The organism is Streptomyces omiyaensis, assembly GCF_014650895.1.
GTDB classification, from domain to species: domain Bacteria; phylum Actinomycetota; class Actinomycetes; order Streptomycetales; family Streptomycetaceae; genus Streptomyces; species Streptomyces omiyaensis.
This window is the reverse complement of record NZ_BMVV01000038.1, coordinates 1-50,790: the sequence shown is the minus strand read 5'-3', so window position 1 is coordinate 50,790 and position 50,790 is coordinate 1. Positions and strand designations below refer to the sequence as shown.

Sequence of the window (50,790 nt, the reverse complement as noted above, 5' to 3'; positions counted from 1 at the left end):
TTCGTCGGCGGCTCCGTCGGGGGCTTCGTCGGCGGCTCCGTCGGGGGCTTCGTCGGCGGCTCCGTCGGGGGCTTCGTCGGCGGCTCCGTCGGGGGCTTCGTCGGAGGCTCCGTCGGGGGCTTCGTCGGAGGCTCCGTGGGCGGCTTCGTCGGAGGCTCCGTGGGCGGCTTCGTCGGCGGCTCCGTCGGGGGCTTCGTCGGCGGCTCCGTCGGGGGCTTCGTCGGCGGCTCCGTCGGGGGCTTCGTCGGAGGCTCCGTGGGCGGCTTCGTCGGAGGCTCCGTCGGGGGCTTCGTCGGCGGCTCCGTCGGGGGCTTCGTCGGCGGCTCCGTCGGCGGCTTCGTCGGCGGGTGGGTGGGGGGATGCGTCGGCGGGTGGGTCGGCGGCTTCGTGGGCGGGTGCGTCGGGGTGGGTTCCTCGCCGTAGCCGCCGTCGGGGTCCTCCGCCACGTGGTCGCAGAGGTCGCCGACGGCCGACGCCACGTATCCGCCCAGGTCCGTGCTCGGGCCGCAGAGTTCCGGCGGGAGCGGGGCGTGGACCTGGCCGCTGCCGGGTCCCGGGGTGTCGCCCGTACCGGGATGCGCGTTCGCGGCCAGTGCGAAGCCGCCGGTCAGCGACAGGATGCCGGTCGCTGCCGCCGCGGTGAGTACTTTCCTGCTGATGATGGACCGCATACCGCTCTTCCTCGGGAGAAAGGGAGAGACCGGCGAGGATCCCCCCTCGCTCCGACCGGCCGCGTCCCCCGCTGACGTTCGCGTGGGACGGTCCAGAGAGTAGGGAGCGGCACACCGTGTGGAGTCGAGGCCACACGGCGACCGGTCAGAAAATCATTCTTTCAGCCGCCGAGCGGACCGGCCGGAAGGCCGCCGAGCAGCGGAAGGCCCTTTCCGGTCTGGTTCAGCTGGGTGGCGGTGTCGGTGACGGTCTTGACCGGGGAACCGTCGGTGGTGCTGCTGAGCACGTCCGACTTCAGCCCGTTGGCGGCGATCGCCTCCAGTCCGCCGTTGAGGCTGGTCGGGGTCAGCGCCTCCGCGGCCATGGCGGGGGCGGCGACGCCGAGGGCCATGAGCGAACCGGCGACGACCGCGGCGACCTTGGTGGGCTTCATGGAGAGAATCCTTCCTCTGTTCTTTCAACTCACGTTTCGCACAGGGTTCTTGGGGAATTCCCGTACGTCGTTCCGTCTTCTGTAACGAGAGGTTCGCTCCCCGGAAACTCCAGAAGGAAGGATTTCTCTACACTGCACCCGATCGAAGGGGACCGGTGTGATTTCCGGACGACCAGACGCGGACGTGCCCGTACCGGCCCGGCGGGGGGCCGGACCGGTACGGGACGGGGTGCGCTCGCGGGTCAGCGGACCGGCAGCGGCGGCGTCACCGGCAGCTCGGGCGCGGCGACCGGCGGCTCCACGGGCGCGCCGACCGGCAGTTCGGGCGCCTCGACCGGCGGGTCGACGGGCAGCTGCGGGACCTCGACGGGGAGCGGGGGCAGCGCGGGCAGCCCGGGCAGGTCCGGCGCGGGCAGCCCGCTGCCGAGCACCGTCGCGACGGCGAGGTTGACCAGCGAGGTCAGCGTGGCCGTGACCTGCGGGGCGACTCCGCCGGCCTCCCCGGAGGTGACGGCGGCGAGCAGCCCGGCGACGGCCTTCTCGACGGAGGCGAGGGCGTCGTCCACCAGGTCCGCGGGCGCCGCCGCGGCCGGCTTCGCGGCCTTGGCCCCGGCCGCGACGGGCAGGGTGACGGGCGGCTTCGCGGGCAGCCCGGCCGGAACCTCCACGGCGGGCGGGACGACCGGCGCCTCGGCGGCCGGAGGCGTCACGGGGACGTCGGCGGCCGGAGGCGTCGCCGGAACCTCCACGGCGGGCGGGACGGCCGGGGCGTCGACGGGCGGGGCGACCGGAAGCGCCGGGGCGGCCGGGGTCTCCGGCAGCGGGGCGGGGGCGGTCTCCTTCGCCCGCTCGACGGCGGCCCGGATCCTGGCCCCGAGGGCGTCGGCGTCGGTCGCGGGGACCTGACCGCCGTCGGCCTCCAGGGCGGCCGTGACGAGTGCGGTCACGGGGGTCGTGACCCCGCCGACGTCACCGAGGGCCTCGGCCTGGGCCAGCAGGGCGGCCGCGTCGGGAAGCGGGGCGCGGGCGGCCCGGTCGGCCGCGGAGGAGGGGTGGAGCCGGTCGGCGACGGCGGGTCCCGCCGTGCCGAGGGTGAGGGCGGCGGATATCGCCAGGACGGTGAGACGGGGTGAAGCAAGGGGACGCATATGTGTTCCTTTTCCTTATGCGTCGGACAACTGCCCTCCCACCGTGCCTGCGGCTATAGCCCTCCGCAACCGGGAAACTACGGAGCGCCACGCCTCCTTTCGAGTGAATCCGCTGCCCCGCCCTGCCCCCCGAAGGGGCGTACGCCGTTGCACCGGGCGGCGCACGGGGATGCGTCCGAACGGGTGCCGGCCCAGTGGCCGCAAGGAAAAAGCCGGTGCGCCCACCCGCGGGGTGGGCGCACCGGCTTCGGAAGGACCGATCCGACGTGCGAGATCAGGCGTTGACGCAGGCGTTGCCGAAGGCCGGGTTGAGCGCGCCGATGACGCTCACCGTGTTGCCGCAGAGGTTCACCGGGATGTGGACCGGGACCTGGACGACGTTGCCGGAGCCGACACCGGGGGACTTCACGGCAGCGCCCTCGGCGATGGAGTCGGCGGCGGCGGCACCGGCGGCACCGGCGACCGCGGCGGCGGCACCCACGGTCAGGACAACGGCCTTCGCGATACGGGACATGGAGAAGTTCTCCTCGATCGATTTCCAACTCGGACTGCGCGGACTGTTCGGCCCGGCTCCCTCAACAACGCCCCGGCTTTTCATCGGTTGCTCTCCCGAACGGGTGACATCGGGCCGATCTTCGGGTCACCGGAGGGCCATTCGGGCGATGGACCCGGGAATGGCGCAACACGCTCAACGAGGAACCTGCCACCGGGATACGGGAGTTAGCGTTTCCGAGCATCTAATGCTTACTATCGCTCCGCGCCGGGGTTATAACGTTCCCGAACGTTGCTTCCGGGCCCGCCGCGCGTTCACCCATTTCGTGCGGACGACACCTTCCCCTCCCCCGGTCTTCACGGGTCTTCCCTTCCTCCTCTCATCAAAGCGGAGAACCTGTATGCGGAATTCAGCGGTTCCTGCTGTGCGTCGCAGCGTGTGGTGCGCCCTGGCGTGCGCGGTTCTGTCGGCCGCGCCGCCGCTCGCCTCCGCCGCCGCACCCGCCCCCGGGGAGGCCGCCCGGGTCCCCTTCGCCGCGCGCTACCAGGCCGAGCTGCGCGGCGGGATCGTCCGCGCCGCCAACGCCTCCGCGAAGGGCGGCGAGGGCACCGAGACGGCCAACGACGGGGCGGCGATCGGCTACGTCGACGTGGACGACAACCCCGACACGTACAACTCCAGCCGTGCCGAGCTGCGCGTGCCGGCCGGCGCCCGGGTCGCCTGGGCCCGGCTGTACTGGGGCGGCAACCTGCGGGTGGGCGAGCAGAAGCCGCCGGAGGACAACGGGCGGGTGCTGATCGCGGAGCCCGGCGGGCGGTACAAGGCGGTCCTCGCGGACACCCTGGTCGGCCACCGCGCCGCGGACGGCGCCGACGCCTTCCAGGCCTCCGCCGACGTCACCGAGCTGGTCCGGTGGGCCACTCCGGGACAGTGGACGGTCGCGCAGGTGAACGTCGCCATGGGCCGCAGCGCGGTGGGCGGCTGGGGCGGCTGGACGCTGGTCGCCGCGTACGAGAAGGACGACGAGCCGCTGCGCCGGCTGAGCGTCTGGGACGGCTTCGAGACGGTCGGTCCGCGCTCCGGCGAGCTGCGCGTCGCACTCGACGGACACCGTTATCCGAAGGGCTCCGAGGGGCGGCTCGGAGTGATCGCCTATGACGGCGACCGGGGAACTTCCGGGGATTACCTGGAGGTCCGCACGAGTCACCGGAAGGCGACCCGGATCGGTGATTCCGCCAATTCCGTGAACGACGTCCTGAACTCCAGCATCACCGAATTCGGCAAGGCCGGGAGCACCCGGTTCCCCGATGCCGGGAACACCCTGGGGTACGACTCCGACGTCTTCGATCTGCGGGGGGCGCTGCGCCAAGGAGCCGACCGTGTCCACGTCCGGCTCGGCAGCCGTGAGGACACCGTCTGGCTCGGCGCGCTCTTCCTGCAGGCGGACGTACGGCGCTGACGTGCGGACCCCGATCGAGGCGGACTCCGGGTCCGTCACCGTCCTGCACGCGGTCCAGCCCGGCGACGGCGGGGTCGCCCGGGTCGTCGCCGACCTGGTGCGCGCCCAGCGCGCGGCCGGCCTGCGGCCCGTCGTCGCCTGCCCGCCCGGCACCGGGCTCGCCGCGGAGCTGCGCGCCGAGGGCGCGGAGGTCCACGACTGGCGGGCCGGGCGCGACCCCGGCCGCGCGGTCCTCCGCGAGACCCGCGACCTGGCCCGGGTGGTCCGCGCCGTCCGGCCCGGACTCGTCCACGCGCATTCGGCGAAGGCGGGCCTGTGCGCCCGGCTCGCGGTGCGCGGCCGGATCCCGACCGTGTACCAGCCGCACGCCTGGTCCTTCGAGGCCGTCACCGGCACCACGGCCGAACTCGCCCGCCGCTGGGAGCGGTTCGGCGCCCGCTGGGCCGACCGGATCCTCTGCGTGAGCGGGGCGGAGCGGCGTACCGGCGAGGAGGCCGGGGTCGTGGCGGCCTGGTCGGTGGTGCACAACGGCGTGGACGTGGCGCGGTTCGCGGCCGACGGCCCCGCCCCCGTGCCCGGTGGTGAGCCCACCGTGGTGTGCGTGGGCCGGCTCTGCCGGCAGAAGGGCCAGGACGTGCTGCTCGCCGCCTGGCCCGCGGTCCTCGCCGAGGTGCCGGCCGCACGTCTGGTGCTGGTCGGCGACGGGCCGGACGGGGAGCGGCTGCGGGCCGCCGCCGGTCCCTCGGTGCGGTTCACCGGTGCCGTCGGCGACACCGCCCCCTGGTACCGGGCGGCGGACGTCGTCGTCCTGCCGTCGCGCTGGGAGGGCATGGCGCTGTCGCCGCTGGAGGCGATGGCCGCGGGCCGTCCGGTCGTCGTCACCGACGTCGACGGGGCGCGCGAGAGCCTGCCGCCCGGCCACGAAGCCCCGTGCCTGGTCCCGCCCGAGGACCCGGCCGCCCTCGCCGCCGCTCTCGGCCGCCTCCTCGGCGGGCCGGAGTTGCGGCACCGCCTGGGCCGCGAGGCCCACGAGCACGTCCTCAGCAGATTCGATGTGCGGCGCACCGGCGCGGCCGTCGCGGAGATCTACCGCGAGCTGGCCGGAGTGCGGGGCACCGAGCACAGAGAGCCGATTGCGCAGTGACCACGGAAAGTACCAGCGTTCCCTCCTCGCCCGGCCCGTGGCCGGTCGCGGGGCCCGCCTTCGGGCCGGCCTCGCTCGCCCCCCGGCGGCGGCTGCCGGGCCGGCTCGCGCCGCCGCGCCACCGGACGGCCCCGCGGCCGGGTCCCGGGCCGGCGGTGCTGCGGGTCGTCGACTGTCTGGCGGTGCTCGCCGGCGGCGCGCTGCTCGGCCCCGCGCACCAGGACCCGCGGCTGCTGCTGCCGATGGCGGCGCTGCTGCTCGTCCTCGACGGGCGCGGCGGGCTGTACCGGCCGGCGGCGCACGTGCGGCTGCTCGACGAGCTGCCGGCGCTGGCGTCCCGGGCCGGGGTGGTGTGGTGCGTGGCGGCGGCGGGTGCCGCGGCCTGGTCGCCGGAGCTGGCGATCGGGCCGCTGCGGCTGTCCGCGGCGTACGTCGCCCACGTCGGGGTCGCGGCCCTGCTGCGTGCGGCGCTGCTGGCGCGCGGGCGGCGGGTCGCCCGGGAGCGGCCGCGTTCGGCGCTGGTGGTGGGTCCTCCGGCGGCGGCCCGCCGGTTCGCGGCGGCGGCGGCGCAGCACCCCGAGTACGGGATGCGGCCGGTGGGCCTCGTGGGGCTGCCGGACGGGACGGTCGGCGAGCAGCGGCCGCTGGAGCCGGGGCTGCCGCTGCTGACGACGGCGGAGGAGATCCGCCGGGCGGTCATCCAGAACTCGGTCCGCGAGGCGGTGTTCCTCGTCGACGAGCCGGAGCTGGTCACGCTCTTCCAGCACTACGGCTGCACGACCTGGCGGGTCGGCGGCGAGCGCCGCGGGGGGCCGATGGGCGAGCACGTGTGGGGCTACGCCCGCCGCCGTCTGATCCCGGCCACCGAGCGGCGCGGGGTGCTGGCCAAGCGGGCCCTGGACATCGCGCTGGCCGGTCCGGCGCTGGCGCTCGCGCTGCCGGTGCTGGCGGTGTGCGCGCTGGCGGTGCGGCTGGCGGACGGGCCGGGGGTGCTCTTCCGGCAGGAGCGGGTGGGCCAGCACGGGCGCCACTTCACGCTGCTGAAGTTCCGTACGCTCCGGCCGTCCGACGAGACGGAGTCGGCGACCCGGTGGAACGTGGCCGGGGACCGGCGGATGAGCGCGGCCGGCGGCTTCCTGCGGAAGTCCTCGCTGGACGAGCTGCCGCAGCTGTGGAACGTGCTCCGCGGTGACATGAGCCTGGTCGGGCCCCGGCCCGAACGCCCCTACTTCGTCGCCCAGTTCAGCAAGATCCACGCGGGGTACGCGGCCCGCCACCGGATGCCGGTCGGGCTCACCGGTCTGGCACAGGTGCACGGGCTGCGCGGCGACACCTCGATCGAGGACCGCTGCCGCTTCGACAACCACTACATCGACCACTGGTCGCTCTGGCAGGACGTCTGCATCCTGGTGCGCACCGCGGCCGGGCTCGTCCGACCCACGGGGAGCTGAGGATGGCGACGGCCGTGAGGACGGCGCCGGTGCTCGCCGCGGGGCCGGGCGCCCCGGGCGGGGCACCGGCCGCCCGCGGCGGGGCGCCGGACGCCCGCGGCGGGGCGCCGGACGCCCGGGACTGGGCGCGGCGGGCCGGGGCGCTCTCCCCGGTCCTCGCCGTGATCGCGCTGCTCCTGGTGCCGGGCGGCGGTGGGGCGGAGGGCGGGACGGGCGGCACCGGCACGGTCGCCGACGCGGCCTCCGGGCTGCTGGTGCTGGTCTGTGTCGTGCGGCTGCTGCGCGGCGGCGCGCGGCCGCTGACCCGGACGGCGGCGGTGGTGCTCGGGCTGCCGGTGTTCGGGGTCTGCCTGGCCGCGGTCACCTCGCACGACCCGGCGTCGAGCCTGCCGGGCGTCGCCCGCTACGTGCAGGTCTTCGTGCTGGTCCCGGCGGCGGTGCTGCTGATGGTCCGGGACCGGCGGGACTTCACGGTGGTGGCGTGGGGGCTGGTGGGCCTGGCGCTGCTCCAGGGCGGGGTGGGCGTCGCGCAGTACCTGACGGGGACGGGCGCCTCGTACCAGGGCGAGGACATCCGGGCGGTGGGCACCTTCGGGGCGACCGACGTGATGGGCATGGCGACGGTGGTGGCGTACGGCCTGGTCGTCGTCGTCGGGATCGCGCTGGGCAGTCCGGCCGGGCGGACGCGGACGGCCGCGCTGGTCTGCGCGGTGCTGCTGGTGGTGCCGCTGGTGCTGTCCTTCAGCCGGGGCGCGTGGATCGCGACCGTGCTGGCCTGCGGGATCCAGCTGCTGCTCGGCGGGGTGCGCCGGGCGGTGCGGGTGGCGTTCGCGGTGGGCGCGCTCGCGGTGGTGCTGGTCGGCGGGCTCGGGATCGGCTCGTCGATGGTGAAGGAGCGGGTCGCCAGCATCACGCAGGTGACGGCGGCGCCGGACCAGTCGGTGACGGACCGGTACACGATGTGGGCGGCGGCCGGGCGGATGTGGGCCGCGGAGCCTCTGACCGGGGTCGGGCTGAAGGGCTTCCCCCGGTACCGGGACTCGAACGCCTCGGTGGCGCTCTCCTCCGGCAGCGACACGGCCGGCGCGGGTGCGGGGTTCCGGAAGCAGCCGCTGCTCTCCCCGCACAACATGTACCTGCTGGTCCTCAGCGAGCAGGGGCTGATCGGGCTCCTCGCGCTGGCGGGGAGCTGGGTGGCGCTGCTGGTGGGGGCGCTGCGGCGGCGCCGGTCGGGCGCGGACTGCGCGCTGGTGGCGAGCGGGCTGCTGGCCTGGCAGCTGATCGACTTCTTCTACGCGGACATCGGCGGCCCGTCGACGGTGCTGATGTCGGTGGTGTTCGGCCTGGCGGCCTGGTGGGCGCTGGCTCCCGGCGCCGAGGGCCGGGCGGAGGTGCGCGGTGCGTGACCCGTGGGCCGGTCCGCCGGATCCCACGGACGCGCACGTCGCGCCGCCGGGGGCGTACGGCCCCGGGGCGGTGCCGCCGCCCCCGCCGTGTCCGCCGCGCGGCGATCCCCTGACCGACCCCTGGACCCCGATGCCCCCGGACGCCACGGACTCCCCGTGCGCCCCGGGGGCCACCGTGCTGCCGGGGGCCGGTGCGGCACCGGGCGCGGGGCCGGGCGCCGGGGCCGCGGCTCCGGCGCCCGGCCCCGCGCCCGGTGGCCTCGCCGGTGCCCGCCGGGTCGCCGTCCGCCGTCCCGCGCCGCCCGCCGCCGACGTGTGGGCGCCGGCGCCCTCCCCGGCCGGCGCCGGGCCCCGGGCCGCGGCGGCCGGCGCCACGCTCACCGCCCCGCCGGCCGCCCCGCCCCGGACCGGGCGCAGGGCGCACGCCCGGGTGAAGGGGCCCGCGGGGGGCGGGCAGGGACGGGGGTTCCTGGCGAAGGCGGCGGCGGTGACGGCGGGGCTGACCGCCGTCGGGGCGGTGCTCGGGCTCGTCCGGGACCAGATCCTCGCCGGGTACTTCGGCGCGGGCGCGGAGACGGACGCCTTCCTGGTGGCGTGGACGGTGCCGGAGTTCGCGTCCACGCTGCTCATCGAGGACGCGATGGCGCTGATCCTGGTGCCGGCCTTCTCGCGGGCGCTGGCCCGCCGGCCGGGGGCGCTGTCCGGCGATCCGGTGCGGGGTCTGGTCCGCGGGACGCTGCCCCGGCTGACCCTCTCGGTCGGGCTGGTCGCCGCCGTGCTGATCGCGGCCGCGCCGTCGGTCGTCCGGCTCCTCGCGCCGGGGCTCTCCGACCCGGGGCTCGCGGTCGACTGCACCCGGCTCACCGCGACCTGCGTGCTGACCTTCGCGCTCGTCGGCTACTGCTCGGCGGCGCTGCGGGCGCACCACGTCTTCCTGCCGCCGGCCGCGATCTACGTGGCGTACAACGTCGGCATCATCGGCACGATGGTGCTCCTGCGCGACCCGTGGGGGGTGCGGTCGGCGGCCGCCGGGGTGGCGGTCGGCGGGGTGCTGATGGTGCTGGTGCAGGCGCCGTCGCTGCTGCGGGTGCTGCGGGCGCGGCCGGGGCCGTCGCGGGAGCCGGAGGCACCGGCGCCGGGGTCCGGCGGGGACGGGCGGCTGATCGTCCTGGGCCTGATCGCGCCGGTCGTCGCCTTCTCGCTGATCCGCCAGTCGCAGACGCTGATCGAGCGGTTCCTCGCGGCGCCGCTGCCGTCCGGGGCGATCTCGCACCTGAACTACGCGCAGAAGATCGCGCAGATGCCGATGATCCTGTCGCTGATGCTGTGCACGGTCAGCTTCCCGGTGGTGGCGCGGGCGCTGGCCGCGGGCGATCCGGAGGGGGCGCGGCGGCGGGTCGAGCGGGACCTGCTGCTGGCGGCGGTGGTGGTCCTGGTGGGCGCCTCCGTGGTGATCTCCGCCGCCCCCAGGATCGTCGAACTGCTCTTCCAGCGGGGCGAGTTCGACCACGCGGACACGGTCGCCACGGCCGCCGTGATGCGGGTGTACGCGCTCGGGCTGCTCGGCCAGACCATGGTCGGCGCCCTCGTCCGCTGCTACTTCTCCGCCGCCCGCCCCCTCTGGTACCCGGCCGCCGCGATGGCCGCCGGGCTCGCCGCCACCGCCGCCGCCGGGGTGCCCGGCGCCCGCGCCTGGGGCGCCGTCGGCATCGCCGCCGCCAACGCGCTCGGGATCACCCTGACCGCCGTCCTGCTGCTGCGCGGCGCCCACCGCCAGACCGTCCCGGTCCGCTCGAACCGGCTCGGCGAGGACCTGCTGCGGCTCGCCACGGCCGCCGCGTGGGCGACCGGCGCGGGCTGGCTGTGCTCGACGGCGATCGGCCCGCCCGCGCTCTCCCTCGCCGTCGCCGTCGCGGTCGTGGCCGTCGTCTTCCTGCTCTTCGTCGCCTGCGCCGCCAAGGCGCCGGAGATCCCTCCCCTCCCCCACCGTTCGACCCGACGCCGAAGGACCGCCCATGCCCGCCCCCACCGCGCTGCGCCGTCTGCTGCCGAAGCCGCCCCTGTGGGCGAAGCCGCCCCTGTGGGTGGCGATGTACCACTCGATCACGGACGTCGCTGACGACCCGTACCGGGTGACCGTCTCCCCCGTGCGCTTCGCCCGGCAGCTCCACTGGCTGGGCGACCGGGGCCTGCGCGGGGTGTCGGTGCGGGAGCTGCTCGCCGCCACCGCCGCGGGACGGGCGAAGGGGCTCGTCGGCCTCACCTTCGACGACGGGTACGCCGACTTCCTCGACTCGGCGCTGCCGCTGCTGCGCCGGCACGGCTTCACCGCGACCGTGTACGTCCTGCCGGGCCGGCTCGGCGGCGTCAACGACTGGGACGCCGAGGGCCCGCGCCGGCCGCTGCTGACCGAGGAGGGCATCGAGCGCATCGCCGCCGCCGGCATGGAGATCGGCTCGCACGGGCTGACCCACCGACGGCTGACGGAGGCCGACGACGCCACCCTCGCCGACGAGACCCGGCACTCCCGGTCCCTCCTGGAGGAGATCACCGGCGGCCCGGTGGACGGCTTCTGCTATCCGTACGGGGCGGTCGACCCGCGGGTGGTGCGCGCGGTGCGCAAGGCCGGATACGGCTACGCCTGCGGCATCGACCCGGGCCCGCTGACCAGCGCGTACGCCCTGCCGCGGATCCACATCGGCGAGGACGACACCTCGTGGCGGCTCACCGCGAAGCGGGCCCTGCACCCGCTGCGCCGCCGTCACCCGGCCGAGCTGATCCCGGCGCGGACGGGCCCGGCGGCGGTGGTGCTGGGATGAGCGGCCTGCGGGTGCTGCACGTCATCACGGGGCTCGGCATCGGCGGCGCCGAGCAGCAGCTGCGGCTGCTGCTGCGCCACCTGCCGGTCCGGGGGCGGGTGGTGACGCTCACCAACCCCGGCCCGGTCGCGGCCGGCATCGAGGCCGACGGCACCCCGGTCACCCATCTCGGGATGACCGGGAACCGGGACCTGGGCGCGCTGCCCCGGCTCGCCCGGCTGGTCCGCGAGGGCGGCTACGACCTCGTCCACACCCACCTGTACCGGGCGTGCGTCTACGGCCGGCTCGCCGCCCGGCTCGGCGGGGTGCGCCGGGTCATCGCCACCGAGCACTCGCTCGGCACGACCCAGATCGAGGGCCGCCCGCTGTCGGCGGGGACCCGCGCGCTCTACCTGGCCTCCGAGCGGCTGGGCACCTCCACGGTCGCGGTCTCTCCGAGCGTGGCCCGCCGGCTCGCCGACTGGGGGGTGGCGCCGGAGCGGATCGAGGTGGTGCCGAACGGCATCGAGACCGGCCGCTTCGCCTTCGTCCCGCGCGCCCGCCGCCTGACCCGGGGCGTCCTCGGCATCCCGGAGGACGCGTTCGTCGTCGGCGGGGTCGGGCGGCTCGCGCCGGGGAAGCGGTTCGACCGGCTGGTCCGGGCGGTGGCCTCGGTGCCGGAGGCCCGGCTGCTGCTGGTCGGCGACGGCGAGCGGCGCGAGGAGCTGCGCGAGGTGGCCCGCGCCTGCGGCGCCGCCGGCCGGGTCCTCTTCTTCGGGGCCTGCGAGGACCCGCCGGCGGACGGCCCGGCCGGGCCGATGCTCCCCGAACTCCTCGCCGCCATGGACGTCTTCGTCTCCACCTCGCCCGACGAGACCTTCGGACTCGCCGTCGTCGAGGCGCTGGCCGCCGGCCTGCCGGTGCTGTACGTGGCGTGCCCGGCGATCGAGGACCTGCCGGCGGACGCGGCGCCGGGCGCCCGCCGGATCGGCGAGTCGGTGCCCGAGCTGATCGGCGCCCTGCGGGAGCTGCGGGCCGCGCACGTCCCCGGGGCCGTACGGCTGCCCGCGCCCGCCGCCGCCCGCCGCTACGACATCGCGCACAGCGCGGACCGCCTGATGACCCTCTACGACCGGGCCGTCGCGGCCGCCCCGCCTCGGTGAAGTCCCCCTGAAGCCCCTGCCCGTCCCTGTAGAAGTCCCGTGAAGCGAGAGAGCCCGTCATGACCACCACCCCACCCCGCGCCGTCCGTCTGCCCGCCCGACTGCGCTCCCCCGGCCGCTGGGCGGTGCTGCCCGCCGCCGTGGTCGCCGGGGCCGCGCTCGGCGGCGGCTACGGGGCACTGAAGACCCCCGAGTACGCGGCGACCAGTTACGTCATCGTCGTCCCCGGCGAGAAGTCCGACCCGGCGGCGGCGCTCGGCTTCGCCCAGGCCTACGGGCGGGTCGCCACCGACATCGCGGTGACGGGCGACGCCCAGGTGTGGGCGGGCGTCACCGCCGCGAAGCTCCGGGAGAGCGTCCGCGCGGAGACCTCCCCGGACGCCCCGATGATCTCGATCACCGCCCGGGCCGCGAAGGCGTCGCAGGCGGTGTCGATCGCCGACGGGGTGGCCCGCTCGCTGGTCCTCAACTCCTCGCACGTGGCGGGCAGCACGGGCGTGAAGGTGGTGCAGTTCTCCCGCGCGACGAAGCCCGTCGCCCCGGTGTCGCCGTCCGCTCCGCTCTCCGCCCTGGTCGGGGCCTGTGCGGGCGGACTGCTCGGCGGCCTCGCGCTGCTCGTCCGCCCGAAGCGGTCCGCCGGGCGCGGCGAGGGCCGTCACTCCCGGCCGGCCGCCGCGCCCGTGGGCGGGGCCGCGGTGCCCGCGCCCGCCACCCACCAGCCGGAACCGGAGGCGGTGTGACCTTGGGAAGAACGCTGCGGACCGAACTCTGCCGTGACGCGGAGGCCTTCGGGCGGCTCGCCGCCGAGTGGACGGCGCTGTACGGGCGCTGCTCCTCGGCCACCCCGTTCCAGTCCCACTCCTGGCTGCACTCCTGGTGGCTCTCGTACGGGCGTCCCGGCGCCCTGCGGGTGGTGCTCGTGCGCGACGGGGCCGGGGCGCTCGTGGCGGCGGCGCCCCTGATGCGGGCGCGCGGGCCGCTGCCCGTGCTCACCCAGCTGGGCGGGGCCATCACCGACTTCACCGACGTCCTCGTCGACGACGAGCGGCCGGAGGCGGCGGCCGCGCTGGCCGGCGCGATCGCCCGGGCCGCCCGGGGCGCCGTCGTCGACCTGCGGGAGGTGCGGCCCGGTGCCGCCGCCGAACGGGTCTTCGCCCAGTGGCGCGGGCCGCGCCGGCGGCTCCCGGACTCGCTCTGCCTGGAGCTGCCCGCCGTCCCCATGGAGGGCCTGCTCGAACGGATCCCCTCGGGGAAGGCCCAGCGGGTGCGGGCCAAGCTGCGCAAGCTCGACGCCCTCGGCATCGACGCGCACGTCGTCACCGCGCCCGACGTGCCGGCCGCGCTCGACCGGCTGCTGACCCTGCACCGGCTCCAGTGGCGGGGCCGCGGGGTGACCGTCGAGCACACCAGCGAGCGGTTCGCCCAGCACCTGGCCCGGGCGGTCCGGCCGATGGTGGAGCGCGGCGACGCGATGGTCACCGAGTTCCGGCTCGGCGGGGACGTGGTCGCCGCCGACCTCACCCTGATGTCGCCGCGGCTGGCCGGCGGCTATCTGTACGGCGCCGACCCGGTCCTCCGGGAACGGAAGGTCGACGTCGCCGCGATGCTGCTGCGGCACGGGGCCCGGGAGACCAGTGCGGGCGGCCGGGCCACGCTGAGCATGCTGCGGGGCAGCGAACCGTACAAGCACCACTGGCGGCCGGAGCCGGTCCGCAACCGGCGGCTGCTGCTCACCGGTCGCGGTACGGCACCGCTGCTGTGGCTCCACGCCGGCGCGGCCGACGCGCGGCGCTGGGCGGCCCGGCAGGCGCGGGAGCGGGCCTGGGCCGGCCGGCTCCTCGCCCGCCTGCCCGGCCGCGCCGCCGCGCCCGCGCCCGGCGGCTGACCGTCAGAAGGGCCAGACGCCGTTCAGCGCCCCCTTCCAGTCGAGGGCGACGCCCAGGTCGTCCTTCCAGTCGGTGTCGGCGGCCTCCTTCGGCACGCACACCGGCCCGCCGATCCAGCTCTCCACCCAGTCCCCGAGCTCGACCGTCCAACAGCCGGGCTCGGGCTTCGGCTCGGGCTCGGGCTCAGGCTTCGGCTCGGGCTTGGGTTCCGGCTTCGGCTCAGGCTTGGGTTCCGGCTTCGGCTCCGGCTTCGGCTCAGGCTTCGGCTCAGGCTTGGGCTCGGGCTTGGGCTCGGGCTTAGGTTCCGGCTTGGGCTCGGGCTTGGGCTCGGGCTTAGGTTCCGGCTTGGGCTCAGGCTTGGGCTCAGGCTTGGGCTCGGGCTTAGGTTCCGGCTTCGGCTCAGGCTTCGGCTCAGGCTTCGGCTCAGGTTTCGGCTCAGGCTTCGGCTCAGGCTGAGTCGGATCCACCGGGTCCACGGGATCCACCGGGTCGACCGGATCCACCGGGTCGACCGGATCCACCGGATCCACCGGATCCACCGGATCCACCGGATCCACCGGATCCACCGGATCCACCGGATCCACCGGCACCGAAGGCTCCACCCCGTACAGCATTTCCCGGAACACCCGGGACGACTGCGGGTTCCGGTCGCACTGCCACACGCCGTGCGGGCAGTAGTCGGTGATCGTGTGGTAGAGCGGTTTGTGGTCGCGGATCCATTCCAGCATCCGGCGCATGTACGTCGGATTGTCGCCGTTCCGGAACAGGCCCCATTCGGGGTAGGAGATCTGCTTCCCGTGTTCGGCCGCGAAGTCGACCTGTTTCCGGAGGCCGTACGGCTCGTTCACGTGCTGGTCGAAATCGGCGCCGGCCGGCTGGTCGTACGAGTCCATGCCGATGATGTCGACGACGTCGTCGCCGGGGTAGCACTCCGTCCAGGGAACCGCGTCCCGGCCCCGGCTGGGGTTGAAGTCGAAGCGGAACTTCTCGCCGGGCACGGACCGCATGGTCGTGACGATCCGGTTCCAGTACTTCTTCCAGGCGGTCGGGTCGGGCCCGCACCGGTGGGTGTAGGTGGTGCCGTTCATCTCCCAGCCGAGGACCAGGACCGTGTCCAGGGCGCCGGCCTCGACGAGGCGGCGGGCGAGGGTGCGGAAGTGGTCGTCGAAGTAACCGGCGGCGCCGAGCTGGAGCTGGCGGCGGACCTCCTGGTCGGAGACCCCGGCCTCGTTCCTTTCCAGCATGGGGACGTTGAGGACGAAGATCCGGTCCCGCTTCGCGTTCCGCCAGTCGGCCCAGGCGTCGAGGAAGCCGGGCGGGCCCTCGATGTTGGACCAGAGGTCGCCGGGCAGGTACGTGTGCCCCACGCGGAGCTCACGGCCTCCGAGCCAGCGCTCCAGCTGGCCGATCCGGCTCACCCCCCGGGAACCGGATTCGAGGAAGGCCCCCATGGCGGTGGTGGCGGGGAGAGTCGGACCGGGGTCCTCGGTCGTTAGGGATGCGGCGGCGTGGGCGGGTGCCGACAGCGCGACCGAACCCGAGACGAGGAGGCCGGCGGTGATCACCCCCAGCCATTTCCTTGTTTTTCTCGGTGTTCCTCCGACGGTTTCCATGGCCGCTCCTTCACACGAACGCCACTTGACGATCAGTCATTCTGATGTTCCGAAAGTATTCCTAATGACCCGACCGTGAACTCCGCTTCCCTCCGCTCCGTAGTCCATTAGAGGATTTCATCGCCCAATTGGGGCACCCGAGATGAAGGGGCCATGCCCGTGCCGCCTTTCGACACCCGCGTACCCGCAGTCCTCGTGAGGCTGGACCGGAACCCCTTCCACCACGGAACCCTGGGCGCCGCCCGCTCCCTGGGCCGGGCCGGAATCCCCGTCCACGCCGTCGTCGAGGCGGCCGGCAGCCCCGTCGCCCGCTCGCGGTACGTGCGCTCCGCCCGCCCCCGGCCCGGCTCGGCCGCCTCCACCGAGCTGGCCGCGCTGCTGCTCCGGATCGCCGGGGAGGTCACCGACACCCCATCAGGTCCCGTGCTCGCCGTGCCGCTGGACGACATCAGCGCCCTCGCGCTCGCCCGCCGCCGCGCCGAGCTGGCCGGCCGGGTCCTGCTGCCCGAGCAGAGCGAGGAGCAGCTGCTGCGGGTCGCGGACAAGGCCGCCCTCGCCACGACCTGTGCCCGGCTGGGCCTGCCCCACCCCCGTACCGAACTCCCCTCCGACGCCGACGAGGCCGCCGCCATGGCCTGGGCGCTCGGGCTGCCGGTGGTCGCCAAGTGGAGCCGCCCGTGGCTGCTGCCGGCCGGGGCGGGGCTGCGCAGTACGACGATCCTCCGCTCGCTCGCCGAGGTGCGGGCGCTGTACGGACGGACCCCGCAGGCCGGCAGCCGGCTGCTGCTCCAGGAGCTGCTGCCGCCGGGGCGGGACCTCGACTGGTTCTTCCACGGGTACGCGGACGCCGCCGGGCGCTGCGCCGTCGGGGCCACCGGCCGCAAGGAGCGCTCCTGGCCGGACGGCGCCGGGCTCACCGCCGTCGGCCGCTGGAGCCCCAATCCGGAGGTCGACCGGCTGGCCCGCGCGCTGCTCGACGCCCTCGGCTACCGGGGCGTGTGCGACCTCGACTTCCGGCTCGACCGGGACACCGGCGCGTACCACCTGCTCGACTTCAACCCGCGCCCCGGCGCCCAGTTCCGGCTCTTCGCCGACCCCGCCGGGCTCGACGTGGTGCGGGCCCTGCACCTGGACCTCACCGGCCGGCCGGTGCCGCCGCACTCCCCCGTGCACGGCCGCCGGTTCGTCGTGGAGAACTACGCGGCGCTCTCCCTGCTCACCTCGCCCCGCCGGCGGGGTGCGGCCGGGCCGGACACCGCCCGGCGGACCGTCGAGCGCGCCTGGTGCGCCGCCGACGACCCGGCTCCGGCGCTCGCCATGGGCCGCGCCTGGCTCGTCCACCTGCTGCGCAGGGCCCTGGTGGCGGCCGGCCGGCGGCTCGCGGCCGGCCGGCCGCGGCACCCGGCCACCCTGCCGGGCCCCGCGGTCCGCACCTCCCCCACCCAGCTCACCCGGCGATGAAGACGGAAGACACGATGGCGAACGCGATGGCGAAGGCGAATCCGGTGCACGACCTGGTGGTCGTCGGGGCCGGTCCGTACGGGCTCTCGGTGGCCGCCCACGCGGCGGCCCACGGGCTCGGCCCGCTCACCTTCGGCCGCCCCATGGAGTCCTGGCACGCCATGCCCACCGGCATGTTCCTCAAGTCCGAGCCCTGGGCCTCGCACCTCTCCGACCCTGCGGGCGCCTACGGCCTCGACGCCTACGCGGCCGGGCAGGGGGTGCGCGCCGAGCACGGCGTCCCCCTCCCGGTCTCCTTCTTCGCCTCCTACGGGGACTGGTTCGCCCGGCAGGCCGTCCCCACCGTCGACGAGCGGCTGATCGCCTCGGTGGCGCCCGCGCCGGAGGGCTTCCTGCTCACGACGGAGGACGGCGAGGCCCTGCGCTCCCGCACGGTCGCCCTCGCCGTCGGCGTGCTCCCCTTCCTGGAGGTCCCCGGCCCGCTCCGGCACCTCCCCCGGCGGTACGTCACCCACTCCAGCCACCACGGCGAACTCGACGCCCTCGCCGGCCGGGACGTCACCGTCGTCGGCGCCGGCCAGGCCGCCCTGGAGACGGCCGCACTGCTCGCCGAGGCCGGCGCCGCCGCCGTGCGGATCGTCGCCCGGGCCGGCCGGCTGCACTGGAACACCCTGCCGCCCGCCCTCGACCGGGGTGTCTGGCCCGCCCTGCGCGCCCCGCACACGGGCCTCGGCTGCGGCTGGCGGAACAAGCTGTACGCCGACACCCCGGGCGTCTTCCGCAGGCTGCCCGCGCCCACCCGTGCGCGGCTCTTCGACTCGGCGCTCGGCCCGGCCGGCGCCTGGTGGCTGCGCGAGCGGTTCGCCGCCGTCGCCGACGTGCGCCTCGGCCACCGGATCGCCTCGGCGGCCGTCACCGGCGACGAGCGGCTCCGGCTCGACGTGGAGGGACCGGAGGGGGCCACGGTCCTGGAGACCGACCACGTGGTGGCGGCCACCGGCTTCGTGCCCTCCCTCGACCGGGCCGGGGTCCTGGACCCGCGGCTGCGGTCCGCGCTGCGCACGGTCGGGCCGGTCCGCGCCCCCGAGACCGGCGCCCTCTTCGAATCCTCCTGGCCGGGCCTCTTCCTCGCCGGACTGCTCACCGCCCCCTCGTACGGCCCCTCCATGCGCTTCGTGTTCGGCGCCGGCTACACGGCGGGGCGGCTGGTGAAGGGGGTGCGGCGGCGGCTGGGCGCCGGGGGCGGGGGCGGCGCGGCGGGCCGGCCCCGCAGCGGCGGACGCGCGGCCCCGGTGGGGGCGTAGACGCGGGCCGGCCCCGGGGAGCGGATGCTCTCCCCGGGGCCGGCCGGTGCCCTTCCGCGGTGCGGGGGCCTGGGTCAGGCGTTGATGCAGACGTTGCCGGCGGCCGGGTTCAGGGCGCCGATGACGTTGATGCTGTTGCCGCAGACGTTGATCGGCACGTGGATCGGGATCTGGACGACGTTGCCCGAGAGGACACCCGGCGAACCGATGGCGGCACCGTACGCGTCGGCGTCGGCGAAGGCGGGCGTGGCCGCGCCCATGGCCATGATGACTCCGGCGATGACGGCAGCAGCCTTCTTGCAGTTCATTGCGTCTGGTTCCTTTCCTCGGCGGAAGATCGGCCTCCGCCGCACACAGGGACAACGACACCCTCCCGCGAAGGAAACCGAGAATTCCGCTGCGACCCCGCCATTCACTCCGTTGCTCACACGACACAGGGCCGGAGGAAGGAATTCCTCCGGCCCCGCGGCGCTTTTGTCGGATCAGCTGTTGCCGATGCCGTTCCCGGACAGGACCGGGATGTCCTCCAGGACGTGCGACAGCGGCTCGTCGCCCTTGGCCTGGGTCGAGTTCTCCGCGCACTGCTGGTTCTGCGGGGAGGAGAGGACGTTGACGTCCTGGACGGCGACCGGGACGAGGACGCCGATGAGCGAGCCGACGTTGCCCTTGACCGGGGCGCCGAGGCACAGCTTGTTCAGGGAGCCCTGGACGGCGGAGAACTGCGGGCTCATGTCACCGGCGGTCTTGGAGTTGCCGAACGCCTGGTGGGCGCCGTTCCCGGAGAGGGAGGTCGTGCCGCCGTCGTTGGCGATGGCCATCGCGGGGGCGGCGGCCGCGGCGGCGACGCCGACGGCCGAAGCGGTGACGGCCGCGGCCGTCATCATCTTCTTGATCACGGTGAATCCGTTCTGTTCCCACCAATCGACCTGATTGATGCGACCGGATCAACTGCGGCCGGGGAAGGAGGTTCCGGCTCTTCACCCGATCGACTGGGAGGGACGACGAGCGCTGCCACGCGCGCTCCGCCATCGGGGTGACTGGGCGGAACCCGCCGCTCCGGGGCGAGTTGATCAGGGGGCTCCCTGCACGGAGCCGGTTCTAGAAGGGAACTACCGTGATCAAGAAGGTCATGGCCACCGCGGCCGCCGCCGCCTCGATCGTCGGCGCCTCCGCCGCCGCGGCCACCCCCGCCCTCGCCATCGCCGACGACGGCGGCACCACCTCCAAGAGCGGCAACTTCGCCCACCAGGAGTACGGCAACTCCGCCACCTACGGGAACATGAGCCCGCAGTTCGCGCTCGTCCAGGGTTCCCTGAACAAGCCGTGCGTCGGCCTGCCGGCCAAGCTCAACGCCGGTTCCCTCGTGGGCCTGGTCCCGATCAGCGTCCAGGACGTCAACGTCCTGTCCTCCCCGCAGAACCAGCAGTGCGTCGAGAACTCGACCCAGGCCAAGGGCGACGAGCCGCTGTCGCACCTGCTGGAGGACATCCCGATCCTCTCGGGCAACGGCGTGGCCAACGGCTGACGTCCGCGCGTCGAGGGGCCGTCCCGGTCGGGACGGCCCCTTCGCGTGCGTCTAGCGCGGCCAGACGGGCGTCGAGACCAGCCGCTCCCACTCGCGGTCCGGCATTCCCGGCACCGCCCGCCCCGCCTGCGTCCACTGGGTCACCAGGGCGGAATAGACGGGGAATTGCCGGGTCGACCGCAACGGGTCGGCGGTCGGCTGCTCACTCACGTACCGGCTCTTCGGAATGAAGGCCATCCGTTCCCATTTCCCGGGATTACCGGGATCCGGCGGCGCCATCCTCGCTCCTTCCGTTGCTATTCCCGCATCATTACACAAGCCTCGCAACGGAGTGATTCAGGCGCTCGACCCCGCGTCGCGGATATCTGTGCGAGCGGAGTCGAAATACCGTGCGGGCATGAGATTCCCGCGTCCGTGGCGGCTCCTCGCGGCTCCGGCGGCGCTTCTCGCGCTCGCCCCCGGAGCACTCGCCTCCGCCCTCGGCGGTCCCGCCGAACTCCCCGTTCCCGCCCGGGGGCTGAACCTGCTCGTCGTCGGCACGGACTCGCGGGCGGGGGTCACCGCCGCCGAGAAGAAACGATTCCTGCTGGGCGGTGCGGACTGCGACTGCGCCGACGCGATCATGCTGGTGCACTTCTCCGCCGGGTACGACCGGATCAGCGTGGTGTCGCTGCCGCGCGACTCGCTCGCCGAACTCCCCGGCCCCCACACCGACCTGCGCACCGGCGCCGTGCACGACGCCCACCTCGCCAAGCTCAACGCGGCGCACGCGGAGGGCGGTTCGGAGCTGACCGTCGAGACGGTCGAGGCGCTGACCGGGCTCACCGTGCACCGGTTCCTGGCGATCGACTTCCGGCGCTTCATGGACACCGTCGACCGCGTCGACGGCGGGGTGCCGATCTGCACGGAGAAGCCGCTCAAGGACCCGTCGACCGGGCTCGACCTGGCGCCCGGCACCCGGCGGGTGGGCGGCGGCGAAGGGCTCCAGTACGTGCGCTCGCGGAAGGCCGACGGGGAGATGGACTTCGGCCGCATCCGCAAGCAGCAGCGGTTCGTCGTCAACACGCTGGCCCGGATCCGCTCGGGCGGGATCCTCGCCGACCCGGCGGAGCTGAGGGCGCTCGCCGCGACCCTGCGCGGGACGGCGTCCGCCGCACGCGGCCTCTCCGTCGCCGAACTGCTGCGGCTCGCCGACCGGACGAGGCTCGTGGGCCCCTCCCGCACCGAGTTCGCGACCGTGCCGGTGCGGGGCTTCAACCCGCCCGTCGCGGGCGCCGGGTCCACCGTGGGCTGGGACGGGGAGGGGGCCGCGAAGGTCTTCGCGCGGCTGCGCGCGGACCGTCCGCTGCCGCCCGCCGACTCCGTCGCCCCCGGCTCCCTCTCCGTCGCGCGCTACGCGCCCGCCCGGGGGTCTTCGCTCATCTGCCCGTAGGCCGTCCGGTGGACATGCCGGAACCTCCGCCTCCCCCTCCAGTTGATCAGCACGGCTCGGCACTCAGCGCGAGTCAGTCATCGAAAGGCCAGAACATGAAGAAGCTCCTCGCGACCGCTGCGGTGGCTGTTTCGGTCGTCGGCGCGACGGCCGGGCAGGCGCTCGCGATCGCCGATGACGGTGGCACCACCTCGCTCTCCGGCAACGGCGCGCACCAGGAGTTCGGCAACTCCGCCACCTACGGCAACATGAGCCCGCAGTTCGCGCTCGTCCAGGGCTCCCTGAACAAGCCGTGCATCGGTCTCCCGGCCAAGGTCAACGCCGGCTCGCTGATCGGTGCCATCCCGATCGCGGTCCAGGACATCAACGTCCTGTCCTCCCCGCAGAACCAGCAGTGCGTCGAGAACTCGACCCAGGCCAAGGGCGACGAGCCGCTGTCGCACATCCTCAGCGACATCCCCGTGCTGTCCGGCAACGGCGCCGGCAACAGCTGAGCCACGCCGCTCGGCCACGGCGCGGCCCCGTCGTCCCTCTCCCGAGGGCCGGCGGGGCCGTGTCCGTTACGGGGCTCAGCGCAGCAGGCGGGCCAGCGCGTCCGGGTCGGTCACGGGTGCGTCGCAGGTGAAGTGGCGGCAGACGTACGCGGCGGGTGACCCGGCGACCAGGGGGCGGCCGGCCAGGAGCGGGAACTCCCCGCCGTCGGGGGCTCCGGCGGCGAGGACCGCTCCGGGGGTGGCCGCCCCCAGGGCCGTACGGCGCAGCTCCCGGAAGGCGGGGTCGTCGGCGGCGCCGACGACGGCGATCTCGCGGGGGCCGTCGAGCAGGGCCTCGGCGACGGCGAGCCCCCAGCCGATGAAGCGGGGGGCGCGCGGGCCGAGCGCCTTGACCACGCCGAGGGCTCCCTCGGCGGCGGCCCGGTGGGCCTCCGAGCCGGTGTGGGCCGCGTAGGAGAGCAGGGCCCCGGCCGCGGCGGTCCAGCCGGAGGGGGTGGCGTTGTCGGTGGGGTCCTGGGGGCGCCGGATGAGGGCCTCGGCGTCGTGGGCCGTGTCGTACAGCGCGCCGCCCTCGCCGGTGAAGCGGTCGAGGACGTGGTCCAGGAGGAGCCCGGCGAAGTCGAGCCAGGCGCCCTCGCCGGTGACGGCGGCGAGGGCGAGGAAGCCCTCGGCGACGTCGGCGTAGTCCTCCAGGACGCCCGCGTTGGCGCCGGCCCGCCCGTCCTTCGAGGTGCGGGTGAGCCGGCCGCCGTCGTCGAGGTGGAGCCGGACGAGGAGGTCGGCGGCCTCGGTGGCGCGCTCGACCAGGTCGGGCCGGTCGAAGAGGGCGCCGGTCTCGGCCAGGGCGGCGATCGCGAGGCCGTTCCAGGCGGCGACGACCTTGTCGTCGCGGCCGGGGCGCTCGCGGCGCTCGCGGGCCGCGTGCAGCCGGGTGCGGATCGAGGCGATCCGGCCGGCGTCGGCGGGACCGGCCTCCTGCGGCAGCTGGAGGACCGAGGTGCCGTGCTCGAAGGTGCCGTCCCCGGTGACGCCGTAGTGGGCGGCGGCGAGGGCCGCGTCCCGCTCGCCGAGGACCTCGGCGAGCTGCTCGGGGGTCCACACGTAGTAGGCGCCCTCGACGTGCGCGCCCGTGCCGTCGTCGCTGTCCGCGTCGAGCGCGGAGGCGAGGCCGCCCTCGGGGGTGCGCAGCTCGCGGACCATGAAGTCGGCGGTCTCCAGGGCGATCCGGCGGGCCAGGTCGCTGCCGGTGGCCCTCCACAGGTGGGCGTAGACCCGGCAGAGCAGGGCGTTGTCGTACAGCATCTTCTCGAAGTGCGGCACGACCCAGGCGCGGTCGACGGCGTAGCGGGCGAAGCCGCCGCCGAGCTGGTCGTAGATGCCGCCGCGGGCCATCGCCTCGCAGGTGTCGGCGGCCATCTGGAGGGCGCCCTCGGAGCCGGTGCGGGCGTGGTGGCGGAGGAGGAACTCCAGGGTCATCGACGGCGGGAACTTGGGGGCGCCGCCGAAGCCGCCGCGGGTGGCGTCGTACTCGCGGGTGAGGCCGAGGAGGGCGGCGGCGAGCTCCTCCTCGCCGGGCAGCCCCTGGCCGCCGTGGGCGAGGGAGCGGCCGGCGAGGTCCTTCACGATCCGGTCGGCGACCTCGGCGACCTCGCCGCGGCGGTCGGCCCAGGCGGCGCGGACGCCGTCGAGGACCTCGGGGAAGGACGGCATGCCGTGGCGGGGCTCCGGCGGGAAGTAGGTGCCGAAGTAGAACGGCGCCGCGTCGGGCGTGAGGAAGACGGTCATGGGCCAGCCGCCCTGACCGGTGGCGGCCTGCACGGCCTCCATGTAGACGGCGTCGACGTCGGGCCGCTCCTCGCGGTCGACCTTGACGGCGACGAAGTGCTCGTTGACCAGGGCGGCGGTGGCCTCGTCCTCGAAGGACTCGTGGGCCATCACGTGGCACCAGTGGCACGAGCTGTACCCGACGCTGAGCAGGACCGGGACGTCACGGCGCCGGGCCTCCTCGAACGCCTCGGCGGACCAGGGCCACCAGTCGACCGGGTTGTCGGCGTGCTGGAGGAGGTAGGGGGAGGTCTCATGGGCCAGTCGGTTCGGCATGGGCCCATCCTGCCCTGCCGGTACGGGCGGGGGCGGGAGGTCCGCCTCGGTACGGCGGCGGGCGGACCGGGTGGCGCAGGCGCCCTCGGCGGCCGGCTCGGGCGCGCCGCTCACCGGGCGCCTCCGGCGGGGGCCGCCGGCCCGTGCCGCGGGGGTACGGGCCGGCGGGGCGTCACTTGGACGCGGCGGGGGTCCGGCCTCCGGGCTCGCCGGGGGCGGCCGCCGGGTCGGGGGCCTCCTCGAAGGAGATCCTGTTCATGTGGCGGGTCATCGACTTCATCAGCGCCCAGACCGCGAGGGCCAGGACGGCGAAGACGACGAACCCGAGGACGCCGGGGGTCACCTTGTTCTTGTCCAGCTCCTCGGCGGCGAAGGGGACCAGCTGCGTCAGTGCGAGGTGTGCGCTCATGTCAGGCATTGTCGCGGATGCCCGCGAAGAGATCTTCCTCGGGGAGGGAGGTCGGCACCAGCGACTTGCTGAGCTCGTACTCCTCCGTCGGCCAGACCTCCTTCTGGATCGCCATCGGCACCCGGAACCAGCCGCCCTCGGGGTCGATCTGGGTGGCGTGGGCGATCAGCGCGCGGTCGCGGGTCTCGAAGAAGTCGGCGCAGGGGACGAAGGTGGTCAGCGTCCGCTCCTTGCGCTCGAACTCCTTCCAGCGCTCCAGCCACTCGCCGTACGGGGACTCCAGGCCCCGGTCGAGGAGGGCCTGGTGGAGGGCCTCGGTGCGGGGGCGGTTGAAGCCCTGGTTGTAGTAGAGCTTCTGGGGCTCGAAGACCGGACCGAACTCGGCCTCGGGGAACTTCTCCGCGTCGGCCGCGCCGTCGAAGGCCACCATCGTGATCTTGTGGGTCATGATGTGGTCGGGGTGCGGGTAGCCGCCGTTCTCGTCGTAGGTCGTGATGACCTGCGGACGGAAGGAGCGGATCTTGCGGACGAGCTCGCCGGCCGCGTGGTCCACGTCCTCCAGGGCGAAGCAGCCCTCGGGGAGCGGGGGCAGCGGGTCGCCCTCGGGGAGGCCGGAGTCGACGAAGCCGAGCCACTCCTGCTCGACGCCGAGGATCTCCCGGGCCTCGTCCATCTCCTTGCGGCGGACCTCGTGGATGTTCTCCTCGATGGCGGGGTCGCCCTGGAGCTTGGGGTTCAGGACCGAGCCGCGCTCACCGCCCGTGCACGTCACCACCAGGACGTCCACCCCCTCGGACACGTACTTGGCCATGGTCGCCGCGCCCTTGCTCGACTCGTCGTCGGGGTGGGCGTGAACGGCCATCAGTCGCAGCTGCTCAGTCAAGACTCGATCCTCAGTGATTCGACGCGGAGGGTGGTCTCTATAGTGACGGAACCGGGGGGACGAAAATTCCGCCACCCCCGGCCGGGAGAGGACCGATAGATGAACGGCACCGTGCGAGAGCAGCTGCCCGAGGGACGCTACGGGCGCTCCGCGGACGAGCGGGCCGACCGGAAGCTCCGGATCGCGGGCTCGGTCCTCGGGGTCCTCTTCCTGGCCATGATCGGCTGGTTCGGCTGGCACTACGTCGTCGACAACAAGATCAGCGCCGAGATGATCAAGTTCGACGTGGTGAGCGACACCGAGGTGCAGGTGCACCTGGAGGTCCGCAAGGACCGGGGCGTCGAGGGCGTGTGCACGCTCCGCTCCCGCTCCGAGGACGGCGCCGAGGTGGCCCGCAAGGACGTCACCGTCGACGACCCGGCAACGCGGGTCGACCAGGTCTACTCCCTGCGCACGACCGCCCGTGCCACCAGCGCCGAGCTCACGGGGTGTACGGCGCGGTAGCGGTGGGTAGGGGAGGGGCAGCGAGTTCCGGCGGGTCGCCGCGGTGACCTGGACCGACGCCATCCCGATGGTTTATGTCCTCCCGCTTTCCGCCACTCATTGTTAGGCTCGTGCTTTCGCCCACCCGGGAAGCGAACGTCTCCCGCGTAGGGCGATGCTTTGTATTCCCAGTACCTACGAGGAGCACCTGTGACCCAGACCAGCGACAACGTCACCTGGCTCACCCAGGAGGCGTACAACAAGCTCAAGGACGAGCTTGAGTACCTGTCTGGTCCCGCGCGTACCGAGATCGCCGCGAAGATCGCCGCCGCGCGCGAGGAGGGCGACCTGCGCGAGAACGGCGGGTACCACGCGGCCAAGGAGGAGCAGGGCAAGCAGGAGCTCCGGGTCCGCCAGCTCACCCAGCTGCTCCAGAACGCGAAGGTCGGCGAGGCCCCGGCGGACGACGGCGTCGTCGAGCCCGGCATGGTCGTGACGATCGCCTTCGACGGCGACGAGTCCGACACGATGACCTTCCTGCTCGCCTCCCGCGAGTACGCGAGCGGCGACATCGAGACCTACTCGCCGCAGTCGCCGCTCGGCATCGGCGTGAACGGCAAGAAGGCCGGCGACGACGCCGAGTACGAGCTGCCGAACGGCAAGAAGGCCAGGGTGAAGATCCTCAGCGCGAAGCCGTACGGCGGCTGACGCTCCGGCTTCCGCACGTGACGGAGGGCCGGTCCCCTGGAGGGGGCCGGCCCTTCGGCGTGCGCGGGGCTCAGGCGGAGGCGGAGCGGTACTTGCGGACGGAGAGGGTGCGGAAGACGACGACGATGAGGACCGAGTAGATCAGCGACGCCCACACCGGGTACTGCATCGGCCACGCGTCGGACGGGGAGAGGCCCGGGTCGCCGAAGAGCTTGCGGCACGCCTGGACGGTCGCGCTGAACGGGTTCCACTCCGCCACCGGCTGGAGCCAGCCGGGGAGCTTGCTGGAGTCGACGAAGGCGTTCGAGACGAAGGTGACGGGGAAGAGCCAGATCAGCCCTCCGGAGGTCGCGGCCTCCGGGGTGCGCACGGAGAGGCCGATGAGGGCGCCGATCCAGGTGAAGGCGTACCCGAGGAGGAGCAGCAGGGCGAAGCCGAGCATGATCTTCCCGGCGTTGGTCGGCGCGGCGTAGCCGGGCCGCCAGCCGATGATCAGGGCGACGACCGCGAGGACCAGCAGGGTCACCGCCGTCTGCACCAGGTCCGCCATCGTGCGGCCGGTGAGGACCGCGCCGCGCGCCATCGGCAGCGACCGGAACCGGTCGATGAGGCCCTTGTGCATGTCGTCGGCGATGCCTGCGCCCGCTCCGGCGGTGGCGAAGGTGACGGTCTGGGCGAAGATGCCCGCCATCAGGAAGTTCTTGTAGACGTCCGGGTCGGTGCTGTTCCCGATCTGCATCGAGCCGCCGAAGACGTACGTGAACAGGATGACGAACATGACGGGCTGGATCAGCCCGAAGAGGATCATCTCCGGGATCCTGGACATGCGGATCAGGTTCCGCTTGGTGACGACCAGGGAGTCCGCGAACGACCGGGCGATCCCGCCGCGCGCGGCGGGGGGCCTTCGGGCCCCGTCGGTGAGGGTGGTCACGCGGCCGGCTCCTTCCGCTGCCCGCGGCCCCCGGCGGAGGGGTCCGCGCCGTTCTCCTCGTCCTGCGCGCGCTCGGCGGCGTGGCCGGTGAGGGAGATGAAGACGTCGTCGAGGGTGGGGCGGCGCAGTCCGATGTCGTCGATCTCGACGCCGACGGCGTCGAGGTCGCGGATGACCTCGGCGAGGAGCTTGGCGCCGCCGGTGACGGGGACGGTGAGCTTGCGGGTGTGGTCCTCGACGGAGACGTCGCCGAGGCCGCGCTCGCCGGGGCCGTAGCGGGCGAGGATCCCGCGGGCGGGGGCGATGGCGTCCCGTTCGTGGACGACGACCTCGACGCGTTCGCCGCCGGTGCGGGCCTTGAGCTGGTCGGAGGTGCCGCGGGCGATGACCTTGCCGTGGTCGACCACGGCGATGTCGTGGGCGAGGTGATCGGCCTCCTCCAGGTACTGGGTGGTGAGGAGGAGGGTGGTGCCGCCGGAGACGAGTTCCTTGATGACGTCCCACAGGGCCTGGCGGTTGCGGGGGTCGAGGCCGGTGGTCGGCTCGTCCATGAACATCACGGGCGGGGAGACGACCAGGGCGGCGGCGAGGTCGAGGCGGCGGCGCATGCCGCCGGAGTAGGTCCTGGCGGGGCGGTCGGCGGCGTCGGCGAGGTGGAAGCGCTCCAGGAGCTCGCCGGCCCGCTCCTTCGCCGCGCGGGCCCTCATCTGGTAGAGCTGTCCGACCATCTGGAGGTTCTCGCGGCCGGTGAGGTACTCGTCGACGGCGGCGAACTGGCCGGAGAGGCCGATGGAGCGGCGGACCTCGTCGGGGTGCTCCAGGACGTCGAGGCCGGCGACCGTGGCGGAGCCGCTGTCGGGGCGGAGCAGGGTCGTGAGGACCCGTACGGTGGTCGTCTTCCCCGCTCCGTTGGGACCGAGCAGGCCGAGGACGGTGCCCTCGGGCACGTCGAGGTCCACCCCGTCCAGTGCGGTGACGTCGCCGAAGGTCTTCACCAGTCCCTCGGCATGGATCGCGCCTGGCATGTCCACACTCCCGGATCATTTCGGGCATTTCTGCCGATCCTAGGGCAGTGTGATGGGGCGCGCTCAGGCCAGGACGGTGTAGTCCGCGTCCCGCAGCGCCGCCTCCACCTCACGGCAGTGCTCCGGCCCCTTCGTCTCCAGGTGCAGCTCCACCTCCACCTCCGTGAGGCCGAGCCGGGGATCGGTCCGCACGTGGCTGACGTCGAGCACGTTCGCGTCGACCACGGTCAGCACCGCGAGCAGCGTCGCCAGCGCCCCCGGCCGGTCCGCCACCCGCAGCCGCAGGCTCAGGTAGCGCCCGGCCGCCGCCATGCCGTGCCGCAGGATCCGCTGGAGCAGCAGCGGATCCACGTTCCCGCCCGAGAGGACCGCCACGACCGGCCCCCGGAAGGACTCGGGGTCGCTCAGCAGCGCCGCCACCGGGCTCGCCCCGGCCGGTTCCACCACCAGCTTCGCCCGCTCCAGGCAGAGCAGCAGCGCCGAGGAGAGCGCGTCCTCCGACACCGTGCGCACCTCGTCGACGTACTCCTGGACCAGGCCGAAGGGCACGTCGCCGGGCCGCCCCACCTTGATCCCGTCGGCCATCGTCACCGGCGACTCGACCACCACCGGGTGCCCGGCGGCCAGCGACGGCGGATAGGCCGCCGCCCCCTCCGCCTGCACGCCCACGATCCGCACGTCCGGCCGGACCGACTTCACCGCGAGGCCGACGCCGGCCGCGAGGCCGCCGCCGCCGATCCCGACCACGATGGTGCGGACCTCCGGGCACTGCTCCAGGATCTCCAGGCCGACCGTGCCCTGGCCGACGATCACGTCGGGGTGGTCGAAGGGGTGGATGAAGACCGCGCCGGTCTCCCGCGCGTACTCCTGCGCCGCGGCCAGCGTCTCGTCCACCACGTGCCCCTGGAGCCGCACCTCCGCCCCGTACTCCCGGGTCGCCGCGACCTTCGGCAGCGGCGCCCCGACCGGCATGAACACGGTCGCGTGCACCCCGAGCAGCCGTGAGGCGAGCGCCACACCCTGCGCGTGGTTCCCCGCCGAGGCGGCGACCACCCCGGCCGCCTTCTCCTCCGGCCGCAGCCCCGCGATCCGCACGTACGCCCCGCGCAGCTTGAACGACCCGGTCCGCTGGAGGTTCTCGCACTTGAGCAGGACCGGCGCCCCCACCAGCGACGACAGGTGACGGCTGCCCTCCAGGGCGGTCGTCCGGGCCACCCCCGACAGCATCTTCTGCGCGCCGCGCACGTCGTCGAGCATCAGGCGGTGCAAGGGGTGTGGCGTGCCGAAGGTCATGACCCCAAGTCTCGCAGCTCACCGGGGTCGCGGCCGCGCGGGCCACGGCCCCGGGGCGGGTTTGCGCACGGCCGGTACGGAGCCCGGCGCGTCCGCGTACTCTGTCCCCCACACCGACCACCCCCGCACGAGAGAGCCCTCAGCCATGCCCACATCTCAGGACATGACGACCGAGCTTGATCCCGGCCTCCTCGATGCCCTCCAGCACCAGGTGGCCGTCTTCGCCCGCCGGGCCGAGCAGACGCGCCTCGGCGGCACCGGCCAGCTCCGCAACTCCATGGACCGGGCCGCCTACCTCCTCCTCAACCGCCTCGACCAGGAAGGGCCGATGGGCGTCAAGGCGCTCGCGGCGGGCATGGGGATCGACTCCTCGACCGTCACCCGCCAGGTCGCCCCGCTCGTCGACTCCGGCCTGGTCAAGCGCGCCTCGCACCCGGAGGACGGGCGCGCGGTCGTGCTCCAGCTCTCCCCGCGCGGCCTGGAGCGCCTGGAGGAGGTCCGCTCCTCGCGCCGCACGCTGATGGCCGAGGTCACGGACGGCTGGACGGAGGAGGAGCGGGAGGCCTTCTGCTCCCTGCTCACCCGTTTCAACACGGCGCTCTCCGCCCGCCAGTCCGGCCACCAGCCGGGCACCGCCGCCTCCCCGCAGGGGGGTTGACCTCCCCTCCCCCGGGGCCGCTAGATGAGGTGTGGGCACGCGCCGGAGCAGATCCGAACACGCCACCCGCGCCCGGGAGTTCGACGCCTTCGTGGCGGGCGCGGCGGGGCGGCTGCTGCACGTCGCCACGCTGCTCACCGCCGAGACCCGGGCCCGCAACCCGTACGCCCACGCCCTGCTGACCACCGCCCTGGCCCACACCTACGCGATCCGCGAACGGGGCCGCGACGAGGATCCGTACGCCCTCACCCGGGACGGGCTCGCACTGCGCTTCGCCCGCACCGCCTGGCGCCACCGCACCGGCCGGGGCGGGGTCCTCGGCGCCCTCACCCCGCTCGAACGCCTGGTGCTGGTGCTGCGCCTGTACGAGGGCGTGCCCGAGGAGCAGACCGCCGCGCTGCTCGGTCTCCCGGAGGACCGGGTCCGGGCGGTGTGCGCCCGCGCGGTGGCCGTGATGCGGGCCGGCGGGCGACGGGCGGCGGCATGACGGACCGGGACGAGGGGGCGGCCGCGTGGTGAGGCACGGCGACAAGGAGGCGGCCGTCAGACGGCTGCTCGACACCCCGCACCCGCCGGTGCCGCCCGGTCTGGGGGCGCGGGCGGCGGCGCTCGGCGGCCGGGTCCGCCGGCGGCGGCGGACGGCGCGGCGGGCCGGCGCCGCGCTGGCCGGGCTCGCCGCGCTCTGCTTCGCCGTCTGGGCGGCGGAGGCGCGCCCCTGGGAGCCGCCGCCTGCCGCGACCACGCCGCCGTTCGCCGGGCCGTGACGACGGTCCTAGCCTGGAGGAGGGGGTCGGAACAGCGACGCAGGAGGCCCACATGACCAGGAAAGCCGCCGACTGCCGGGACGCCCCGAGCGTGTCGGGCTGCTCGCTCTACATCTCCGGCGAGGAGGAGGAGGTGGTCCGGGCCGCCACCGAGCACGCGGTCTCGGTCCACGAGCACACGGACTCCCCGGAACTGCGGGCGGAGGTGCGGGCGAGCCTGAAGGACGCCCTGCCCGGGACCTGAGCGGCCGCGGGGACCCGGCCGCGGGGACGGGGTGGCCCCGTCCCCGCGGCCGGGGGCGCGGGCGGGGTCAGCCCAGCGCCTCGCGCAGGTCGGCGATCAGGTCGTCGACGTTCTCGATGCCCACGGAGAGGCGGACCAGGTCGGCCGGGACCTCCAGGGCCGAACCGGCGACGCTGGCGTGCGTCATCCGGCCCGGGTGCTCGATCAGCGACTCGACGCCGCCGAGGGACTCGCCCAGGGTGAAGAGCTTCGCGCGGTTGCACACGCCGACCGCCGCCTCCTCGCCGCCCTCGACGCGGAAGGAGATCATGCCGCCGAAGGAGCGCATCTGCTTGGCCGCGATCTCGTGGCCCGGGTGCTCGGCGAGGCCCGGGTAGAGGACCTGGGTGACCTTCGGGTGCCGGGTCAGGAAGTCGGCGACCGCGGTGGCGTTCTCGCTGTGCCGGTCCATGCGGACGGCGAGCGTCTTGATGCCGCGCAGCACGATCCACGAGTCGAACGGGCCGGCCACCGCGCCCATCGCGTTCTGGTGGTACGCCAGTTCCTCGCCGAGCTCCGCGTCGGCCGCGATCAGCGCGCCGCCGACGACGTCGGAGTGGCCGCCCATGTACTTGGTGAGGGAGTGGACGACGACGTCCGCGCCGAGCGCCAGCGGCTGCTGGAGGTAGGGCGAGGCGAAGGTGTTGTCGACGACCAGCTTCGCGCCGGCCTGGCGGGCCACGCCCGCGACGGCCTCGACGTCGGTGATGCCGAGCAGCGGGTTCGACGGGGTCTCGACCCAGATCAGCTTCGTGCGGTCGTTGATCGCGCCGCGCACGGAGGCGATGTCGGAGGTGTCCGCGACGGAGAAGTCGACGCCCCAGCGCTGCACGACCTTGGCGAAGAGGCGGAAGGTGCCGCCGTAGGCGTCGTTCGGGATGACCACGTGGTCGCCGGGGGCGAGGAGGGTGCGCAGCAGGCAGTCCTCGGCGGCCAGGCCGGAGGCGAAGGCCAGGCCGCGCCGGCCGCCCTCCAGCGCCGCCAGGTTCTCCTCCAGGGCGGTCCGGGTCGGATTGGCGCTGCGGCTGTACTCGTAGCCGCCGCGGAGCCCGCCCACACCGTCCTGCTTGTAGGTGGACACCTGGTAGATGGGCGGGACGACCGCGCCGGTCAGCGGGTCGGCGGTGTTGCCCGCGTGGATGGCGCGGGTCTCGAAGTTCTGGTGGCTGTGCTGGTCGCTCATGGTCAGGAGCGTAGTGCCGCGGCCCCGCCACCGCCGCGATTCGTCCACGACCGCGTCCTGGACAATGGACGCATGGAGATTCTCTGGTTCCTGATCGCCCTGGGTCTGCTCTTCGGCGTCCTCGGCCCCTATCTGCTGCGCCGCCGTGGCGGCGGCATCCGGCAGGTCGCGCCCGGCACGCCCGACGCCGCCGACCCGGAGGCGTACGGATTCGTCCGGCAGGAGGAGCTGGACGTGCGGCTCCCGGGGCCGGACCACGATCTCCTGGACGTCCTCCACGTCGTGCAGGCCACCCAGGACTGGCGGGCCGCGTCCCAGCTGCTCGCCGGCACGCCGAAGGAGAGCGAGGTGCGCTGGCAGCGCGTCCAGGCCTTCGCCGGGGCGGCCTCCCTGGAGCTCGCGGAGAAGCCGGGCGCCGGCGGGGCCTGGCTGCGCGCCTGGCGCTCGGAGGCGCCGAAGGACGCGGGCGGCGCGGCCGTGCACGCGGAGTTCCTGGTGCAGCAGGCGTGGCGCTCCTCCGCGGCCGGCAGCGACGACTTCCGGATCATCCTGGAGGAGGCCCGGAAGGTCGCCGAGGAGGCCGCGCTGCTCGCGCCCGGCGACCCCGTCCCGTACGTCACGCGGCTCGCGGTGGCGCGCGGACTGGGCTACGGCCCCGAGCAGTTCGACCGGGTGTGGGCCGAGGTCATCGACCGGGCGCCGCACCACATGGGCGCGCACCTGGCGGCGCTGCACTACTGGTGCGAGAAGTGGCACGGTTCGCGCGAGGAGGCCGACCACTTCGCGACCACGGCCGCCGCGCGGGCCCCGCGGGGTTCGCTGCTCGCGGCGCTGCCGCTCTTCGCGGTCTTCGAGCACGTGCCGGACGTGGTGCTGGTGCAGGACTTCTACGGCACGGCGGTGGTGAGCAAGGCGATGGAGGGCGCGCTGTACGCGGTGCACTCGGCCCGGCCCGACGACCCGATGCTCGCGCACGTGCGGCACCTGCTGGTGTGGTTCCTGGTGCGCGGCGAGCGCTGGGCCGAGGCGATGCACCAGCTGGTGCGGGTGGACGGGCACGTGGGCGCGCTGCCGTGGACGCTGAGCGGCGACCCGGCGGCCGAGTACACCCTCCACCGGAACCTGGCGGTGGCCGGGTACGAGGCGAACGGCGGGAACCCGGCGACCCTGCGCCGCTGACGCGGCTCCCCCGGCGACGGGGGACGGGGGGACGGGGCGGGGACCGGGGGAACAGGCGCGGGCGCGCCGGTGTTGTGCCGACTGCCGTACAGCGTCGAGGAGAGATGCCGCATGTTCCTGTCCCGCACCCCCGTCCTGCCCGCCCCGGAGCAGGCCCTGCGTGGCCGCCCGGAGCCGGAGTTCTCCGTCCCCGAGCGCCACACGGTGCTCGGCAACCCGCTGCTCGGCCCGTACCCGGAGGGCCTGGAGGTCGCCGACTTCGGCCTCGGCTGTTTCTGGGGCGCCGAGCGGAAGTTCTGGCAGACCGACGGCGTGTGGACGACGCTCGTCGGCTACCAGGGCGGCTACACCCCGAACCCCACGTACGAGGAGGTCTGCTCGGGCCTCACCGGGCACACCGAGGTGGTCCGGGTGGTCTTCGACCCGGCGAAGGTGTCGTACGAGACGCTCCTGAAGGTCTTCTGGGAGTCCCACGACCCGACGCAGGGCTTCCGCCAGGGCAACGACGTGGGCACCCAGTACCGCTCCGCCGCCTACACCCACTCCCCCGCCCAGGCGGAGGCCGCCGAGGCCTCCCGCGCCGCCTACCAGAGGGTGCTGACCGGCTCCGGCTACGGCGAGATCACCACCGCCGTCCTCCCGGCCGGCGAGCGCCCGTTCTACCCGGCGGAGGGCTACCACCAGCAGTACCTGGACAAGAACCCGGCCGGCTACTGCGGCATCGGCGGCACGGGCGTCTCCTGCCCGATCGGGGTGGCCCCGGCGGAGTAGGCGGCGCGCAGCGCCCCGGCCGTCGCGGCCGCCCGGTACCCCTCGGGGGTGCCGTCGACCAGGAGGACGTCGCCGTCCATGTGACGGGTCCGCAGGGGCAGCAGGGCCTGGTACGGCTCGGAGTCGTACCAGGCCCTCGCCGTCTCGTACGTCGGGAAGGCGATGAGCACGACGGCGCCGGGCCACTCTCCTTCGAGGACCTCGCGCCGGGGCGCGCCGTGCACGAGGAAGCGTCCGCCGAAGGGGTCCAGGGTGGCCTGGATCCGCTCCATGTAGTCGAGGACCTCGGGGTCGAGGACGGGCTTCGGGGTCAGGTTCGCCATCGCGTATGCGGTCATGGGACCAGCGTGCCGGGGCGCGGCGCCGGGGTCGATTACCCCGGAGGTCATGCGGGAAGGGCCCCCTCCGGAGCGGAGGGGGCCCTTCCCGTGCGGGTCCCGCGGGGACGGCGGCGGATCAGAGCGCCGAGCCGGCCTTCCAGGCCGACCAGTCCATGTTCCAGCCGTTGAGGCCGTTGTCGGGGGCGATCGTCTTGTCCTTGGAGTTCTTGACGATCACGACGTCACCGGTGATCGACTGGTCGTAGAACCAGGCGGCCGTCTGGTTGGGGTCGCCGGCGCCCTTGACGTCGGCGAGGCCCACGCAGCCGTGGCTGGTGTTGACGGAGCCGAAGATGGAGCGGGCGCCCCAGTAGTTGCCGTGGATGAAGGTGCCGGAGGTGGACAGGCGCATGGCGTGCGGCACGTCCTTGATGTCGTACTCGCCCTTGCCGTCGGAGTCGGTGAAGCCGACGGTGGCGCCGTTCATCCGGGTCTCCTTGAACTTCTCGGAGATCACCATCTCGCCGTTGTAGGTGGTGTTGTCCGGGGAGCCGGCGGAGATCGGGATCGTCCGGATCACCTTGCCGTCGCGCACGACGGTCATGGTCTTCTTCGCGACGTCGACCGTGGAGACCTGGCTGCGGCCGACCTTGAAGGTGACGGTCTTCTGCTGGACGCCGAAGACGCCGTCGGCGCCCTCGACGCCGTCGAGGTCGAGCTTGAGGGTGACGGTCGTGCCGGCCTTCCAGTAGTCGTCCGGGCGGAAGTCGAGCCGGGTCGAGTTGAACCAGTGGCCGACGATCTCCTGGCCGGAGCTGGAGGAGACCTTGATGCCGCCCTGGACGGCCTTCTTGTCGGTGATCGCCTTGTTGAAGTTGATCGAGACCGGCATGCCCACGCCGACGGTCGAGCCGTCCTCGGGGGTGAAGTTGCCGATGAAGCTGTTCTCCTTCGACACGGTGGTGAAGGAGGAGTTCTCGTGCGCCTCCAGGCCCGCCGCGTCGACGGCGGTGGCGGCGATCTTGTAGACGGTGGCGCGCTCCAGCTGGCCGGTCGGCTTCCAGGAGAGGCCGTCGGCCGCTATCTCGCCCTTGACCGCGGTGCCCTCGGCGGAGGTCATGGTGACCTCGGTGAGCTTGCCGTCGGTGACGGCGACCTTGGCGGCGTTGTTGATCGAGGCGTTCTGCGAGCCGTTCTCCGGCGCGATCGTGATCTGCGCCTTGGAGGTCTTCTGCTGGGCCGCCTCGTCGACCTGGGCCTGTGACGGGGCGGTCGGCGAACCGGACGCGCCGGCACCGGCCGTGTCGTCGTCGTTGCAGGCCGAGAGGACGAGTACGCCGCTGAGCACCGCTGCCGCCGCGGCCAGGCTCCTGCGGCGCTTGCCGACCGTCATCACACGCTTCTCCATCGTCGCCGATTCCCTGTCAATCCATCAGAACACCCATGCCCCCGCTCCGGTTCCGGAAGCAGCGGGTTTGTGGGGAAGACCACTGAACAACACTGTTCGACACGCACGGGCGGGCCCTCCGGTTCCCCGAGGGGGCCCGCCTCGGCGCGCAAAGGCCCCGGGACGCCGTCCCGGGGCCCCGCGAACAGCCGCGTTCAGTCGTCCTCCCCGTCCCCATCCTCCTCGTCGAGCTCCCACTCCATCGCGTCGGGGTCGTAGTCGACCTCCTCGCTGCTCCAGGCGGCCTGGACGAGTTCGACGCCCGGCAGGTCGCGGACCAGGTCGAAGGGCTCCACGAGGTAGGCGAGGGCCTCGGAGGGGTCCTCCCGGACGGCCGCGCGGGCGTGCTCGCGCTCCTCGGCCGGCATGAACTCGTCGGAGTCGATCCGCCCTTCCGCGGCGGCGGTCAGCTCGGCGGGGCCGTCGATCTCCAGGACGATGTCGACGCGGAGCCGGACGTGACGGGTGGTGGTGCCGGTGTCGGGGGTGTCGGGGGTGCCGGGGATTTCGGAGGTGCTCATGGCTGGGAGCGTAGGGTCTGCCCGGCCTCGGCTTTCCCGCGACCCGCTGTGTTCATTAGCATCTGCCCACCGCGGTCCGGCCGCGGGGCCTGCCGTGAGGGAGAACGAGATCCACGTGTCCGCCGCCCGACGTCCGCTGCTGACCGCCACCGCGGCGGGGACCCTGCTGTGCGCCCTGTGGTTCGTCCCGTCGGCCAACGCCTCCGACGGCACGGGCGGGGCCGCGGTGCGCGGCGGGAGCCTCCAGCCCGCCGGCGAGGGGGGCGGGGACCGGCTCGCCGAGACCGGCGGCCCGGACACCACCGCGTACGTGCTGGGCGGGACGGGCTTCCTCGGGGTGGGCGCGGGCTTCGTGGCGCTGGCGATGCGGCGGCACGGGCGCGCCTCCTGAACACGGCGGGCCGCCCCCTCGGGGGCGGCCCGGTGCGGCGTCCCGCGGGGGTCAGGCCAGCGGACCGGTGACCGGCTCGACGGCGGCGACCAGGCGGCCCTCGCGCACGAAGGCGTCGGCGGCGGCCAGGTCGGGGGCGAGGAAGCGGTCCGGGCCGGGGCCCTCGACGCCGGCGGCGCGCAGGGCGTCGATGGCGGCCCGCGAGGCGGGGGCGGGGGTGAGGCCGTGGCGCAGCTCGATGCCGCGGGTGGCGGCGTACAGCTCGACGGCGATGATCCGGGCGAGGTTGCCGACGGCGGTGCGCAGCTTGCGGGCGGCGGACCAGCCCATGGAGACGTGGTCCTCCTGCATCGCCGAGGACGGGATGGAGTCGGCGGAGGCCGGGACGGCGAGCCGCTTCATCTCGCTGACCAGGGCGGCCTGCGTGTACTGGGCGATCATGAGGCCCGAGTCGACGCCGGCGTCGTCGGCGAGGAAGGGCGGCAGGCCGTGGCTGCGGTTCTTGTCGAGGAGCCGGTCGGTGCGGCGCTCGGCGATGGAGCCGAGGTCGGCGGCGGCGATGGCGAGGAAGTCGAGGACGTACGCGACGGGGGCGCCGTGGAAGTTGCCGTTGGAGCGGACCTCGCCGGTGGACAGCACGACGGGGTTGTCGACGGCGGCGGCGAGCTCGCGCTCGGCGACGAGCAGGGCGTGGGCCATGGTGTCGCGGCCGGCGCCGGCGACCTGCGGGGCGCAGCGGATCGAGTAGGCGTCCTGGACGCGGGGGGCCTCGCCGGCCTGGAAGTGGCCGGTGAGGCCGGAGCCCTTGAGGACGGCCAGCATGTTGGCGGCGGAGGCGGCCTGGCCGGGGTGGGGGCGGATGGCGTGCAGCTCGGGTTCGAGGACCTTCTCGGTGCCGAGGAGGGCTTCGAGGGAGAGCGCGGCGGTGACGTCGGCCGACTTGTAGAGGGTGTCGAGGTCGGCGAGGGCCATGATCAGCATGCCGAGCATGCCGTCGGTGCCGTTGAGGAGGGCGAGGCCCTCCTTCTCGCGCAGGACGACGGGCTCGATGCCGGCGGCGGCGAGCAGCTCGCCGGCGGGCTTCACGGTGCCGTCGGGTCCTTCGGCGTCGCCCTCGCCCATGAGCGCGAGCGCGCAGTGGGAGAGCGGGGCGAGGTCGCCGGAGCAGCCGAGGGAGCCGTACTCGTGGACGACCGGGGTGATGCCGGCGTTGAGGACGTCGGCCATGGTCCGCGCGACCTCGGGGCGGACGCCGGTGCGGCCGGAGGCGACGGTCTTGAGCCGCAGGAACATGAGGGCGCGGACGACCTCGCGCTCGACGCGCGGGCCCATGCCGGCGGCGTGCGAGCGGACGATGTTCCGCTGGAGCTGCGTGCGCAGCTCGTGGTCGATGTGCCGGGTGGCGAGGGCGCCGAACCCGGTGGAGACGCCGTAGACGGGCTCGGGCTTGGCGGCGAGCGCGTCGACGACGGCGCGGGAGGCGGCGAGCGCCGCGACGGCCCCCTCCGACAGCTCGACACGGGCGCCGTGGCGGGCGACGGCGATGACGTCCTGCGGGGTCGTGCCGGACGTGCCGAGAACGACTGTCTGCATATCCATATTCAGCACCCTACGGATTGAAGACCGACCTGTCACTAGGCAATGTGTCACCCGCCCACCGGGGCGCGGCCCCTTACCTCCGTCCGGCCGCCCCCGGCCGTGGGGCGGCCGGACGGAGGGGTTCGCGCGCGCGGCGGCCCGTCACGGTTCCGGCGGCAGGTCGAGGGTCGGGGCGTCGCGGAAGCGGCGGCGGTCGCGGGCGCCGGGCGGGGCGTCGGCCAGGCGGATGACGGTGCCGTCGCGGCCGGCGACGACCGGCTTCGCGGAGCGGGCGGCCTTGGCCCGGTACTGGGCCGCGTCGGCGAGGCGGAAGAGGCGGCGGGCGGACTTCAGGGGGCCGATGGGGTCGCCGGTGGAGGCGACCCCGCAGGCCACCCCCTCCCCCAGCTCCAGCTCGGCGGCGCGGACGCAGAGCTCCTCCGCCACCGCGACCACCTCGTCGGCCGTGGGCCCGACCGCCAGGAGGCAGAACTCGTCGCCGCCGAGGCGGGCCGCGAGGGCGCCGGGCAGCCGGGCGCCGCAGCGGGAGAGGACGGAGCCGAAGCGTTCGAGGAGGCGGTCGCCGACGGCGTGCCCGTGGGTGTCGTTGACCCGCTTGAGGCCGTTGAGGTCGCAGACGACGAGGCTGACGACCAGGCCGTCGACGCGGTAGCGCTCGATGGCCTCGTCGAGGCGCGCGTCGACCGCGCGGCGGTTGGCGAGGCCGGTGAGCGGGTCGGTGAAGGCGAGCTTGCGGACCTCCTCCAGGCGCTCGGCCTGGGCGATGCCGGCCGCGACGACCGCCGCGAGGACGTTCGCGAAGTCCGCGTCGGCGCCGGTGAAAGGTTTCGCCCCCGCGGGCCGGGCCACGTACAGCTCGCCCCAGGCCCGGCCGTGCAGCACGACCGGGGCGACCACGCAGCAGGACCGGCCGCGCCGCCGCAGGCCCGCCACGCGGCCGGTGAGGACGGGCGCGTCGGCGGTCTCGACCCAGGCGTGCGGGCCGGCGCCGACCGCCCACCGCTCGTGCAGGAACTCGGTGATCTCGGGGAACTGGTGGACCGGATAGGTCTCCGCGTCGGGGAACTCCTCCTCCCCCGCCGCCCGGTCCCCGGCGTTCACCAGCACCCGCAGCCGCCCGTGGTCCCGCTCCCAGACCGACAGGGCGCCGAAGCTCCCGTCCAGTCCGGCGCTCGCCCCGAGCGCCGCGGCCCGCCAGAACTCCCGCGGGGTGTGCGCCGCCGCCATCCCCTGCGCCAGCGCCACCACGGCCCGCAGCCGCACGTCCTCTCCCATTCCTCCAGCTTAGGGAGGTTTGATCCGTTTTCCCCTCCGAGACGTCACGGAAAGTGACCTTTGGTACGAGATCGGATCAATCGCGTCACTCGCCGGGCCAGGCCGGCTTCCGCTTCTCGTTGAACGCCGCCACGCCCTCGGCACGGTCGCCGGAGAAGGCCACCGAGCGCCAGGCCGCGTCCTCGACCTCCAGGCCGGCCCGCAGGTCCAGGCCCTGGCCGAGCCGCATCGCCTTCTTCGCGGCCCGCAGCCCCACCGGGGAGTTCGCCGCGATCCGCCCGGCGAGCTCCAGGGCGGCCGTGCGGGCGTCCTCCGCGACGACGTCCACGAGGCCCAGCTCGCGCGCCTCGCCCGCCTCCACCCGGCGGGCCGTGAAGACCAGCTCGGCGGCGCGCGCGGCGCCCACCCGGCGCGGCAGCAGCTGCGTGCCGCCGCCGCCCGGGATGACGCCGACGGAGACCTCGGGGAGGCCGACGACGGTGGTGGCGTCGGCGACGATCAGGTCGCAGGCGAGCGCCAGCTCGTAGCCGCCGCCGAGGGCGAAGCCGTGCACGGCGGCGACGGTGGGCATCGGCAGCTCCAGGACGCCGGTGTAGGCGGCGCGGGCGGTGGGCCGCTGGCGGACCAGCTCGGCGTCGGTGAAGGAGTTGCGCTCCTTGAGGTCGGCGCCGACGCAGAAGGCCCGGTCGTTCGACGAGCTCAGGACGGTGACCCGGACCTCCCGGTCGGCGGCGAGCGCCGCACAGGCCTCGCCGATGGAGCGGGCCATCTCCGAGGAGACCGCGTTCATCGCCTTGGGCCGGTCGAGGACGAACTCGGCGACGTGCCCCTCCTTGCGGATCAGCACGAACTCACCAAAACGCTGCTCGGACATACCCCAGGCCCTCCCGGTTAACGACGGTTCACATGTGTCACCGGGAGGGATCTTAGGTCGGACGGCGGTTCAGGAGCCAGGGCTCCACGACACCGAGGCCGCGGACCGAGCGCTGCCACATCGGCTGGAGCGCGAAGCGGTACGACCTCGGGGGCCGGCCCTCCTTCTCGGCGAGGGCCGCCTCCTCCGCCACCCCGGCCTCCGAGACGGGGACCTCGCCGGTGCGGGTCAGCTCCTGGGCGAAGGCGCTGTCGACCAGCACGGCGTCCTTGGGCGCTATCGAGGTGAGCCGGCTGGCGAGGTTCACGGTGGTGCCGAAGACGTCGCCCATCCGGGTCGTGACGGTGCCGAAGGCGATGCCGACCCGCAGCGCCGGCATGGTCTCGTCCTGGCTGAGCGTCTCGATCAGGCGGAGCGCGATCTCGGCGGCGATGCCGGCGTCGTCGGCCGCGTACAGCACCTCGTCGCCGAGGGTCTTGATGAGCCGGCCGCCGTGCGCGGCGACCAGGTCGGCGCAGGTGGTCTCGAAGGCCTCGACCAGCTCGCCGAGCTCCTCCTCCTCCAGGCGGCGGGTGAGGCGGGTGAAGCCGACGAGGTCGGCGAAGCCCACGGCGAGGCGGCGGTCGACCATCTCCTCGTCGTCGGCCGCCTGCGCGACCCGGCCGGTGGCGGCGGCGAGCTGCCGCCGCCACACGTAGATCAGGAACTCCTCCAGCTCCGGCAGGAGCAGCTCGACCAGGGGGTAGGTGACCTCGGCGCGGGTCATGCCGGGCTCGGGCGGCTCGGTCAGCCCCTCCAGGAAGGAATCGATCTGCCATTCGGCCAGTCGGGCGGTGGTCTGCCCGGTGGAGCGGGCCACCTGGACCGCCATCGGCTCGCTGAGCAGTCCCGCCTCGACGAGGCCGGCGAGCCGCCGCAGGGCGAGCACGTCGGCCTCGGTGAGCGCCTTGGCCTGTCCGATGTCGGCGAAGCCCATGGCCCGCCAGAAGCGGGAGGCCAGCTCCATGGAGACGCCGGCGGTACGGGCGGCCTGGAAGGGGGTGTAGCGGCGGTCGGCGCCGAGGATGAGCTGTTCCAGCCGGATGGCGAGCGGGTCGTCGGTCGGCTCGACCGTGTGGTCGACGGCGTGGTGGGGAGTCGGGTACGCCGAGGCCTCGGCGGGCGCCGCCGTCTCCGGCGGCTCCGGGGGCCCGGACCGGCCGTCGCCCGTGTTCGCGTCGTCGACGGTCACCGGCCGCCTCCTGCCCGTTCCCTGCCGCTGCCCACTGTCCTGCCGATCTGTTCGCCTGGATCGCGCTCCACGATACGACAGGTGTGGGCTGGCTCACGCCGGAACGGTACGGGGATCAGCCCGCGGCCCGCAGGTGGACGATGTCGCCCGCGCCGACCGCCTCCGTGCCGCCGCCCTCGGTGGCGACGACGAGGCGCCCGTCGCCGTCCAGGGAGACCGCCTCGCCCTCCAGCGTCCGCTCGCCCGGCAGGTCGGCGCGGATCCGGCGGCCGAGGGTGGAGCAGTCCGCCGTGTAGGCCTCCAGGAGGCCGGAGGCCTCGGGGTCGCCGCCGGCCCGCACCCAGGCGCCGTACCGGTCGGCGAGGGAGCGCAGGACGGCCCTGAGCAGCGTGTCGCGGTCGGTGGAGACGGCGTCGGCGAGGAGGAGGGAGCCGGCCGTGGGGACGGGCAGTTCGCCGGCGCGCAGGGAGACGTTGAGGCCGAGGCCGACCACCACGCCGTCCTCGCCGGCCCGCTCGGCGAGGATGCCGCCGGCCTTGCGCTCCTCGCCGGCGACCGTGACCAGGAGGTCGTTGGGCCACTTGAGGGAGACGTCGACGCCGGCCGCCTTCACGAGGCCGGTCGCGGCGGCCACGCCGGTGAGCAGCGGCAGCCAGCCGAGGCGGTGGGCGGGCACGTCCGGCTTGAGCAGCACGGAGAGGAAGAGACCGGACCGGGCGGGGGCGCTCCAGGTGCGGTCGAGCCGGCCGCGGCCGGAGGTCTGCTCCTCGGCGACGAGCACGGCGCCCTCGGGCAGTTCGGCGGCGCGCGCGGCGAGGTCGGAGTTGGTCGACCCGGTGGTGGGGACGACGTCGAGCGAGGTCCACAGCCCCTCCGGGAGGAGGAGCGCCTGGCGCAGGGCGCGGACGTTGAGCGGGGGCCGGTCGAGGTCGGACCAGGGTCCGCCTGATGCGTGGGAGGACGTCATGCAAGCCAGACTAGGTGTGGGATAGACCGCACTGCGCTGCCGTACCCGCGCCGATACGCTACGGGTCAGTAGGCCGTCAGTAGCCCATTCGCAGTCAACGAACCCCCCGTGACCAGGCAGGGAGCCGCATCCCGATGTCCGAGCCGGCAGAGCAGTACGAGATCGACATTCACACGACCGCGGGCAAGATCGCGGACCTCAGGCGCCGTATCGACGAGGCCACGCACGCCGGCTCGGAGCGCGCGGTGGAGAAGCAGCACGCGAAGGGCAAGCTGACCGCGCGCGAGCGGATCGCCCTGCTGCTCGACGAGGGGTCCTTCGTGGAGCTGGACGAGCTGGCCCGGCACCGGTCGACCAACTTCGGCCTGGAGAGGAACCGGCCGTACGGCGACGGCGTGGTCACCGGCTACGGCACCGTGGACGGGCGTCCGGTGGCCGTCTTCTCGCAGGACTTCACGGTCTTCGGCGGGGCGCTCGGCGAGACCTACGGCCAGAAGATCATCAAGGTGATGGACTTCGCGCTGAAGACCGGCTGTCCGGTCGTCGGCATCAACGACTCCGGCGGCGCCCGCATCCAGGAGGGCGTGAGCGCGCTCGGCATGTACGGCGAGATCTTCCGCCGCAACACCCACGCGTCGGGCGTGATCCCGCAGATCTCGCTGGTCGTGGGCCCGTGCGCGGGCGGCGCGGTGTACTCCCCCGCGATCACCGACTTCACGGTGATGGTGGACCAGACCTCGCACATGTTCATCACCGGTCCCGACGTCATCAAGACGGTGACCGGCGAGGACGTGGGCTTCGAGGAGCTGGGCGGTGCCCGGACGCACAACGCGACCTCGGGCGTGGCGCACCACATGGCGGGGGACGAGAAGGACGCCATCGAGTACGTGAAGCAGCTGCTCTCGTACCTGCCGTCGAACAACCTCTCCGAGCCGCCGGCCTTCCCGGAGACGGCCGAGACCGAGGTGTCGGGCGAGGACCTGGAGCTCGACGCGCTGATCCCGGACTCGGCGAACCAGCCGTACGACATGCACACGGTGATCGAGCACGTCGTGGACGACGGCGAGTTCCTGGAGACCCAGGCGCTCTTCGCGCCGAACATCCTGACCGGCTTCGGCCGGGTGGAGGGCTTCCCGGTCGGCATCGTCGCCAACCAGCCGATGCAGTTCGCGGGCTGCCTGGACATCAACGCCTCGGAGAAGGCGGCGCGGTTCGTGCGCACCTGCGACGCCTTCAACATCCCGGTGCTGACCTTCGTCGACGTGCCGGGCTTCCTGCCGGGCGTGGACCAGGAGTACGGCGGCATCATCCGGCGCGGCGCGAAGCTGATCTACGCGTACGCCGAGGCGACCGTCCCGCTGATCACGGTCATCACCCGCAAGGCCTTCGGCGGCGCCTACGACGTCATGGGCTCCAAGCACCTGGGCGCCGACCTGAACCTGGCGTGGCCGACGGCGCAGATCGCGGTCATGGGCGCGCAGGGCGCGGTGAACATCCTGCACCGCCGCACGATCGCGGAGGCGGAGGCGAACGGCGAGGATGTCGAGGCGGTGCGGGCGCGGCTGATCCAGGAGTACGAGGACACCCTGCTCAACCCGTACATCGCGGCCGAGCGCGGGTACATCGACGGGGTGGTCCTGCCGTCGGAGACCCGGGCGCAGGTCGTGAAGGGTCTGCGTCAGCTGCGGACCAAGCGGGAATCCCTGCCTCCGAAGAAGCACGGCAACATCCCGCTCTAGCCCTCGGGAGGGACAGCACGATGATCAAGGTCGTACGAGGCAACCCGACGCCCGAGGAGCTGGCCGCCGCACTGGCGGTGGTCCAGGCCCGGGCCGCGGCCACCGCGGCGGCCGCCGCGCAGGGCGGCGGCCCGGCGGTGCCGGAGGGCTGGTCGGATCCGTCGCGGATCGCGCGCGCGGTGCGGCAGCGGCCGGGCCCGCGGGCCTGGGCGCGGTCCTACTGGCCGGTCTGACCGGTCCGACCCGTGTGACGTGAGCGAAGGCCGGACCCCGTGTGCGGGGGGTCCGGCCTTCGTCGTGCGGTCAGCGCCGCCGCCGGAGGAGCGCCGGCACGAGGGCCGCGGCGAGGACGAGGGCCGCGTTGACGGCGACCGCGCGGGCGATGCCGTCGGGGAGCGTGGCGGCGGTGACGAGGACGCCGCTCATCACCGGGGTGCCGAGGGTGATGCCGACCTGCTGGGTCATGGTGGCGATGCCGGTGGCCGTGCCCTGCTCGCCGTCGGGGAGGCCCGAGGTGGCGGTGACCATGAAGCCGACGATGGCGAGCATGTTGCCGGTCCCGCCGGCGAAGGTGGCCGCGAGCAGCAGTCCGTACGTGCTCCGCGTGTCGCCGATGCCGAGGAGGGCGAGGGTGGCGGCGGCCTGGAGGAGTCCGCCCGCGACGAGGGCGGCGCGGGGCGAGAAGCGGCCGATGAAGCGGGGGGCGAGCAGGCCGCCGAGGACGGTGCCGGCGCCGAGGACGCCGAAGGAGAGGCCGGCGGCGAGCGGGGAGAAGCCGAGCACGTCCTGGAGGTGCAGGGTCATCAGGAAGACCAGCGAGGTCTCGGTGGCGAAGGCGACGAGGCCGGCGAGGTTGCCCCGGACGACGGTGCGGCGCTTCAGGATCCGCAGGGGGACGAGGGGCGCGGCGGAGCGCCGCTCGACGAACGGGAAGGCGGTCAGGAGGACGGCGGCCACCGCGAGCGGGACGAGCGCGCCGGGGGCGGTCCAGCCGTGCTCGCCGGCGCCGGTGAGGCCGAGGACGAGGGCGAGCAGGCCGCCGGTGACGGTGATGGCGCCGGGCACGTCGAGCCGGGGCCGGGCGGCGGGGCGGCTCTCCTCCAGGACGGCGGGGGCGACGAGCAGGACGGCGATCGCGACCGGCACGTTGACGAAAAAGGCCCACCGCCAGGAGAGCAGGTCGGTGAGGACGCCTCCGAGGACGGCGCCGGTGGTGAATCCGGCGGACATCAGGGCTCCGTTGAGGCCGAGGGCCTTGTCGCGGAGCGGGCCCTCGGGGAAGGCGGAGGTGAGCAGGGAGAGGCCGGCGGGGGTGACGGCCGCGGTGGCGAGGCCCTGTGCGACGCGGGCGGCCATGAGGAGTTCGGGGGTGGTGGCGAGGCCGCCGGCGAGCGAGGCCGCGCCGAGGACGCCCATGCCGGCGAGGAAGACGCGGCGGCGGCCGAGGAGGTCGGCGAGGCGCCCGAAGAGGAGGGTGAAGCCGGCGGCGGCGAGGGCGAAGGAGGTGGCGATCCACTGGAGCCCGCCGAGGGGGAAGCCGAGTCCCTCGCCGATGACGGGGAGGGCGACGTTCAGGATCGAGAAGTCGACGGCCAGCATGAACTGGGCGACGAGGAGGACGACGAGGACGAGCCGCGACCGCCCGTCCATGCGGAGGCGCGGCGCCGGGGCGGGGGCGGTGTCGAGGGCGACCATGACGGGACCCCTTAATGGGAGACTGGTTCCGTTAAGATGAACGTGACCGTAGCAGACCGCAGTGCGCTAATGGAACAGGAGACCCGTTTGAACGAGAGCCCGTCGGCCGTGCCCGGCACCCAGCGCCCCGGAGGCCGCACCGCCAAGGTGCGCCGGGCGGTCCTCGACGCCACCGAGGAGGCCCTCGCCGCCGGCGGCTTCCACACCCTGAACATGGATCAGGTCGCCGCCGCCGCGGGCGTCGGCAAGACCACGGTCTACCGCCGCTGGGGCTCCCCCGTGGGCCTCGTCACGGACCTCCTGCGCGACATGGCCGAGCAGTCCGCGCCCGCCGCCGACACCGGCGGCCTCGCGGGCGACCTGCGGGCCAACGCCACCCTCGTCCGGGAGACCCTCACCGACCCCCGGATGGGCGCGGTCTTCCGGGCCGTCATCGCCGCGGCCGCCTGCGACGAGGAGTGCGCCCGGGCCCTGGGCGGCTTCTACCGCGCACGCCTGGCCGAGTGGGCGCCGGTCGCCGTGCGGGCCGAGGCCCGCGGCGAACTGCCCGCCGGCACCGACCCGCTGGAGCTGCTGCGGGCCGTCTCGGCGCCGCTCTACCACCGCTTCGCCCTCACCCACGAGGAGTTGACCGCCGCCGACGCCGAGCGGGCCGTCACGGCCGCCCTGGCCGCCGCCGCGGCGGGCGCCTACACGGCCTGACCCCTCCCCGGCACGCCGCCGGCGCCCCGGAGGGCCGCTTGACCCCGGGGCGCCGGCGGCGCCATAGTGACCTCGCGAGACGATACGGTTCGTCTCTACTTCTCGGAGGAGGCGGGCCCGTAGGTGAGCACCACGACACCGGTGTCCAGGGTCTCGGTGCGGACGTGCCGCAGGCGGCCCCGGAAGCCGTCGGCCGCCAGGGTCCCGCCGCCGGCGAACACCGGGTGCACCCAGAAGCGGACCTCGTCCAGCAGCCCGTGCGCGAGCAGGGTCCTGGCGACCGGGCCGAAGCCGTACATGAGGATGTCCCCGCCCGGCCGCTCCTTGAGCGCGGCGATCGCCCGGGCGGCCCCCTCCCGGGGGATCACCGTGGTGTCGCCCCAGTCCCCGCCCGTGAGGGTCGAGGAGACGACGTACTTGTCGAGGGCGTTCATCCGGTCGGCGAACGCGTCGGCGCCGGCCCGCGCCGACCAGGCGGAGGCGAAGCCCGTGTAGGTCTCACGCCCCATCAGCAGCGCGTCGGCCCCCGACAGCAGCTCGGTCGCGTACCGCTCCAGGTCGTCGCTCCAGTGGTCGGCGGCCCACTGGTCGAGCTTCTCGATGTCGCCGTCGAGGGAGAGGTACGTCGAGTTGACGATCTTGCGCATGCCGGTGCACTTCCTTGGCCGAGAGGGGGGTTCCTGGGGCCACCAGCATCGGGAGCGGCCGGAACGGCCGACAAGACCGGAAGGAGGAACGCTCGTTGAGCGCGGCTACACGAAGGGGCGGGCACCCCATGCTGGACCGGCTGGAGCTGGAGGCCTTCCTCACGCTGTCCGAGGAGCTGCACTTCGGGCGCACCGCCGCCCGGCTCCACGTGACGACGAGCCGGATCAGCCAGACCATCGCGAAGCTGGAACGCCGCGTCGGCACCCGTCTGTTCGTGCGCACCAGCCGGCGCGTGGCGCTCACCCGGGTCGGCGAGCGGCTGCGGGACGACCTGCGGCCCGCGTACGAGCAGATCGGTCTGGGGCTGGCCCAGGCGATCGCGGCGGGCCGGGGCGGCCGGACCGGGGGGCTCCTGCGGGTCGGCTGGTCCACGCCGTGGTGCGGCGAGCTCGTGGCGCGGGCCGCGCGGCTGCTGCGGGTCCGGCACCCCGGCTGCGAGGTCGAGCTGCGCGAGATCCGGCTCCTCGACCCCCTCGGCGGGATGCGCGCGGGCACCGTCGACGTCCAGCTGACCGAGTTCCCCGTCGACGAACCGGACATCACCGCCGGACGGCTGGTCTTCGCGGAGCCGAGGGCGCTGCTGGTCCCCTCCGACCATCCGTTCGCCCGCCGGGGGTCGGTCTCCGTCGAGGACCTCGCCGACACCGTCCTCGTCACCCTCGCCGACGCCCGCGTCCCCCGCCGCTGGATGGACCGCCACTTCCCCCGCCGGACCCCGGCGGGCCGGCCGGTGCCCCAGGGACCCGCGACGCGCTGCTGGCCGGAGATCCTCGTCCACGTCGCCGCCGGCTCCGGCGTCGGCCTCGCCGCCGCCCGCGCCGAGCGGTACCACGGCGGGTCCGGGCTGGCCTTCGTGCCGCTCCGGGACGGCCCGACCGTCGACTACGGCCTGATGTGGCCCACGGCCGGCCGCAACCCCCTGGTCCGCGCCTACCTGGACGCCGTCGACGAGCTCGCGCCGCCGCGCCGGGACGCCGCCCCGGGCGGACCCCGCCGGGACGGTTGAGTATCCGTACTCAGGCGCTCCGCTCCCGCCCGGAGCAGGATCGGAGCCATGCTGTGGTCCGACCCGGAGAACAAGCCGCCGTCGTTCCTGCGCGAGACGCAGGCGATGCTGCGCCGATCGAGCGTGCTGCTGGCGCTGGCCATGGTCGTTCTGATGCTCGTCGTGGGCGCGCGCTGAGTACGCTGCCCCCATGACTGCTGATCGCCCGGGCGGCACGCCCCGCCGACTCGTCCTCGCCTCCGCCTCCCCCGCCCGGCTCGGTCTGCTGCGCCAGGCCGGGCTCGCGCCCGAGGTGATCGTCAGCGGGGTGGACGAGGACAAGGTCCACGCACCGACCCCGGCGGAGCTCGCGCTGACGCTCGCCGAGGCGAAGGCGGCGCACGTCGCCGCCCGCCCGGAGGCGAGCGGCGCGCTGGTGATCGGCTGCGACTCGGTCCTGGAGCTGGACGGACGGGCGCTGGGCAAGCCGGCCGACGCCGCGGAGGCGACCGCCCGCTGGAAGGAGATGCGGGGCCGCGTCGGGATCCTGCAGACCGGCCACTGCGTCTACGACACGACGGCCAAGCGGTACGAGTCGGCGACGGCGTCGACGGTCGTGCGGTTCGGCGAGCCGAGCGACGAGGAGATCGCGGCGTACGTGGCGAGCGGCGAACCGCTGCACGTGGCGGGCGCGTTCACCCTGGACGGCCGGTCGGCGCCGTTCATCGAGGGCATCGACGGCGACCCGGGCAACGTGATCGGCCTGTCGCTGCCGCTGCTGCGCCGCCTCCTCGCCAAACTGGACGTGGGCATCACCGAGCTCTGGGCCTGAGCGTCCCTCAGGCCGTCGCGGCCTCCGCCTCCCCGGACGCGGAGGCCTTCGGCTCCGCCGGGACCCCGGGCTCCTTCGCGTACGCCACCAGGGTGAGCACGATCAGTCCGACGACGCCCATGAGGACGGCGAAGGCGGTCCAGCCGATCAGGCCGACGGCGACCGCGCCCAGGACGCCGTGGACGACCGCGCAGCCGATGAGCAGTCCGCGCCCGAAGCGGCCGGGGGCCCGGTCGCGGAGACCGGTGAGGAGGGCGACGAGGGCGCAGAGCAGGAGGGCGGCGCCGGAGCCGATGCCGAGCGCCCAGGTGCCGGTGACCATGTGGTCGGGGTCGAGTCCGTCGAGGGACATCGACTGGGCCTCCACGAAGCGGGCCATGACCGCGTTGAGTCCGACGATCGCGGGCGCCTCCAGGAGGAGCACGGCGGCCGTGACGAGTGCGATCGGTCTGCGGGCCACCTCGGCCACCCCCTGGATTCGCCTGTTACCGACAGTACGGTCGACTGCGCGAAGGCTACTGGCCGGTAAACGTCCGGACAAGAGTGCGCGCGCCGTGGCCGAAGGGCGACGGTCAGGCAAAGAATCATTGCGCCATTCGTAGGGACTCCACAAAGAAACCCGAATGGCGACTGGCTCCACGAACAGAGACCTGCGCCACACCTCGGAGCTACTGTGCCGTAAAGAAACCCTGCGTACCGTGGTGCGACAAGGGATTTCACGACCCGAGCGACCGTCGATGCACGCTCCGTGTGGGCCATCTCACCCTTGGGGACGGGTCGAGGGGCCGTGTCGGCAGTCCCTAAACTCAGCTTGTTTCAAGGAGGGAGCCATCGTGCGCAAGGTGCTCATCGCCAACCGTGGCGAAATCGCTGTTCGTGTCGCCCGTGCCTGCCGGGATGCCGGGATCGCGAGCGTAGCCGTCTACGCCGACCCGGACCGGGACGCCCTGCA

The 50,790-nt window shown here is 74.2% G+C and carries 55 protein-coding genes and 1 pseudogene; 31 read left to right on the top strand and 25 right to left on the bottom strand.

Annotated elements, in window-relative coordinates:
- The coding region (locus IE287_RS35300; RefSeq protein WP_189853492.1) for a hypothetical protein at positions 1 to 423 on the top strand (423 nt) is incomplete at its 5' end.
- 409 nt (positions 424 to 832) lie between these two features.
- Here the strand turns inward: IE287_RS35300 and IE287_RS35295 are convergent.
- From IE287_RS35295 to IE287_RS35285, 3 genes are all read right to left on the bottom strand, one after another.
- On the bottom strand, positions 833 to 1,105 hold the full coding sequence (locus IE287_RS35295) for a hypothetical protein (protein ID WP_189853491.1): 273 nt from the start codon (positions 1,103 to 1,105) through the stop codon (positions 833 to 835).
- 242 nt (positions 1,106 to 1,347) lie between these two features.
- Positions 1,348 to 2,253, bottom strand: coding sequence for a hypothetical protein (locus IE287_RS35290; RefSeq protein WP_189853490.1), 906 nt, complete (start codon positions 2,251 to 2,253; stop codon positions 1,348 to 1,350).
- Between the two features lie 274 nt (positions 2,254 to 2,527).
- The gene (locus tag IE287_RS35285) at positions 2,528 to 2,767 is read right to left on the bottom strand and encodes a chaplin (protein WP_189853489.1); all 240 of its coding nucleotides are present in this window, start codon (positions 2,765 to 2,767) and stop codon (positions 2,528 to 2,530) included.
- 379 nt (positions 2,768 to 3,146) lie between these two features.
- Between IE287_RS35285 and IE287_RS35280 the strand changes: the two genes are divergently transcribed.
- From IE287_RS35280 to IE287_RS35240, 9 genes are read left to right on the top strand one after another with little or no spacing between them, the layout of a single operon-like run.
- Complete coding sequence (locus IE287_RS35280) at positions 3,147 to 4,205, top strand: DUF3344 domain-containing protein (protein ID WP_189853488.1); 1,059 nt, start codon at positions 3,147 to 3,149, stop codon at positions 4,203 to 4,205.
- Position 4,206: 1 nt separating this feature from the next.
- On the top strand, positions 4,207 to 5,349 hold the full coding sequence (locus tag IE287_RS35275; RefSeq protein WP_189853487.1) for a glycosyltransferase: 1,143 nt from the start codon (positions 4,207 to 4,209) through the stop codon (positions 5,347 to 5,349).
- Positions 5,346 to 6,800 (top strand): exopolysaccharide biosynthesis polyprenyl glycosylphosphotransferase, encoded by a 1,455-nt coding sequence (locus IE287_RS35270; protein WP_189853486.1) that lies wholly within the window; start codon positions 5,346 to 5,348, stop codon positions 6,798 to 6,800. Before IE287_RS35275 ends, IE287_RS35270 begins: the two co-directional genes overlap by 4 nt.
- A 2-nt stretch (positions 6,801 to 6,802) precedes the next feature.
- Positions 6,803 to 8,206 (top strand): O-antigen ligase family protein, encoded by a 1,404-nt coding sequence (locus IE287_RS35265; RefSeq protein WP_189853485.1) that lies wholly within the window; start codon positions 6,803 to 6,805, stop codon positions 8,204 to 8,206.
- Positions 8,199 to 10,325, top strand: a complete 2,127-nt coding sequence (gene murJ / locus IE287_RS35260) for a murein biosynthesis integral membrane protein MurJ (protein WP_229883947.1) — start codon at positions 8,199 to 8,201, stop codon at positions 10,323 to 10,325. Before IE287_RS35265 ends, murJ begins: the two co-directional genes overlap by 8 nt.
- A complete protein-coding gene (locus tag IE287_RS35255; RefSeq protein ID WP_189853484.1) occupies positions 10,222 to 11,025 on the top strand; it encodes a polysaccharide deacetylase family protein in 804 nt (267 codons plus the stop codon). Before murJ ends, IE287_RS35255 begins: the two co-directional genes overlap by 104 nt.
- Before the next feature lie 5 nt (positions 11,026 to 11,030).
- Complete coding sequence (locus tag IE287_RS35250) at positions 11,031 to 12,167, top strand: glycosyltransferase (RefSeq protein ID WP_189853494.1); 1,137 nt, start codon at positions 11,031 to 11,033, stop codon at positions 12,165 to 12,167.
- A 59-nt stretch (positions 12,168 to 12,226) separates the two neighbouring features.
- The gene (locus IE287_RS35245) at positions 12,227 to 12,907 is read left to right on the top strand and encodes a YveK family protein (RefSeq protein ID WP_189853483.1); all 681 of its coding nucleotides are present in this window, start codon (positions 12,227 to 12,229) and stop codon (positions 12,905 to 12,907) included.
- The gene (locus IE287_RS35240) at positions 12,904 to 14,052 is read left to right on the top strand and encodes a GNAT family N-acetyltransferase (protein ID WP_229883946.1); all 1,149 of its coding nucleotides are present in this window, start codon (positions 12,904 to 12,906) and stop codon (positions 14,050 to 14,052) included. The genes IE287_RS35245 and IE287_RS35240 overlap by 4 nt, the downstream gene beginning before the upstream one ends.
- Before the next feature lie 471 nt (positions 14,053 to 14,523).
- On the opposite strand, the pseudogene IE287_RS35235 reads toward IE287_RS35240, so the two are convergent.
- A pseudogene (locus tag IE287_RS35235) lies at positions 14,524 to 15,666 on the bottom strand (glycoside hydrolase family 26 protein); the annotation flags it as partial.
- 153 nt (positions 15,667 to 15,819) lie between these two features.
- On the opposite strand from IE287_RS35235, the gene IE287_RS35230 reads away from it, so the two are divergent.
- Both IE287_RS35230 and IE287_RS35225 read left to right on the top strand, forming a co-directional pair.
- Complete coding sequence (locus IE287_RS35230; protein WP_229883945.1) at positions 15,820 to 17,127, top strand: carboxylate--amine ligase; 1,308 nt, start codon at positions 15,820 to 15,822, stop codon at positions 17,125 to 17,127.
- A gap of 44 nt (positions 17,128 to 17,171) precedes the next feature.
- Positions 17,172 to 18,431, top strand: coding sequence for an FAD-dependent oxidoreductase (locus IE287_RS35225; protein ID WP_189853493.1), 1,260 nt, complete (start codon positions 17,172 to 17,174; stop codon positions 18,429 to 18,431).
- Between the two features lie 74 nt (positions 18,432 to 18,505).
- Here the strand turns inward: IE287_RS35225 and IE287_RS35220 are convergent, their stop codons facing one another.
- Positions 18,506 to 18,739, bottom strand: coding sequence for a chaplin (locus IE287_RS35220; protein ID WP_189853481.1), 234 nt, complete (start codon positions 18,737 to 18,739; stop codon positions 18,506 to 18,508).
- 174 nt (positions 18,740 to 18,913) lie between these two features.
- Positions 18,914 to 19,327 carry a rodlin gene (locus IE287_RS35215; protein ID WP_189853480.1) on the bottom strand — a complete coding sequence of 138 codons (414 nt, stop codon included), beginning with the start codon at positions 19,325 to 19,327 and terminating at the stop codon, positions 18,914 to 18,916.
- A gap of 218 nt (positions 19,328 to 19,545) precedes the next feature.
- Here IE287_RS35215 and IE287_RS35210 point away from each other — a divergent pair, with 218 nt between their 5' ends.
- A complete protein-coding gene (locus IE287_RS35210) occupies positions 19,546 to 19,956 on the top strand; it encodes a rodlin (RefSeq protein ID WP_189853479.1) in 411 nt (136 codons plus the stop codon).
- Positions 19,957 to 20,007: 51 nt separating this feature from the next.
- On the opposite strand, the gene IE287_RS35205 is transcribed toward IE287_RS35210, so the two are convergent.
- A complete protein-coding gene (locus IE287_RS35205; RefSeq protein ID WP_189853497.1) occupies positions 20,008 to 20,166 on the bottom strand; it encodes a hypothetical protein in 159 nt (52 codons plus the stop codon).
- A 187-nt stretch (positions 20,167 to 20,353) separates the two neighbouring features.
- Between IE287_RS35205 and IE287_RS35200 the strand changes: the two genes are divergently transcribed.
- Complete coding sequence (locus tag IE287_RS35200) at positions 20,354 to 21,388, top strand: LCP family protein (RefSeq protein WP_189853478.1); 1,035 nt, start codon at positions 20,354 to 20,356, stop codon at positions 21,386 to 21,388.
- Positions 21,389 to 21,483: 95 nt separating this feature from the next.
- Positions 21,484 to 21,882, top strand: a complete 399-nt coding sequence (locus tag IE287_RS35195; RefSeq protein ID WP_189853477.1) for a rodlin — start codon at positions 21,484 to 21,486, stop codon at positions 21,880 to 21,882.
- Between the two features lie 75 nt (positions 21,883 to 21,957).
- On the opposite strand, the gene IE287_RS35190 is transcribed toward IE287_RS35195, so the two are convergent.
- The 3 genes from IE287_RS35190 to mca form a co-directional block, all read right to left on the bottom strand.
- Positions 21,958 to 23,982, bottom strand: a complete 2,025-nt coding sequence (locus IE287_RS35190; RefSeq protein WP_189853476.1) for a thioredoxin domain-containing protein — start codon at positions 23,980 to 23,982, stop codon at positions 21,958 to 21,960.
- 172 nt (positions 23,983 to 24,154) lie between these two features.
- Positions 24,155 to 24,391, bottom strand: a complete 237-nt coding sequence (locus IE287_RS35185) for a hypothetical protein (RefSeq protein WP_189853475.1) — start codon at positions 24,389 to 24,391, stop codon at positions 24,155 to 24,157.
- Between the two features lies 1 nt (position 24,392).
- Positions 24,393 to 25,274 (bottom strand): mycothiol conjugate amidase Mca, encoded by an 882-nt coding sequence (gene mca, locus IE287_RS35180; RefSeq protein WP_189853474.1) that lies wholly within the window; start codon positions 25,272 to 25,274, stop codon positions 24,393 to 24,395.
- A 99-nt stretch (positions 25,275 to 25,373) separates the two neighbouring features.
- On the opposite strand from mca, the gene IE287_RS35175 reads away from it, so the two are divergent.
- Both IE287_RS35175 and greA read left to right on the top strand, forming a co-directional pair.
- Positions 25,374 to 25,778 (top strand): DUF4307 domain-containing protein, encoded by a 405-nt coding sequence (locus tag IE287_RS35175; protein WP_189853473.1) that lies wholly within the window; start codon positions 25,374 to 25,376, stop codon positions 25,776 to 25,778.
- 189 nt (positions 25,779 to 25,967) lie between these two features.
- Positions 25,968 to 26,465, top strand: coding sequence for a transcription elongation factor GreA (gene greA / locus IE287_RS35170; protein ID WP_189853472.1), 498 nt, complete (start codon positions 25,968 to 25,970; stop codon positions 26,463 to 26,465).
- Positions 26,466 to 26,535: 70 nt separating this feature from the next.
- Here greA and IE287_RS35165 read toward each other — a convergent pair whose 3' ends face one another.
- The 3 genes from IE287_RS35165 to ilvA all read right to left on the bottom strand — a co-directional run bounded on the left by IE287_RS35165 (position 26,536) and on the right by ilvA (position 29,714).
- Positions 26,536 to 27,396, bottom strand: coding sequence for an ABC transporter permease (locus IE287_RS35165; protein ID WP_189853471.1), 861 nt, complete (start codon positions 27,394 to 27,396; stop codon positions 26,536 to 26,538).
- A complete protein-coding gene (locus IE287_RS35160; protein ID WP_189853470.1) occupies positions 27,393 to 28,421 on the bottom strand; it encodes an ATP-binding cassette domain-containing protein in 1,029 nt (342 codons plus the stop codon). Before IE287_RS35160 ends, IE287_RS35165 begins: the two co-directional genes overlap by 4 nt.
- 63 nt (positions 28,422 to 28,484) lie before the next feature.
- On the bottom strand, positions 28,485 to 29,714 hold the full coding sequence (gene ilvA / locus IE287_RS35155) for a threonine ammonia-lyase (RefSeq protein ID WP_189853469.1): 1,230 nt from the start codon (positions 29,712 to 29,714) through the stop codon (positions 28,485 to 28,487).
- 145 nt (positions 29,715 to 29,859) lie between these two features.
- On the opposite strand from ilvA, the gene IE287_RS35150 reads away from it, so the two are divergent.
- Genes IE287_RS35150 through IE287_RS35135 form a run of 4 tightly spaced genes read left to right on the top strand, consistent with a single transcriptional unit; the run spans position 29,860 to position 31,380 of the window.
- Positions 29,860 to 30,372: a MarR family winged helix-turn-helix transcriptional regulator gene (locus tag IE287_RS35150; protein WP_189853468.1), complete on the top strand. Its 513-nt coding sequence runs from the start codon at positions 29,860 to 29,862 to the stop codon at positions 30,370 to 30,372.
- A gap of 31 nt (positions 30,373 to 30,403) precedes the next feature.
- Positions 30,404 to 30,859, top strand: coding sequence for a sigma factor-like helix-turn-helix DNA-binding protein (locus IE287_RS35145; RefSeq protein ID WP_189853467.1), 456 nt, complete (start codon positions 30,404 to 30,406; stop codon positions 30,857 to 30,859).
- A 25-nt stretch (positions 30,860 to 30,884) separates the two neighbouring features.
- Positions 30,885 to 31,136 carry a hypothetical protein gene (locus IE287_RS35140; RefSeq protein ID WP_189853466.1) on the top strand — a complete coding sequence of 84 codons (252 nt, stop codon included), beginning with the start codon at positions 30,885 to 30,887 and terminating at the stop codon, positions 31,134 to 31,136.
- 52 nt (positions 31,137 to 31,188) lie between these two features.
- A complete protein-coding gene (locus IE287_RS35135) occupies positions 31,189 to 31,380 on the top strand; it encodes a DUF1059 domain-containing protein (protein WP_189853465.1) in 192 nt (63 codons plus the stop codon).
- Between the two features lie 67 nt (positions 31,381 to 31,447).
- Here the strand turns inward: IE287_RS35135 and IE287_RS35130 are convergent, their stop codons facing one another.
- Positions 31,448 to 32,602 carry a cystathionine gamma-synthase gene (locus IE287_RS35130; protein WP_189853464.1) on the bottom strand — a complete coding sequence of 385 codons (1,155 nt, stop codon included), beginning with the start codon at positions 32,600 to 32,602 and terminating at the stop codon, positions 31,448 to 31,450.
- 72 nt (positions 32,603 to 32,674) lie between these two features.
- On the opposite strand from IE287_RS35130, the gene IE287_RS35125 reads away from it, so the two are divergent.
- Together IE287_RS35125 and msrA are read left to right on the top strand one after the other, a co-directional pair.
- Positions 32,675 to 33,781 carry a hypothetical protein gene (locus tag IE287_RS35125; protein ID WP_189853463.1) on the top strand — a complete coding sequence of 369 codons (1,107 nt, stop codon included), beginning with the start codon at positions 32,675 to 32,677 and terminating at the stop codon, positions 33,779 to 33,781.
- A gap of 111 nt (positions 33,782 to 33,892) precedes the next feature.
- The gene (msrA, locus tag IE287_RS35120) at positions 33,893 to 34,552 is read left to right on the top strand and encodes a peptide-methionine (S)-S-oxide reductase MsrA (protein WP_189853462.1); all 660 of its coding nucleotides are present in this window, start codon (positions 33,893 to 33,895) and stop codon (positions 34,550 to 34,552) included.
- Here the strand turns inward: msrA and IE287_RS35115 are convergent.
- The 3 genes from IE287_RS35115 to IE287_RS35105 all read right to left on the bottom strand — a co-directional run bounded on the left by IE287_RS35115 (position 34,492) and on the right by IE287_RS35105 (position 36,840).
- Entirely contained in the window at positions 34,492 to 34,890 is a 399-nt protein-coding gene (locus IE287_RS35115; RefSeq protein ID WP_189853461.1) for a DUF1330 domain-containing protein, read from the bottom strand. The two genes, msrA and IE287_RS35115, sit on opposite strands and share 61 nt — an antisense overlap.
- Positions 34,891 to 35,008: 118 nt before the next feature.
- Entirely contained in the window at positions 35,009 to 36,280 is a 1,272-nt protein-coding gene (locus IE287_RS35110; protein WP_189853460.1) for a L,D-transpeptidase, read from the bottom strand.
- 194 nt (positions 36,281 to 36,474) lie between these two features.
- Complete coding sequence (locus IE287_RS35105) at positions 36,475 to 36,840, bottom strand: hypothetical protein (RefSeq protein ID WP_189853459.1); 366 nt, start codon at positions 36,838 to 36,840, stop codon at positions 36,475 to 36,477.
- 115 nt (positions 36,841 to 36,955) lie between these two features.
- On the opposite strand from IE287_RS35105, the gene IE287_RS35100 reads away from it, so the two are divergent.
- Positions 36,956 to 37,231 (top strand): hypothetical protein, encoded by a 276-nt coding sequence (locus tag IE287_RS35100; RefSeq protein WP_189853458.1) that lies wholly within the window; start codon positions 36,956 to 36,958, stop codon positions 37,229 to 37,231.
- A 51-nt stretch (positions 37,232 to 37,282) separates the two neighbouring features.
- On the opposite strand, the gene hutH is transcribed toward IE287_RS35100, so the two are convergent.
- The 5 genes from hutH to IE287_RS35075 form a co-directional block, all read right to left on the bottom strand.
- Positions 37,283 to 38,824, bottom strand: a complete 1,542-nt coding sequence (hutH, locus tag IE287_RS35095) for a histidine ammonia-lyase (protein ID WP_189853457.1) — start codon at positions 38,822 to 38,824, stop codon at positions 37,283 to 37,285.
- A gap of 147 nt (positions 38,825 to 38,971) precedes the next feature.
- On the bottom strand, positions 38,972 to 40,105 hold the full coding sequence (locus IE287_RS35090) for a GGDEF domain-containing protein (RefSeq protein ID WP_189853456.1): 1,134 nt from the start codon (positions 40,103 to 40,105) through the stop codon (positions 38,972 to 38,974).
- Positions 40,106 to 40,190: 85 nt separating this feature from the next.
- Positions 40,191 to 40,979, bottom strand: coding sequence for an enoyl-CoA hydratase/isomerase family protein (locus IE287_RS35085; RefSeq protein ID WP_189853455.1), 789 nt, complete (start codon positions 40,977 to 40,979; stop codon positions 40,191 to 40,193).
- A gap of 52 nt (positions 40,980 to 41,031) precedes the next feature.
- Positions 41,032 to 42,210, bottom strand: a complete 1,179-nt coding sequence (locus IE287_RS35080; RefSeq protein ID WP_189853454.1) for an adenylate/guanylate cyclase domain-containing protein — start codon at positions 42,208 to 42,210, stop codon at positions 41,032 to 41,034.
- A 115-nt stretch (positions 42,211 to 42,325) separates the two neighbouring features.
- A complete protein-coding gene (locus IE287_RS35075) occupies positions 42,326 to 43,177 on the bottom strand; it encodes a biotin--[acetyl-CoA-carboxylase] ligase (RefSeq protein ID WP_189853453.1) in 852 nt (283 codons plus the stop codon).
- Between the two features lie 134 nt (positions 43,178 to 43,311).
- Here IE287_RS35075 and IE287_RS35070 point away from each other — a divergent pair, with 134 nt between their 5' ends.
- Together IE287_RS35070 and IE287_RS35065 are read left to right on the top strand one after the other, a co-directional pair.
- Positions 43,312 to 44,916, top strand: coding sequence for an acyl-CoA carboxylase subunit beta (locus IE287_RS35070; protein ID WP_189853452.1), 1,605 nt, complete (start codon positions 43,312 to 43,314; stop codon positions 44,914 to 44,916).
- Between the two features lie 20 nt (positions 44,917 to 44,936).
- Entirely contained in the window at positions 44,937 to 45,149 is a 213-nt protein-coding gene (locus IE287_RS35065; RefSeq protein WP_189853451.1) for an acyl-CoA carboxylase epsilon subunit, read from the top strand.
- A 70-nt stretch (positions 45,150 to 45,219) separates the two neighbouring features.
- Here the strand turns inward: IE287_RS35065 and IE287_RS35060 are convergent, their stop codons facing one another.
- Positions 45,220 to 46,611 carry an MFS transporter gene (locus IE287_RS35060; RefSeq protein WP_189853450.1) on the bottom strand — a complete coding sequence of 464 codons (1,392 nt, stop codon included), beginning with the start codon at positions 46,609 to 46,611 and terminating at the stop codon, positions 45,220 to 45,222.
- A gap of 36 nt (positions 46,612 to 46,647) precedes the next feature.
- Between IE287_RS35060 and IE287_RS35055 the strand changes: the two genes are divergently transcribed.
- Positions 46,648 to 47,313, top strand: a complete 666-nt coding sequence (locus IE287_RS35055) for a TetR/AcrR family transcriptional regulator (RefSeq protein WP_189853449.1) — start codon at positions 46,648 to 46,650, stop codon at positions 47,311 to 47,313.
- Between the two features lie 95 nt (positions 47,314 to 47,408).
- Here IE287_RS35055 and IE287_RS35050 read toward each other — a convergent pair whose 3' ends face one another.
- Entirely contained in the window at positions 47,409 to 47,960 is a 552-nt protein-coding gene (locus tag IE287_RS35050) for a dihydrofolate reductase family protein (protein ID WP_189853448.1), read from the bottom strand.
- Between the two features lie 128 nt (positions 47,961 to 48,088).
- Here IE287_RS35050 and IE287_RS35045 point away from each other — a divergent pair, with 128 nt between their 5' ends.
- From IE287_RS35045 to IE287_RS35040, 3 genes are read left to right on the top strand one after another with little or no spacing between them, the layout of a single operon-like run.
- Positions 48,089 to 49,027, top strand: coding sequence for a LysR family transcriptional regulator (locus IE287_RS35045; protein WP_189853447.1), 939 nt, complete (start codon positions 48,089 to 48,091; stop codon positions 49,025 to 49,027).
- A 48-nt stretch (positions 49,028 to 49,075) separates the two neighbouring features.
- On the top strand, positions 49,076 to 49,204 hold the full coding sequence (gene mmpB, locus IE287_RS39230; protein WP_268255012.1) for a morphogenic membrane protein MmpB: 129 nt from the start codon (positions 49,076 to 49,078) through the stop codon (positions 49,202 to 49,204).
- Between the two features lie 13 nt (positions 49,205 to 49,217).
- A complete protein-coding gene (locus IE287_RS35040; RefSeq protein ID WP_189853446.1) occupies positions 49,218 to 49,838 on the top strand; it encodes a Maf family protein in 621 nt (206 codons plus the stop codon).
- Positions 49,839 to 49,845: 7 nt separating this feature from the next.
- Here IE287_RS35040 and IE287_RS35035 read toward each other — a convergent pair whose 3' ends face one another.
- On the bottom strand, positions 49,846 to 50,298 hold the full coding sequence (locus tag IE287_RS35035; protein ID WP_189853445.1) for a hypothetical protein: 453 nt from the start codon (positions 50,296 to 50,298) through the stop codon (positions 49,846 to 49,848).
- Positions 50,299 to 50,671: 373 nt separating this feature from the next.
- Between IE287_RS35035 and IE287_RS35030 the strand changes: the two genes are divergently transcribed.
- Positions 50,672 to 50,790 (top strand): biotin carboxylase N-terminal domain-containing protein (locus IE287_RS35030; RefSeq protein ID WP_141708051.1); only part of this gene is annotated, 119 nt, incomplete at its 3' end.

What these genes read in the sequence shown, in the direction of transcription:
- IE287_RS35295 (WP_189853491.1), bottom strand. Translation starts at nt 1,105, where the DNA reads ATGAAGCCCACCAAGGTCGCCGCGGTCGTCGCCGGTTCGCTCATGGCC.
- IE287_RS35290 (WP_189853490.1), bottom strand. Translation starts at nt 2,253, where the DNA reads ATGCGTCCCCTTGCTTCACCCCGTCTCACCGTCCTGGCGATATCCGCC.
- IE287_RS35285 (WP_189853489.1), bottom strand. Translation starts at nt 2,767, where the DNA reads ATGTCCCGTATCGCGAAGGCCGTTGTCCTGACCGTGGGTGCCGCCGCC.
- IE287_RS35280 (WP_189853488.1), top strand. Translation starts at nt 3,147, where the DNA reads ATGCGGAATTCAGCGGTTCCTGCTGTGCGTCGCAGCGTGTGGTGCGCC.
- IE287_RS35265 (WP_189853485.1), top strand. Translation starts at nt 6,803, where the DNA reads ATGGCGACGGCCGTGAGGACGGCGCCGGTGCTCGCCGCGGGGCCGGGC.
- IE287_RS35255 (WP_189853484.1), top strand. Translation starts at nt 10,222, where the DNA reads ATGCCCGCCCCCACCGCGCTGCGCCGTCTGCTGCCGAAGCCGCCCCTG.
- IE287_RS35245 (WP_189853483.1), top strand. Translation starts at nt 12,227, where the DNA reads ATGACCACCACCCCACCCCGCGCCGTCCGTCTGCCCGCCCGACTGCGC.
- IE287_RS35230 (WP_229883945.1), top strand. Translation starts at nt 15,820, where the DNA reads ATGCCCGTGCCGCCTTTCGACACCCGCGTACCCGCAGTCCTCGTGAGG.
- IE287_RS35220 (WP_189853481.1), bottom strand. Translation starts at nt 18,739, where the DNA reads ATGAACTGCAAGAAGGCTGCTGCCGTCATCGCCGGAGTCATCATGGCC.
- IE287_RS35200 (WP_189853478.1), top strand. Translation starts at nt 20,354, where the DNA reads ATGAGATTCCCGCGTCCGTGGCGGCTCCTCGCGGCTCCGGCGGCGCTT.
- IE287_RS35195 (WP_189853477.1), top strand. Translation starts at nt 21,484, where the DNA reads ATGAAGAAGCTCCTCGCGACCGCTGCGGTGGCTGTTTCGGTCGTCGGC.
- IE287_RS35190 (WP_189853476.1), bottom strand. Translation starts at nt 23,982, where the DNA reads ATGCCGAACCGACTGGCCCATGAGACCTCCCCCTACCTCCTCCAGCAC.
- IE287_RS35185 (WP_189853475.1), bottom strand. Translation starts at nt 24,391, where the DNA reads ATGAGCGCACACCTCGCACTGACGCAGCTGGTCCCCTTCGCCGCCGAG.
- IE287_RS35175 (WP_189853473.1), top strand. Translation starts at nt 25,374, where the DNA reads ATGAACGGCACCGTGCGAGAGCAGCTGCCCGAGGGACGCTACGGGCGC.
- IE287_RS35160 (WP_189853470.1), bottom strand. Translation starts at nt 28,421, where the DNA reads ATGCCAGGCGCGATCCATGCCGAGGGACTGGTGAAGACCTTCGGCGAC.
- ilvA (WP_189853469.1), bottom strand. Translation starts at nt 29,714, where the DNA reads ATGACCTTCGGCACGCCACACCCCTTGCACCGCCTGATGCTCGACGAC.
- IE287_RS35150 (WP_189853468.1), top strand. Translation starts at nt 29,860, where the DNA reads ATGCCCACATCTCAGGACATGACGACCGAGCTTGATCCCGGCCTCCTC.
- IE287_RS35135 (WP_189853465.1), top strand. Translation starts at nt 31,189, where the DNA reads ATGACCAGGAAAGCCGCCGACTGCCGGGACGCCCCGAGCGTGTCGGGC.
- IE287_RS35130 (WP_189853464.1), bottom strand. Translation starts at nt 32,602, where the DNA reads ATGAGCGACCAGCACAGCCACCAGAACTTCGAGACCCGCGCCATCCAC.
- IE287_RS35125 (WP_189853463.1), top strand. Translation starts at nt 32,675, where the DNA reads ATGGAGATTCTCTGGTTCCTGATCGCCCTGGGTCTGCTCTTCGGCGTC.
- msrA (WP_189853462.1), top strand. Translation starts at nt 33,893, where the DNA reads ATGTTCCTGTCCCGCACCCCCGTCCTGCCCGCCCCGGAGCAGGCCCTG.
- IE287_RS35115 (WP_189853461.1), bottom strand. Translation starts at nt 34,890, where the DNA reads ATGACCGCATACGCGATGGCGAACCTGACCCCGAAGCCCGTCCTCGAC.
- IE287_RS35110 (WP_189853460.1), bottom strand. Translation starts at nt 36,280, where the DNA reads ATGGAGAAGCGTGTGATGACGGTCGGCAAGCGCCGCAGGAGCCTGGCC.
- IE287_RS35105 (WP_189853459.1), bottom strand. Translation starts at nt 36,840, where the DNA reads ATGAGCACCTCCGAAATCCCCGGCACCCCCGACACCCCCGACACCGGC.
- hutH (WP_189853457.1), bottom strand. Translation starts at nt 38,824, where the DNA reads ATGCAGACAGTCGTTCTCGGCACGTCCGGCACGACCCCGCAGGACGTC.
- IE287_RS35090 (WP_189853456.1), bottom strand. Translation starts at nt 40,105, where the DNA reads ATGGGAGAGGACGTGCGGCTGCGGGCCGTGGTGGCGCTGGCGCAGGGG.
- IE287_RS35085 (WP_189853455.1), bottom strand. Translation starts at nt 40,979, where the DNA reads ATGTCCGAGCAGCGTTTTGGTGAGTTCGTGCTGATCCGCAAGGAGGGG.
- IE287_RS35075 (WP_189853453.1), bottom strand. Translation starts at nt 43,177, where the DNA reads ATGACGTCCTCCCACGCATCAGGCGGACCCTGGTCCGACCTCGACCGG.
- IE287_RS35070 (WP_189853452.1), top strand. Translation starts at nt 43,312, where the DNA reads ATGTCCGAGCCGGCAGAGCAGTACGAGATCGACATTCACACGACCGCG.
- IE287_RS35065 (WP_189853451.1), top strand. Translation starts at nt 44,937, where the DNA reads ATGATCAAGGTCGTACGAGGCAACCCGACGCCCGAGGAGCTGGCCGCC.
- IE287_RS35060 (WP_189853450.1), bottom strand. Translation starts at nt 46,611, where the DNA reads ATGGTCGCCCTCGACACCGCCCCCGCCCCGGCGCCGCGCCTCCGCATG.
- IE287_RS35055 (WP_189853449.1), top strand. Translation starts at nt 46,648, where the DNA reads ATGAACGTGACCGTAGCAGACCGCAGTGCGCTAATGGAACAGGAGACC.
- IE287_RS35050 (WP_189853448.1), bottom strand. Translation starts at nt 47,960, where the DNA reads ATGCGCAAGATCGTCAACTCGACGTACCTCTCCCTCGACGGCGACATC.
- IE287_RS35045 (WP_189853447.1), top strand. Translation starts at nt 48,089, where the DNA reads ATGCTGGACCGGCTGGAGCTGGAGGCCTTCCTCACGCTGTCCGAGGAG.
- mmpB (WP_268255012.1), top strand. Translation starts at nt 49,076, where the DNA reads ATGCTGTGGTCCGACCCGGAGAACAAGCCGCCGTCGTTCCTGCGCGAG.
- IE287_RS35040 (WP_189853446.1), top strand. Translation starts at nt 49,218, where the DNA reads ATGACTGCTGATCGCCCGGGCGGCACGCCCCGCCGACTCGTCCTCGCC.